This window comes from Devosia albogilva (genome assembly GCF_042685625.1).
GTDB lineage: Bacteria > Pseudomonadota > Alphaproteobacteria > Rhizobiales > Devosiaceae > Devosia > Devosia albogilva.
On the sequence record NZ_JBHUNP010000002.1, the window covers coordinates 1 to 40,415 of the forward strand.

45 protein-coding genes, 2 tRNA genes and 3 pseudogenes are annotated in these 40,415 nt (G+C 66.3%); 25 read left to right on the top strand and 25 right to left on the bottom strand.

The window, feature by feature from the left end:
- On the top strand, positions 1-896 hold an 896-nt coding region (locus ACFSX5_RS19025), incomplete at its 5' end, for a PQQ-dependent sugar dehydrogenase (RefSeq protein ID WP_386835702.1).
- Here the strand turns inward: ACFSX5_RS19025 and ACFSX5_RS19030 are convergent.
- A complete protein-coding gene (locus tag ACFSX5_RS19030; RefSeq protein ID WP_386835704.1) occupies positions 830-1,180 on the bottom strand; it encodes a hypothetical protein in 351 nt (116 codons plus the stop codon). The genes ACFSX5_RS19025 and ACFSX5_RS19030 overlap by 67 nt on opposite strands.
- 226 nt (positions 1,181-1,406) lie before the next feature.
- Here ACFSX5_RS19030 and ACFSX5_RS19035 point away from each other — a divergent pair, with 226 nt between their 5' ends.
- Complete coding sequence (locus ACFSX5_RS19035) at positions 1,407-1,928, top strand: TetR-like C-terminal domain-containing protein (protein ID WP_386835706.1); 522 nt, start codon at positions 1,407-1,409, stop codon at positions 1,926-1,928.
- Here ACFSX5_RS19035 and secA (ACFSX5_RS19040) read toward each other — a convergent pair.
- Together secA (ACFSX5_RS19040) and ACFSX5_RS19045 are read right to left on the bottom strand one after the other, a co-directional pair.
- Positions 1,890-4,579 (bottom strand): annotated as a pseudogene (gene secA, locus ACFSX5_RS19040) (preprotein translocase subunit SecA). The gene ACFSX5_RS19035 and the pseudogene secA (ACFSX5_RS19040) overlap by 39 nt on opposite strands.
- 192 nt (positions 4,580-4,771) lie before the next feature.
- Complete coding sequence (locus tag ACFSX5_RS19045) at positions 4,772-5,293, bottom strand: hypothetical protein (protein ID WP_386835708.1); 522 nt, start codon at positions 5,291-5,293, stop codon at positions 4,772-4,774.
- A gap of 65 nt (positions 5,294-5,358) precedes the next feature.
- Between ACFSX5_RS19045 and ACFSX5_RS19050 the strand changes: the two are divergent.
- Positions 5,359-5,624: pseudogene (locus ACFSX5_RS19050) on the top strand (peptidylprolyl isomerase); the annotation flags it as partial.
- Positions 5,616-5,894, top strand: a complete 279-nt coding sequence (locus ACFSX5_RS19055; protein WP_386835728.1) for a peptidylprolyl isomerase — start codon at positions 5,616-5,618, stop codon at positions 5,892-5,894. The pseudogene ACFSX5_RS19050 and the gene ACFSX5_RS19055, both read left to right, overlap by 9 nt.
- 116 nt (positions 5,895-6,010) lie before the next feature.
- Here the strand turns inward: ACFSX5_RS19055 and ACFSX5_RS19060 are convergent, their stop codons facing one another.
- The 5 genes from ACFSX5_RS19060 to ACFSX5_RS19080 form a co-directional block, all read right to left on the bottom strand.
- Positions 6,011-6,352, bottom strand: coding sequence for a hypothetical protein (locus tag ACFSX5_RS19060; RefSeq protein WP_386835709.1), 342 nt, complete (start codon positions 6,350-6,352; stop codon positions 6,011-6,013).
- Between the two features lie 240 nt (positions 6,353-6,592).
- Complete coding sequence (locus ACFSX5_RS19065; RefSeq protein WP_386835710.1) at positions 6,593-6,814, bottom strand: hypothetical protein; 222 nt, start codon at positions 6,812-6,814, stop codon at positions 6,593-6,595.
- A gap of 116 nt (positions 6,815-6,930) precedes the next feature.
- Positions 6,931-7,245 (bottom strand): hypothetical protein, encoded by a 315-nt coding sequence (locus ACFSX5_RS19070; protein WP_386835711.1) that lies wholly within the window; start codon positions 7,243-7,245, stop codon positions 6,931-6,933.
- Between the two features lie 519 nt (positions 7,246-7,764).
- Positions 7,765-8,454: a transposase gene (locus tag ACFSX5_RS19075; RefSeq protein WP_386835713.1), complete on the bottom strand. Its 690-nt coding sequence runs from the start codon at positions 8,452-8,454 to the stop codon at positions 7,765-7,767.
- Positions 8,409-8,630, bottom strand: coding sequence for a hypothetical protein (locus ACFSX5_RS19080; protein WP_386835715.1), 222 nt, complete (start codon positions 8,628-8,630; stop codon positions 8,409-8,411). The genes ACFSX5_RS19075 and ACFSX5_RS19080 overlap by 46 nt, the downstream gene beginning before the upstream one ends.
- A gap of 490 nt (positions 8,631-9,120) precedes the next feature.
- On the opposite strand from ACFSX5_RS19080, the gene ACFSX5_RS19085 reads away from it, so the two are divergent.
- From ACFSX5_RS19085 to ACFSX5_RS19100, 4 genes are all read left to right on the top strand, one after another.
- Entirely contained in the window at positions 9,121-9,342 is a 222-nt protein-coding gene (locus ACFSX5_RS19085; RefSeq protein ID WP_386835717.1) for an IS110 family transposase, read from the top strand.
- Positions 9,339-9,971 (top strand): transposase, encoded by a 633-nt coding sequence (locus ACFSX5_RS19090; protein WP_386835719.1) that lies wholly within the window; start codon positions 9,339-9,341, stop codon positions 9,969-9,971. Before ACFSX5_RS19085 ends, ACFSX5_RS19090 begins: the two co-directional genes overlap by 4 nt.
- Before the next feature lie 397 nt (positions 9,972-10,368).
- The gene (locus ACFSX5_RS19095; protein ID WP_386835721.1) at positions 10,369-11,163 is read left to right on the top strand and encodes a L,D-transpeptidase family protein; all 795 of its coding nucleotides are present in this window, start codon (positions 10,369-10,371) and stop codon (positions 11,161-11,163) included.
- Between the two features lie 45 nt (positions 11,164-11,208).
- Positions 11,209-11,859 (top strand): hypothetical protein, encoded by a 651-nt coding sequence (locus ACFSX5_RS19100; protein WP_386832562.1) that lies wholly within the window; start codon positions 11,209-11,211, stop codon positions 11,857-11,859.
- Positions 11,860-11,865: 6 nt separating this feature from the next.
- On the opposite strand, the gene ACFSX5_RS19105 is transcribed toward ACFSX5_RS19100, so the two are convergent.
- Positions 11,866-12,816 (bottom strand): peptidylprolyl isomerase, encoded by a 951-nt coding sequence (locus tag ACFSX5_RS19105; RefSeq protein WP_386832563.1) that lies wholly within the window; start codon positions 12,814-12,816, stop codon positions 11,866-11,868.
- A 345-nt stretch (positions 12,817-13,161) separates the two neighbouring features.
- Here ACFSX5_RS19105 and secA (ACFSX5_RS19110) point away from each other — a divergent pair, with 345 nt between their 5' ends.
- Entirely contained in the window at positions 13,162-15,873 is a 2,712-nt protein-coding gene (gene secA / locus ACFSX5_RS19110; RefSeq protein ID WP_386832564.1) for a preprotein translocase subunit SecA, read from the top strand.
- 25 nt (positions 15,874-15,898) lie between these two features.
- On the opposite strand, the gene ACFSX5_RS19115 is transcribed toward secA (ACFSX5_RS19110), so the two are convergent.
- Entirely contained in the window at positions 15,899-16,492 is a 594-nt protein-coding gene (locus ACFSX5_RS19115) for a TetR/AcrR family transcriptional regulator (protein WP_386832565.1), read from the bottom strand.
- Between the two features lie 92 nt (positions 16,493-16,584).
- Here ACFSX5_RS19115 and ACFSX5_RS19120 point away from each other — a divergent pair, with 92 nt between their 5' ends.
- Positions 16,585-16,824, top strand: a complete 240-nt coding sequence (locus ACFSX5_RS19120; protein WP_386832566.1) for a hypothetical protein — start codon at positions 16,585-16,587, stop codon at positions 16,822-16,824.
- Between the two features lie 45 nt (positions 16,825-16,869).
- Here the strand turns inward: ACFSX5_RS19120 and ACFSX5_RS19125 are convergent, their stop codons facing one another.
- Positions 16,870-18,090 (bottom strand): PQQ-dependent sugar dehydrogenase, encoded by a 1,221-nt coding sequence (locus ACFSX5_RS19125; RefSeq protein WP_386832567.1) that lies wholly within the window; start codon positions 18,088-18,090, stop codon positions 16,870-16,872.
- 184 nt (positions 18,091-18,274) lie between these two features.
- Between ACFSX5_RS19125 and argJ (ACFSX5_RS19130) the strand changes: the two genes are divergently transcribed.
- From argJ (ACFSX5_RS19130) to ACFSX5_RS19150, 5 genes and pseudogenes are all read left to right on the top strand, one after another.
- Positions 18,275-19,507 (top strand): bifunctional glutamate N-acetyltransferase/amino-acid acetyltransferase ArgJ, encoded by a 1,233-nt coding sequence (gene argJ, locus ACFSX5_RS19130; RefSeq protein WP_386832568.1) that lies wholly within the window; start codon positions 18,275-18,277, stop codon positions 19,505-19,507.
- 1 nt (position 19,508) lies between these two features.
- Positions 19,509-19,784, top strand: a pseudogene (locus ACFSX5_RS19660) (GNAT family N-acetyltransferase, cg3035/Rv0428c family); the annotation flags it as partial.
- Positions 19,785-19,846: 62 nt separating this feature from the next.
- Complete coding sequence (locus ACFSX5_RS19140) at positions 19,847-20,254, top strand: GNAT family N-acetyltransferase (protein WP_386835724.1); 408 nt, start codon at positions 19,847-19,849, stop codon at positions 20,252-20,254.
- Positions 20,251-20,658, top strand: coding sequence for a (deoxy)nucleoside triphosphate pyrophosphohydrolase (locus tag ACFSX5_RS19145; protein ID WP_386832570.1), 408 nt, complete (start codon positions 20,251-20,253; stop codon positions 20,656-20,658). Before ACFSX5_RS19140 ends, ACFSX5_RS19145 begins: the two co-directional genes overlap by 4 nt.
- Before the next feature lie 10 nt (positions 20,659-20,668).
- Positions 20,669-20,863, top strand: a complete 195-nt coding sequence (locus ACFSX5_RS19150) for a Flp family type IVb pilin (RefSeq protein WP_386832571.1) — start codon at positions 20,669-20,671, stop codon at positions 20,861-20,863.
- A 1-nt stretch (position 20,864) separates the two neighbouring features.
- On the opposite strand, the gene ACFSX5_RS19155 is transcribed toward ACFSX5_RS19150, so the two are convergent.
- Positions 20,865-22,337, bottom strand: a complete 1,473-nt coding sequence (locus tag ACFSX5_RS19155) for a M48 family metalloprotease (protein WP_386832572.1) — start codon at positions 22,335-22,337, stop codon at positions 20,865-20,867.
- The gene (locus ACFSX5_RS19160) at positions 22,334-23,143 is read right to left on the bottom strand and encodes a thermonuclease family protein (protein WP_386832573.1); all 810 of its coding nucleotides are present in this window, start codon (positions 23,141-23,143) and stop codon (positions 22,334-22,336) included. The genes ACFSX5_RS19155 and ACFSX5_RS19160 overlap by 4 nt, the downstream gene beginning before the upstream one ends.
- Positions 23,144-23,284: 141 nt before the next feature.
- Here ACFSX5_RS19160 and ACFSX5_RS19165 point away from each other — a divergent pair.
- Positions 23,285-23,361, top strand: a tRNA-Arg gene (locus ACFSX5_RS19165).
- 90 nt (positions 23,362-23,451) lie between these two features.
- Complete coding sequence (locus tag ACFSX5_RS19170) at positions 23,452-23,940, top strand: CAP domain-containing protein (RefSeq protein WP_386832574.1); 489 nt, start codon at positions 23,452-23,454, stop codon at positions 23,938-23,940.
- A gap of 3 nt (positions 23,941-23,943) precedes the next feature.
- Here the strand turns inward: ACFSX5_RS19170 and ACFSX5_RS19175 are convergent, their stop codons facing one another.
- Positions 23,944-25,089: a D-alanyl-D-alanine carboxypeptidase family protein gene (locus tag ACFSX5_RS19175; RefSeq protein WP_386832575.1), complete on the bottom strand. Its 1,146-nt coding sequence runs from the start codon at positions 25,087-25,089 to the stop codon at positions 23,944-23,946.
- A 153-nt stretch (positions 25,090-25,242) separates the two neighbouring features.
- Between ACFSX5_RS19175 and ACFSX5_RS19180 the strand changes: the two genes are divergently transcribed.
- From ACFSX5_RS19180 to aac(3) (ACFSX5_RS19190), 3 genes are all read left to right on the top strand, one after another.
- Complete coding sequence (locus ACFSX5_RS19180) at positions 25,243-25,815, top strand: type 1 glutamine amidotransferase family protein (RefSeq protein ID WP_386832576.1); 573 nt, start codon at positions 25,243-25,245, stop codon at positions 25,813-25,815.
- Positions 25,816-25,885: 70 nt separating this feature from the next.
- Positions 25,886-26,296: a winged helix-turn-helix transcriptional regulator gene (locus tag ACFSX5_RS19185; protein WP_386832577.1), complete on the top strand. Its 411-nt coding sequence runs from the start codon at positions 25,886-25,888 to the stop codon at positions 26,294-26,296.
- The gene (aac(3), locus tag ACFSX5_RS19190) at positions 26,289-27,077 is read left to right on the top strand and encodes an aminoglycoside 3-N-acetyltransferase (protein ID WP_386832578.1); all 789 of its coding nucleotides are present in this window, start codon (positions 26,289-26,291) and stop codon (positions 27,075-27,077) included. The genes ACFSX5_RS19185 and aac(3) (ACFSX5_RS19190) overlap by 8 nt, the downstream gene beginning before the upstream one ends.
- Positions 27,078-28,110: 1,033 nt before the next feature.
- On the opposite strand, the gene aac(3) (ACFSX5_RS19195) is transcribed toward aac(3) (ACFSX5_RS19190), so the two are convergent.
- The 3 genes from aac(3) (ACFSX5_RS19195) to ACFSX5_RS19205 form a co-directional block, all read right to left on the bottom strand.
- On the bottom strand, positions 28,111-28,899 hold the full coding sequence (gene aac(3), locus ACFSX5_RS19195) for an aminoglycoside 3-N-acetyltransferase (protein ID WP_386832578.1): 789 nt from the start codon (positions 28,897-28,899) through the stop codon (positions 28,111-28,113).
- On the bottom strand, positions 28,892-29,302 hold the full coding sequence (locus ACFSX5_RS19200) for a winged helix-turn-helix transcriptional regulator (RefSeq protein WP_386832577.1): 411 nt from the start codon (positions 29,300-29,302) through the stop codon (positions 28,892-28,894). The genes aac(3) (ACFSX5_RS19195) and ACFSX5_RS19200 overlap by 8 nt, the downstream gene beginning before the upstream one ends.
- Before the next feature lie 70 nt (positions 29,303-29,372).
- Positions 29,373-29,945, bottom strand: a complete 573-nt coding sequence (locus ACFSX5_RS19205) for a type 1 glutamine amidotransferase family protein (protein ID WP_386832576.1) — start codon at positions 29,943-29,945, stop codon at positions 29,373-29,375.
- Positions 29,946-30,098: 153 nt separating this feature from the next.
- On the opposite strand from ACFSX5_RS19205, the gene ACFSX5_RS19210 reads away from it, so the two are divergent.
- Positions 30,099-31,244 carry a D-alanyl-D-alanine carboxypeptidase family protein gene (locus ACFSX5_RS19210; RefSeq protein WP_386832575.1) on the top strand — a complete coding sequence of 382 codons (1,146 nt, stop codon included), beginning with the start codon at positions 30,099-30,101 and terminating at the stop codon, positions 31,242-31,244.
- 3 nt (positions 31,245-31,247) lie between these two features.
- Here ACFSX5_RS19210 and ACFSX5_RS19215 read toward each other — a convergent pair whose 3' ends face one another.
- On the bottom strand, positions 31,248-31,736 hold the full coding sequence (locus ACFSX5_RS19215) for a CAP domain-containing protein (protein ID WP_386832574.1): 489 nt from the start codon (positions 31,734-31,736) through the stop codon (positions 31,248-31,250).
- A gap of 90 nt (positions 31,737-31,826) precedes the next feature.
- Positions 31,827-31,903 (bottom strand) — tRNA-Arg (locus tag ACFSX5_RS19220).
- Positions 31,904-32,044: 141 nt separating this feature from the next.
- Between ACFSX5_RS19220 and ACFSX5_RS19225 the strand changes: the two genes are divergently transcribed.
- Positions 32,045-32,854, top strand: a complete 810-nt coding sequence (locus tag ACFSX5_RS19225) for a thermonuclease family protein (protein ID WP_386832573.1) — start codon at positions 32,045-32,047, stop codon at positions 32,852-32,854.
- Positions 32,851-34,323, top strand: a complete 1,473-nt coding sequence (locus ACFSX5_RS19230; RefSeq protein WP_386832572.1) for a M48 family metalloprotease — start codon at positions 32,851-32,853, stop codon at positions 34,321-34,323. Before ACFSX5_RS19225 ends, ACFSX5_RS19230 begins: the two co-directional genes overlap by 4 nt.
- Position 34,324: 1 nt before the next feature.
- Here ACFSX5_RS19230 and ACFSX5_RS19235 read toward each other — a convergent pair whose 3' ends face one another.
- Genes ACFSX5_RS19235 through argJ (ACFSX5_RS19250) form a run of 4 tightly spaced genes read right to left on the bottom strand, consistent with a single transcriptional unit; the run spans position 34,325 to position 36,914 of the window.
- Positions 34,325-34,519 (bottom strand): Flp family type IVb pilin, encoded by a 195-nt coding sequence (locus ACFSX5_RS19235; RefSeq protein ID WP_386832571.1) that lies wholly within the window; start codon positions 34,517-34,519, stop codon positions 34,325-34,327.
- Positions 34,520-34,529: 10 nt separating this feature from the next.
- On the bottom strand, positions 34,530-34,937 hold the full coding sequence (locus ACFSX5_RS19240) for a (deoxy)nucleoside triphosphate pyrophosphohydrolase (protein ID WP_386832570.1): 408 nt from the start codon (positions 34,935-34,937) through the stop codon (positions 34,530-34,532).
- Positions 34,934-35,680, bottom strand: a complete 747-nt coding sequence (locus tag ACFSX5_RS19245; protein ID WP_386832569.1) for a GNAT family N-acetyltransferase — start codon at positions 35,678-35,680, stop codon at positions 34,934-34,936. The genes ACFSX5_RS19240 and ACFSX5_RS19245 overlap by 4 nt, the downstream gene beginning before the upstream one ends.
- A 1-nt stretch (position 35,681) precedes the next feature.
- Positions 35,682-36,914 carry a bifunctional glutamate N-acetyltransferase/amino-acid acetyltransferase ArgJ gene (argJ, locus tag ACFSX5_RS19250; protein ID WP_386832568.1) on the bottom strand — a complete coding sequence of 411 codons (1,233 nt, stop codon included), beginning with the start codon at positions 36,912-36,914 and terminating at the stop codon, positions 35,682-35,684.
- Between the two features lie 184 nt (positions 36,915-37,098).
- Between argJ (ACFSX5_RS19250) and ACFSX5_RS19255 the strand changes: the two genes are divergently transcribed.
- Complete coding sequence (locus ACFSX5_RS19255) at positions 37,099-38,319, top strand: PQQ-dependent sugar dehydrogenase (RefSeq protein WP_386832567.1); 1,221 nt, start codon at positions 37,099-37,101, stop codon at positions 38,317-38,319.
- Between the two features lie 45 nt (positions 38,320-38,364).
- On the opposite strand, the gene ACFSX5_RS19260 is transcribed toward ACFSX5_RS19255, so the two are convergent.
- Positions 38,365-38,604, bottom strand: coding sequence for a hypothetical protein (locus tag ACFSX5_RS19260; protein ID WP_386832566.1), 240 nt, complete (start codon positions 38,602-38,604; stop codon positions 38,365-38,367).
- Positions 38,605-38,696: 92 nt separating this feature from the next.
- Here ACFSX5_RS19260 and ACFSX5_RS19265 point away from each other — a divergent pair, with 92 nt between their 5' ends.
- Complete coding sequence (locus tag ACFSX5_RS19265; protein ID WP_386832565.1) at positions 38,697-39,290, top strand: TetR/AcrR family transcriptional regulator; 594 nt, start codon at positions 38,697-38,699, stop codon at positions 39,288-39,290.
- 25 nt (positions 39,291-39,315) lie between these two features.
- Here the strand turns inward: ACFSX5_RS19265 and ACFSX5_RS19270 are convergent.
- Positions 39,316-40,415, bottom strand: a 1,100-nt coding sequence (locus ACFSX5_RS19270; protein ID WP_386835726.1) for a preprotein translocase subunit SecA, incomplete at its 5' end; no start/stop codon positions are given.

The following is a 40,415-nucleotide window of genomic DNA, read 5'->3' on the forward strand; positions in this document are numbered from 1 at the left end:
TCGACCTTGTCGGCCAGGGCGGATTGCTCGATGTGGCCCTGGCGCCCGATTTCGAGAGCACGGGGCGCATCTATGTCTCCTATGCCGAGCCGCGCGAGGACGGCAATGGCACGGCGGTGGCAGCGGCGACGCTGGTTCTCGACGAGAATGGCGGCGGCAGCCTCGAAGACGTGGAGGTGATCTTCCGTCAGGAGCCCACCTATGACGGCGAGTTGCATTTCGGTTCGCGCATCGTGCCCACTGAAGACGGCAACCTCTACATCACCGTGGGTGAGCGTTCGGACGAGCCGATCCGCGATCAGGCTCAGGAACTGGCCAGCGGGCTGGGTAAGGTGTTCCGCATCGATCCGGAAGGCGAGGCGCTGCCGGACAACCCGTTCATCGACAATGATGATGCCCTGCCGGAGATCTGGAGCCTCGTCACCGCAACGTCCAGTCGGCGACGCTCGATGGCGAGGGGCGGCTGTGGACGGTGGAGCACGGTGCCAGGGTGGGGACGAGCTCAACCGGCCGCAACCGGGCTCAACTATGGCTGGCCGGACGTGGCCTATGGCGTCAACTATGATGGCTCCACGATCGGCGAAGGGATCACCGCCAACGCCGAAACCGAGCAGCCACTCTACTATTGGGATCCGGTGATCGCACCCTCCGGCATGGCCTACTACGACGCCGACCTGATCCCCGAGTGGCAGGGTGCGTTCATCGTTGGTGGACTGGTGTCCCAGGGGCTGGTGGTGCTCCACATGGACGGCGACCGGGTGGCGTTCGAAGAGCGGGTGCCGCTCGAGGCGCGCGTGCGCGACGTGCGGGTCGGACCGGACGGCGCGGTCTATGCGGTGACCGAGAATCCGCGGGCAGGGTCCTCCACCATCGTGCGGGTTGCCCCCGAACAGTGAGTGTTTCCGGCCACCCCCTCCCGGCGGAGGGGTGGCTGATCCGGATCAGGCGGCGGCGGCGGGCTTGCGGCCGGTGATGAAGGCGCCGAAACGAGTCTGGATGAGGGCATGACGAAGAACACCATGGTGAGCACCATCAGCGGCACCAGCAACAGGGTGCGCTGCCACATCTGCCAGCCGTTGGTGAGCGGGAACAAGGCGTAGATGTAGAGGGTGATGACCGGGTAGACGCCGAAGAACATCAACAGGGCAAGGCGCAGGCGGGAGGCGATGGAAGGCATCATTTGTCTCCTAAACGATACGTGCCGTTTCATAACGGAACGTAGCGTAACGATCAAGACTTTTTTCGCCCGCATGGCTGCGCTATCTATGCTGCATGGCTGACCCAGCAGACGATGATCGCCGCCGTTCGATCGGTGCCCGGCGCAATCCCGATACACAGGAGGCGATCCTGCAGCGGGCGAGGCGATCCTGCTCGAAGAGGGTCCGGCGGCGTTTTCCATCGAGGCGGTGGCGCGGCGCGCCCGCGCCGGCAAGCCCACAATCTACCGGTGGTGGCCAAGCCGCGGCACTTTGCTGCTCGATATCTACCATCGCCAGAAGCCGCAGGCGCTGCACGGTCCGACGGATGACCTCGAAGGAGAGATCGCCGGGCTGATCGAGTGGCTCAGCGGCTATTGGCAGGGCAGCGCCGGTCAGGTGTTCCGGCAGGTGATCGCGGAGGCGCAGCGCGACCCGGCCTGTGCCGAACGGCTGCAGAGCTATGCAACGGAGCGGCGGGCGCATATCGGCGAGATGATCGAGCGGGCGATGGCACGCGGCGAGGTCGCGGATACGGTCGACCCGCTATTGGGCGCCGAGATGGTGCAGTCGCTGATCTGGCACCGATTGCTGACCGACCGGCTGGCGCTCGAGCCGGGGAGGCACAGAAGATCGCCGCGCAACTGGTGCGAGGCCTCAAGCCGTAAGCGCGGCGCCCGGCCGGCGCGTTCCTCAGAACGCGCCGTGGCAGTGCTTGAACTTCTTGCCTGAGCCGCAGGGGCAGGGCGCGTTGCGGGAGACGCCGACCAGGAGCTTGGGGTCGATCGGCTTCAGGGGACCGGTGGGGATCGAGGCGTCGTCGCCCACCGCGTCGTTCTCGCCCGTGGTCGGATCGATATGGGTCTGCTGCAGGCCGGACAGGTCTGGTGCCGGCTGCGGCTCGGGGCGGATCTGCAGTTCCACATGGCTGAGCTGCTGGGTGACGCGCTCGCGCAGCGTGCCGAGCAGGTTCTGGAACAGCTCGAAGGCCTCCTGCTTGTACTCGTTGAGCGGGTCGCGCTGGGCGATGCCGCGCCAGCCCACGACCTTGGAGAGGTGGTCGAGGGTAGCGAGGTGCTCGCGCCAGAGGCCGTCGATCGACTGCAGCACGATGGATTTTTCCACCTGGCGCATGATGTCGGCCGAGTACTTCTCGCGCTTCTCGGCGGCCTTTGCGTCGGCAGCCTCCACCAGGCGTTGGGTGACGATCTCGGCGTCGATGCCTTCCTCGGCAGCCCATTCGGCCGCGGGAATATCGAGGTTGAGCAGGGATTTCGCCTCGGTCGCCATGAGCTCGACGTCCCACTGCTCGGGATAGGAGCGGGGCGGAATGGAGCGAGAAACGATCGCATCGACGACACCGTGGCGCATCTCGGTGACGGTCTCGCCGACATCCTCGGCGTCCATCAGTTCGAGACGCTGCTCGAAGATGACCTTGCGCTGGTCATTCATCACGTCGTCGTATTTCAGGATGTTCTTGCGGATGTCGAAGTTGCGGGCTTCGACCTTGCCCTGGGCGCGCTCGATGGCCTTGGTGACCCAGGGATGGGTGATGCTTTCGCCCTGCTGCAGTCCGAGCTTGCTCAGCATGGAATCCATGCTGTCGACCGGGAAATGCGCATCAGGTCGTCCTGGAGCGACAGGAAGAAGGCCGAATGGCCCGGATCGCCCTGACGGCCGGAGCGGCCGCGCAACTGGTTGTCGATGCGGCGGGATTCGTGGCGCTCGGTGCCAATCACCATCAGGCCACCGCCGCAAGGGCCTTCTCCTTGGCCTCAGCAATGTGCGCTTGATCTCGGCGATCTTGGCTTCGCGTGCCTCGCCTTCCAGGCCCTCGGTCTCGCGCTCGATGCGCATCTCGAGGTTGCCGCCGAGCTGGATGTCGGTACCGGCGGCCGGCCATGTTGGTGGCGATGGTAATGGCGCCCGGCAGGCCGGCATCGGCGACGATATAGGCTTCCTGCTCGTGATGGCGGGCGTTCAGCACGTTCATCTGGCCGACATTCTTCTTGCGCAGAAGCTCGGCGAGCATTTCGGACTTTTCGATCGAGGTGGTGCCGACCAGCACCGGCTGGCCGCGCTCCTGACAGTGCTTGATCAGATCGGCGATAGCGTCGAACTTCTCTTCCGCGGTGCGGAAGATGGCGTCCTCGTCGTCCTTGCGCTGATGGGCAGGTTGGTCGGGATGGTGACCACTTCGAGCCCGTAAATGTCGCCGAATTCCTCCGCTTCGGTCGCCGCCGTACCGGTCATGCCGGCGAGCTTCTTGTAGAGGCGGAAGTAGTTCTGGAAGGTGATCGAGGCGAGAGTCTGGTTCTCGCCTGGATCTTGACGTGCTCCTTAGCCTCGAGCGCCTGGTGCAGGCCTTCGGAATAACGGCGGCCGGGCATCATGCGGCCACTGAACTCGTCGATGATCACCACTTCGTCGTTGCGGACGATGTAGTCCTTGTCCTTGCGGAACAGCTTGTGGGCGCGCAGGGCCGAGTTGAGGTGGTGGACCAGCGCCACGTTTTCGACGTCATAGAGCGAGGCGCTCTTGAGCAGGCCTTCGGTGGCGAGGCGTTCCTCGAGCTTTTCGATGCCCTGGTCGGTGAAGGTTGCGGCGCGGTGCTTCTCGTCGACCTCGAAGTCGCCCTCCTCGATGATCGACATCAGGCCGTCGATGCGGACATAAAGTTCGGAGCGGTCCTCCGACGGGCCGGAGATGATCAGCGGCGTGCGCGCCTCATCGATCAGGATCGAGTCCACTTCGTCGACGATGGCATAGGCATGGCCGCGCTGCACCATCTGCGCGCGGCTGTATTTCATGTTGTCGCGCAGATAGTCGAAGCCGAACTCGTTGTTGGTGCCGTAGGTGATGTCGGCTTCGTAGGCGGCCTTGCGCTCGGCATCGGTCAGGCCGTGCACGATGATGCCGGTGCTCATGCCGAGGAAGGAGTAGATGCGGCCCATCCAGGCGGCGTCGCGGCGGGCAAGATAGTCGTTGACGGTGACGACGTGGACGCCCTTGCCTTCGAGCGCATTCAGATAGACGGCAAGCGTTGCCACCAGCGTCTTGCCTTCACCGGTGCGCATTTCGGCGATGGCGCGCTCGTTGAGCACCATGCCGCCGATCAGCTGCACGTCGAAGTGGCGCATGCCGAGCACGCGCTTGGACGCTTCACGGACGGTGGCGAAAGCGGGCACGATCAGATCGTTGATCGACCGGCCGGCGGCGAGTTGCTCGCGGAACTCGGCGGTCTTGGCGCGGAGTTCGTCGTCGCTCAGCTGCTCGAACTGCGGCTCGAGGGCGTTGATCTGTGCCACCTTCGGCTGGAACCGCTTGACCTGCCGGTCCGAAGGCGTTCCGAACAAACGCCGGGCGAGCGCAGCTAGAGCCATAAGGTCGATCCCTTTCATGTCTCGCGTGTGGCGGGTGAGGAGGCGGGCATCGCACCCGTCGCTGCCGGTCGCCGGCGCGAGAATAAGCCTTTCAAGGCTTGGAAAAATGCATGGTTCCACCGGGCGGCGGAAAGCTGAACCGATGTAAGAGTGCCCCCTTGTCTTGTCAACGGCAGCCAAATGCGCGAATGCTCAACGGCCCTGCGCAGCCGGGCTTTCCAGCCCGACGACGTCGCTCAAAAAACGCGGCGCGGCATAATTCGGCCCCGCTCTCGTGATCAAGGCGGGCGATCCGTTCGGAACAGTCCGTTCCACAGCAACACCACCAGCCGGCGCCGCTGTGCGCCGTTCAAGGAGTTCCCCCAAGATGATCAAGTCCAAGCTGCGTCTCGCCCAGGCCGCGAGCGTTCTGGCGCTGGTGCTTTCGGCGACGGCGCTCGTGCCGGCCACGGCGCAGGATGCCGCTGCTCCCGCTGAAGCTCCTGCCGAGGCCGCAGCGCCGGCCGTGACCCCGAAACCGTGGTGGCCACCGTGGGCGGCAGCCAGATCACCGAGGCCGATCTCAGCTTCGCCGCTGAGGACCTGACGCAGGAACTCAGCCAAATGCCGCCGGAAGAGCGCCGCGCCTTCCTGCTCCGCGTGCTGATCGACATGAAGGTGATGGCCGATGCCGGCCGGGACGCTGGGATGGCCGACACGCTGCTGTTCCAGCAACGGCTGGCCTACCTGGAAGACCGGCCCTGCGCCGCGCCTATTTCGCGGAAACCATCGCCAATGCGATCACCGAAGAAGCGGTGCGGGCGGAGTACGACGCCTATGTCGCCGACTTCCAGCCGCAGCCGGAAATCCGCGCCAGCCACATCCTGGTCGAGACCGAGGAAGAAGCTCAGGCGGTCAAGGCCGAGATCGAGGGCGGTGCCGATTTCGCCACGCTGGCGCGTGAGCGGTCGATCGATCCGGGCGCGGCCAATGGCGGCGATCTCGGCTTCTTTGGCCGTGGCATGATGGTGGCCCCGTTCGAGGAGGCTGCTTTGCGCTGACCGATGCCGGGCAGGTGTCCGATCCGGTGCAGTCCCAGTTCGGCTGGCATGTGATCCGGCTTGAAGAAACCCGCGAGTCGACCGCGCCTGCCTTCGAGCAGGTGGCCGGCCAGCTGCAGCAGCGGCTGTTGATGCGCACCTTCGACGAAACCATCGCCAACCTGATGGCCGGCGTCCAGGTCGACATCCCCGATCCGGCCCTGGCTGCCGCCGTTCAGGCGCAGACCGAAGGTGCCGAGGTCGACGCGGAAGCGGCGGAAGAAGCCGCGCAGTAAGCCGGCTCAGCAGGTGACGCGGATCTCGGCGTAGCTGCTGAGTTCCGCGGTGCCGGCGGACAGCACCGCCAGCATGCAGGCGCTGCCCAGCAGCGGGAAATTGCCGCCGGCAGCCACTACGGAGCCGTCGAGCAGGTCAGGTAGCCCGGCTCGACGCTCGCTACCTCCACCACCGCCGGTGAATTGCACACCGGCCAGGTGTCTCCGGCCGAGACCAGAAAACGGGTCGCTGTGGGCAGGCAGTCGCCTGCATCGGCTGTTGCGGTTGTCGCAGGCGCTAATGCCGCGGGGGCCGCGGTGGCCGCCGATGTGCGCCAGTTTTCTTCCAGTACGGCGAGGCGGTTTTCGAGGTCGGCCAAGGCGGCTGTGTCAGTCGAAGTGCCCGCAGAACCGGGTGTGCCCTGGCGCAACAGATCCAGCGTCAGCCGCACCTGGGCCAGATCGGTCGATAGGCGCACGATCTCGCGGCGGTATCGGCATAGGTGAAGGCTGCAGCGGCAATGGCGGCGACGCCCACCAGTCCCACTGTGAAGGCTAGGATATTGCTCCAGCCAATAGGCTTGCGCGGGGGCGCGGTTGAACCGCCGACGCCGCCTTGGCTTCGGCCGCTACCGTCACTTCTGGGGCCGCAGGGCCGCTTTCCGATCCGTTCATGCCGGCCTCCGGTTGCTCCTGCTTATGGCAGAGAGTGCGGCGAACTACGACCGCTGCAACCGTGGATGGGGAATAGGCGCGGGCTTGCCGGAGATCACCGGTGTGATGTTTTCGTCCTTCCCGCCGCCGAAAAGATTGCCGAAGCCGCTGAAGAACCCGCTCACCGCCTCGCCGCGCTCCTTGATCGCGGCCGCTTCCGCAGCGGCGCGCTCCTGGTTGGCGAGCACCGACGCAAACTGGGCCTCGTCGGCTTGCTGCTTGGCCACCAGTGTCGGGTTGCTGGCAGAAGGCGGGCAGGGACCCAGCGGGTTGAGCGGCGCGCCGGCGACCGCATTGAAGATGTACTGGCGCTCGCAGACGTCCCAGGTCGGCGGCGCCTTGGTCAGTTCGAACAGGTCATGGCCTTCCTTGATGTCCTTCCAGAGTCGAGGTGGTCGTTCGATGCATGGCGCGCCAGATTCGCCGCGGTCATGCGGAAGGGGAAGATCTGGAGCTGGAAGCTCGGATTGCCGCCCTTGAAGGTTTCGCGGGCGAGGGCGTAGATCTCGGCGATGCCCTGGTCGGTCATGGCGTAGCAGCCGCGCGAGGAGCAGTCGCCATGCACCATGAGGTCGGTGCCGGTGCGGCCGTGGGCACGGTCGAACTTGTTGGGAAAGCCGGTGTTGAAGGCGAGATAATAGCTCGAGCGCGGATTCATCAGCCCGGGCGTGATGGTGTAGAAGCCCTCGGGCTTTGACGGTCGCCTTCCTTGAACTTGGGCCCAGGTCGCCCGAATAGGCGCAGATCTCATAGTCGCGGAACTTGCGGAACTCGCCCGACGCGGTGCGCTTCCACACTTCCAGGGTTTTTTTTCTTCTTGAAGATGCGGATGACCATGGCTTCGCCGGCGAGGAGCCCATGGCCTTGAGGGCGTTCACCGTGCCCGAGGAGAGTGGCTGGTTGTGCCGGTTGTTGTCGCTCTTGGCAGGAAGCCGCCACACGCGGCGAGCCCGAAGGCCACCCACAGCAGGATCAGCACGGAGAGGAACTTGCGCAGAAACACGGTCGACGAACCCGATGGAGGACGGCGCCCCTGCCGGAGCCGGGTTCGCGCAGCATGTACAGTGCTGGTGAACGAAGCCTTTACCACGAGCACTTTGCCGCCGGAAGCGGGACGCTATACACGCGGATGTGAGGGAAGCTCTCCTGCCCTCCGATAGACCTCATGGTGACAGGTTCAGGATGAGCAACCATTAGCTATGGGTCCAGGGTTGGCCTCGTTGCAGAACGGTGTTGGCAAAGATGACGAGTTTTCGAGCGCAGGCGACAAGGGCGAGCTTGTGGGGTTTGCCAGCGGCAGTAAGGCGGGCATAGAGCGCCATGAGTTGGCGGTTCCATCGATAGGCGGCAGGCAGGGCCGCGGCGTAGAGGGCCTGCCGGGGCGGGCACGGCCGCCGGCGATGTGGCGCCGCCCGTGATGCTTGCCGCTGTCGTGGTCGAACGGTGCCAACCCGATCAGGGCAGCGGCCTGTTCACGGCTGATGCTGCCCAGTTCCGGCATGGCGATCAGCAAGGCCAAGGCGGTCGGTATGCCGATGCCGGGGACGGAGAGCAGCAGATCGAGCCGCCGCCCGAGAGCCTTGTCGGCCCGCACCGCCCGTTCCAGCCGGCGCCGTTCGTCGCGCAGGCGGGCCTTGAGTGCGGCAATGTCAGCGGCAACCAGGCTGGCAAGACGGGTATCGTGCAGATGCTCGAGCCGGGTCTTGAGCCGGGCGATGTCCTGGACCAGCTGGTCGATGAAGACCAGATGCTCGTGCAAGCCGGCCAGTGTCGGATCGGCAGCCGCCCTGTCCATCCCGAACAGGACGGTGAAGGCAGCAATCACCCGGGCATCCAGCCGGTCGTTCTTGGCGCGCTGCAACCGCATGCGGGCAACAGGCGTACCTGCAGCGGCTGGTGCAGGATCACCTTGAACCCGGCCTCCCGCAAAGCCGCGACCACGCCACGTTCGTAGCCGCCGCTGGCTTCGATGCCGACCCGATCGACACCGGCCTTGAGCAACCACTCCGCCGCCGCTTGCCATCCGGCCGCGTCATTGTTCACCCCGCAGCCATCCCTCGCCGGGCGTCACCGCCAGATCAAGAGCTGCCTTGCCGGTATCGATCCCGGCCACAAATGTGCTAGAATGGCTCATCTTCCTCGTCCCGTCCTTGCAATGCGAACCCTGGGTTCAATCAACCATGCGGGCCCGATGAAGACTGACGGCAACGATCCCGCTCATCCTCAGACAAAGGTGCACACCACCGTCTGGGTCTACCTCGATCCGATGCCGCCGCCGCGGCCTGTTCGACACCAGGCCGCGGCGGCGGCATCGGATCGAGGTAGACCCAGACTGGTGGTGTGCACCTTTGTCTGAGGATGAGCGGGATCGTTGCCGTCAGTCTTCATCGGGCCCGCATGTTGATTGAACCCAGGGTTCGCATTGCAAGGACGGGACGAGGAAGATGAGCCATTCTAGCACATTTGTGGCCGGATCGATACCGGCAAGGCAGCTCTTGATCTGGCGGTGACGCCCGGCGAGGGATGGCTGCGGGTGAACAATGACGCGGCCGGATGGCAAGCGGCGGCGGAGTGGTTGCTCAAGGCCGGTGTCGATCGGGTCGGCATCGAAGCCAGCGGCGGCTACGAACGTGGCGTGGTCGCGGCTTTGCGGGAGGCCGGGTTCAAGGTGATCCTGCACCAGCCGCTGCAGGTACGCCTGTTTGCCCGCATGCGGTTGCAGCGCGCCAAGAACGACCGGCTGGATGCCCGGTGATTGCTGCCTTCACCGTCCTGTTCGGGATGGACAGGGCGGCTGCCGATCCGACACTGGCCGGCTTGCACGAGCATCTGGTCTTCATCGACCAGCTGGTCCAGGACATCGCCCGGCTCAAGACCCGGCTCGAGCATCTGCACGATACCCGTCTTGCCAGCCTGGTTGCCGCTGACATTGCCGCACTCAAGGCCCGCCTGCGCGACGAACGGCGCCGGCTGGAACGGGCGGTGCGGGCCGACAAGGCTCTCGGGCGGCGGCTCGATCTGCTGCTCTCCGTCCCCGGCATCGGCATACCGACCGCCTTGGCCTTGCTGATCGCCATGCCGGAACTGGGCAGCATCAGCCGTGAACAGGCCGCTGCCCTGATCGGGTTGGCACCGTTCGACCACGACAGCGGCAAGCATCACGGGCGGCGCCACATCGCCGGCGGCCGTGCCCGCCCCCGCAGGCCCTCTACGCCGCGGCCCTGCCTGCCGCCTATCGATGGAACCGCCAACTCATGGCGCTCTATGCCCGCCTTACTGCCGCTGGCAAACCCCACAAGCTCGCCCTTGTCGCCTGCGCTCGAAAACTCGTCATCTTTGCCAACACCGTTCTGCAACGAGGCCAACCCTGGACCCCATAGCTAATGGTTGCTCATCCTGAACCTGTCACCATGAGGTCTATCGGAGGGCAGGAGAGCTTCCCTCACATCCGCGTGTATAGCGTCCCGCTTCCGGCGGCAAAGTGCTCGTGGTAAAGGCTTCGTTCACCAGCACTGTACATGCTGCGCGAACCCGGCTCCGGCAGGGGCCGCCGTCCTCCATCGGGTTCGTCGACCGTGTTTCTGCGCAAGTTCCTCTCCGTGCTGATCCTGCTGTGGGTGGCCTTCGGGCTCGCCGCGTGTGGCGGCTTCCTGCCCAAGAGCGACAACAACCGGCACAACCAGCCACTCTCCTCGGGCACGGTGAACGCCCTCAAGGCCATGGGCTCCTCGCCCGGCGAAGCCATGGTCATCCGCATCTTCAAGGAAGAAAAACCCTGGAAGTGTGGAAGCGCACCGCGTCGGGCGAGTTCCGCAAGTTCCGCGACTATGAGATCTGCGCCTATTCGGGCGACCTGGGCCCCAAGTTCAAGGAAGGCGACCGTCAAAGCCCCGAGGGCTTCTACACCATCACGCCCGGGCTGATGAATCCGCGCTCGAGCTATTATCTCGCCTTCAACACCGGCTTTCCCAACAAGTTCGACCGTGCCCACGGCCGCACCGGCACCGACCTCATGGTGCATGGCGACTGCTCCTCGCGCGGCTGCTACGCCATGACCGACCAGGGCATCGCCGAGATCTACGCCCTCGCCCGCGAAACCTTCAAGGGCGGCAATCCGAGCTTCCAGCTCCAGATCTTCCCCTTCCGCATGACCGCGGCGAATCTGGCGCGCCATGCATCGAACGACCACCTCGACTTCTGGAAGGACATCAAGGAAGGCCATGACCTGTTCGAACTGACCAAGGCGCCGCCGACCTGGGACGTCTGCGAGCGCCAGTACATCTTCAATGCGGTCGCCGGCGCGCCGCTCAACCCGCTGGGTCCCTGCCCGCCTTCTGCCAGCAACCCGACACTGGTGGCCAAGCAGCAAGCCGACGAGGCCCAGTTTGCGTCGGTGCTCGCCAACCAGGAGCGCGCCGCTGCGGAAGCGGCCGCGATCAAGGAGCGCGGCGAGGCGGTGAGCGGGTTCTTCAGCGGCTTCGGCAATCTTTTCGGCGGCGGGAAGGACGAAAACATCACACCGGTGATCTCCGGCAAGCCCGCGCCTATTCCCCATCCACGGTTGCAGCGGTCGTAGTTCGGCCGCACTCTCTGCCATAAGCAGGAGCAACCGGAGGCCGGCATGAACGGATCGGAAAGCGGCCCTGCGGCCCCAGAAGTGACGGTAGCGGCCGAAGCCAAGGCGGCGTCGGCGGTTCAACCGCGCCCCCCGCGCAAGCCTATTGGCTGGAGCAATATCCTAGCCTTCACAGTGGGACTGGTGGGCGTCGCCGCCATTGCCGCTGCAGCCTTCACCTATGCCGATACCCGCCGCGAGATCGTGCGCCTATCGACCGATCTGGCCCAGGTGCGGCTGACGCTGGATCTGTTGCGCCAGGGCACACCCGGTTCTGCGGGCACTTCGACTGACACAGCCGCCTTGGCCGACCTCGAAAACCGCCTCGCCGTACTGGAAGAAAACTGGCGCACATCGGCGGCCACCGCGGCCCCCGCGGCATTAGCGCCTGCGACAACCGCAACAGCCGATGCAGGCGACTGCCTGCCCACAGCGACCCGTTTTCTGGTCTCGGCCGGAGACACCTGGCCGGTGTGCAATTCACCGGCGGTGGTGGAGGTAGCGAGCGTCGAGCCGGGCTACCTGACCCTGCTCGACGGCTCCGTAGTGGCTGCCGGCGGCAATTTCCCGCTGCTGGGCAGCGCCTGCATGCTGGCGGTGCTGTCCGCCGGCACCGCGGAACTCAGCAGCTACGCCGAGATCCGCGTCACCTGCTGAGCCGGCTTACTGCGCGGCTTCTTCCGCCGCTTCCGCGTCGACCTCGGCACCTTCGGTCTGCGCCTGAACGGCGGCAGCCAGGGCCGGATCGGGGATGTCGACCTGGACGCCGGCCATCAGGTTGGCGATGGTTTCGTCGAAGGTGCGCATCAACAGCCGCTGCTGCAGCTGGCCGGCCACCTGCTCGAAGGCAGGCGCGGTCGACTCGCGGGTTTCTTCAAGCCGGATCACATGCCAGCCGAACTGGGACTGCACCGGATCGGACACCTGCCCGGCATCGGTCAGCGCAAAGGCAGCCTCCTCGAACGGGGCCACCATCATGCCACGGCCAAAGAAGCCGAGATCGCCGCCATTGGCCGCGCCCGGATCGATCGACCGCTCACGCGCCAGCGTGGCGAAATCGGCACCGCCCTCGATCTCGGCCTTGACCGCCTGAGCTTCTTCCTCGGTCTCGACCAGGATGTGGCTGGCGCGGATTTCCGGCTGCGGCTGGAAGTCGGCGACATAGGCGTCGTACTCCGCCCGCACCGCTTCTTCGGTGATCGCATTGGCGATGGTTTCCGCGAAATAGGCGCGGCGCAGGGCCCGGTCTTCCAGGTAGGCCAGCCGTTGCTGGAACAGCAGCGTGTCGGCCATCCCAGCGTCCCGGCCGGCATCGGCCATCACCTTCATGTCGATCAGCACGCGGAGCAGGAAGGCGCGGCGCTCTTCCGGCGGCATTTGGCTGAGTTCCTGCGTCAGGTCCTCAGCGGCGAAGCTGAGATCGGCCTCGGTGATCTGGCTGCCGCCCACGGTGGCCACCACGGTTTCCGGGGTCACGGCCGGCGCTGCGGCCTCGGCAGGAGCTTCAGCGGGAGCAGCGGCATCCTGCGCCGTGGCCGGCACGAGCGCCGTCGCCGAAAGCACCAGCGCCAGAACGCTCGCGGCCTGGGCGAGACGCAGCTTGGACTTGATCATCTTGGGGGAACTCCTTGAACGGCGCACAGCGGCGCCGGCTGGTGGTGTTGCTGTGGAACGGACTGTTCCGAACGGATCGCCCGCCTTGATCACGAGAGCGGGCCGAATTATGCCGCGCCGCGTTTTTTGAGCGACGTCGTCGGGCTGGAAAGCCCGGCTGCGCAGGGCCGTTGAGCATTCGCGCATTTGGCTGCCGTTGACAAGACAAGGGGCACTCTTACATCGGTTCAGCTTTCCGCCGCCGGTGGAACCATGCATTTTTCCAAGCCTTGAAAGGCTTATTCTCGCGCCGGCGACCGGCAGCGACGGTGCGATGCCCGCCTCCTCACCCGCCACACGCGAGACATGAAAGGGATCGACCTTATGGCTCTAGCTGCGCTCGCCCGGCGTTTGTTCGGAACGCCTTCGGACCGGCAGGTCAAGCGGTTCCAGCCGAAGGTGGCACAGATCAACGCCCTCGAGCCGCAGTTCGAGCAGCTGAGCGACGACGAACTCCGCGCCAAGACCGCCGAGTTCCGCGAGCAACTCGCCGCCGGCCGGTCGATCAACGATCTGATCGTGCCCGCTTTCGCCACCGTCCGTGAAGCGTCCAAGCGCGTGCTCGGCATGCGCCACTTCGACGTGCAGCTGATCGGCGGCATGGTGCTCAACGAGCGCGCCATCGCCGAAATGCGCACCGGTGAAGGCAAGACGCTGGTGGCAACGCTTGCCGTCTATCTGAATGCGCTCGAAGGCAAGGGCGTCCACGTCGTCACCGTCAACGACTATCTTGCCCGCCGCGACGCCGCCTGGATGGGCCGCATCTACTCCTTCCTCGGCATGAGCACCGGCATCATCGTGCACGGCCTGACCGATGCCGAGCGCAAGGCCGCCTACGAAGCCGACATCACCTACGGCACCAACAACGAGTTCGGCTTCGACTATCTGCGCGACAACATGAAATACAGCCGCGCGCAGATGGTGCAGCGCGGCCATGCCTATGCCATCGTCGACGAAGTGGACTCGATCCTGATCGATGAGGCGCGCACGCCGCTGATCATCTCCGGCCCGTCGGAGGACCGCTCCGAACTTTATGTCCGCATCGACGGCCTGATGTCGATCATCGAGGAGGGCGACTTCGAGGTCGACGAGAAGCACCGCGCCGCAACCTTCACCGACCAGGGCATCGAAAAGCTCGAGGAACGCCTCGCCACCGAAGGCCTGCTCAAGAGCGCCTCGCTCTATGACGTCGAAAACGTGGCGCTGGTCCACCACCTCAACTCGGCCCTGCGCGCCCACAAGCTGTTCCGCAAGGACAAGGACTACATCGTCCGCAACGACGAAGTGGTGATCATCGACGAGTTCAGTGGCCGCATGATGCCCGGCCGCCGTTATTCCGAAGGCCTGCACCAGGCGCTCGAGGCTAAGGAGCACGTCAAGATCCAGGCCGAGAACCAGACTCTCGCCTCGATCACCTTCCAGAACTACTTCCGCCTCTACAAGAAGCTCGCCGGCATGACCGGTACGGCGGCGACCGAAGCGGAGGAATTCGGCGACATTTACGGGCTCGAAGTGGTCACCATCCCGACCAACCTGCCCATCCAGCGCAAGGACGACGAGGACGCCATCTTCCGCACCGCGGAAGAGAAGTTCGACGCTATCGCCGATCTGATCAAGCACTGTCAGGAGCGCGGCCAGCCGGTGCTGGTCGGCACCACCTCGATCGAAAAGTCCGAAATGCTCGCCGAGCTTCTGCGCAAGAAGAATGTCGGCCAGATGAACGTGCTGAACGCCCGCCATCACGAGCAGGAAGCCTATATCGTCGCCGATGCCGGCCTGCCGGGCGCCATTACCATCGCCACCAACATGGCCGGCCGCGGTACCGACATCCAGCTCGGCGGCAACCTCGAGATGCGCATCGAGCGCGAGACCGAGGGCCTGGAAGGCGAGGCACGCGAAGCCAAGATCGCCGAGATCAAGCGCACCATTGCTGAGGCCAAGGAGAAGGCCCTTGCGGCCGGTGGCCTGATGGTGATTGGCACCGAGCGCCACGAATCCCGCCGCATCGACAACCAGTTGCGCGGCCGCTCCGGCCGTCAGGGCGATCCGGGCCATTCGGCCTTCTTCCTGTCGCTCCAGGACGACCTGATGCGCATTTTCCCGGTCGACAGCATGGATTCCATGCTGAGCAAGCTCGGACTGCAGCAGGGCGAAAGCATCACCCATCCCTGGGTCACCAAGGCCATCGAGCGCGCCCAGGGCAAGGTCGAAGCCCGCAACTTCGACATCCGCAAGAACATCCTGAAATACGACGACGTGATGAATGACCAGCGCAAGGTCATCTTCGAGCAGCGTCTCGAACTGATGGACGCCGAGGATGTCGGCGAGACCGTCACCGAGATGCGCCACGGTGTCGTCGATGCGATCGTTTCTCGCTCCATTCCGCCCCGCTCCTATCCCGAGCAGTGGGACGTCGAGCTCATGGCGACCGAGGCGAAATCCCTGCTCAACCTCGATATTCCCGCGGCCGAATGGGCTGCCGAGGAAGGCATCGACGCCGAGATCGTCACCCAACGCCTGGTGGAGGCTGCCGACGCAAAGGCCGCCGAGAAGCGCGAGAAGTACTCGGCCGACATCATGCGCCAGGTGGAAAAATCCATCGTGCTGCAGTCGATCGACGGCCTCTGGCGCGAGCACCTCGCTACCCTCGACCACCTCTCCAAGGTCGTGGGCTGGCGCGGCATCGCCCAGCGCGACCCGCTCAACGAGTACAAGCAGGAGGCCTTCGAGCTGTTCCAGAACCTGCTCGGCACGCTGCGCGAGCGCGTCACCCAGCAGCTCAGCCATGTGGAACTGCAGATCCGCCCCGAGCCGCAGCCGGCACCAGACCTGTCCGGCCTGCAGCAGACCCATATCGATCCGACCACGGGCGAGAACGACGCGGTGGGCGACGACGCCTCGATCCCCACCGGTCCCCTGAAGCCGATCGACCCCAAGCTCCTGGTCGGCGTCTCCCGCAACGCGCCCTGCCCCTGCGGCTCAGGCAAGAAGTTCAAGCACTGCCACGGCGCGTTCTGAGGAACGCGCCGGCCGGGCGCCGCGCTTACGGCTTGAGGCCTCGCACCAGTTGCGCGGCGATCTTCTGTGCCTCCCCCGGCTCGAGCGCCAGCCGGTCGGTCAGCAATCGGTGCCAGATCAGCGACTGCACCATCTCGGCGCCCAATAGCGGGTCGACCGTATCCGCGACCTCGCCGCGTGCCATCGCCCGCTCGATCATCTCGCCGATATGCGCCCGCCGCTCCGTTGCATAGCTCTGCAGCCGTTCGGCACAGGCCGGGTCGCGCTGCGCCTCCGCGATCACCTGCCGGAACACCTGACCGGCGCTGCCCTGCCAATAGCCGCTGAGCCACTCGATCAGCCCGGCGATCTCTCCTTCGAGGTCATCCGTCGGACCGTGCAGCGCCTGCGGCTTCTGGCGATGGTAGATATCGAGCAGCAAAGTGCCGCGGCTTGGCCACCACCGGTAGATTGTGGGCTTGCCGGCGCGGGCGCGCCGCGCCACCGCCTCGATGGAAAACGCCGCCGGACCCTCTTCGAGCAGGATCGCCTCGCCCGCCTGCAGGATCGCCTCCTGTGTATCGGGATTGCGCCGGGCACCGATCGAACGGCGGCGATCATCGTCTGCTGGGTCAGCCATGCAGCATAGATAGCGCAGCCATGCGGGCGAAAAAAGTCTTGATCGTTACGCTACGTTCCGTTATGAAACGGCACGTATCGTTTAGGAGACAAATGATGCCTTCCATCGCCTCCCGCCTGCGCCTTGCCCTGTTGATGTTCTTCGGCGTCTACCCGGTCATCACCCTCTACATCTACGCCTTGTTCCCGCTCACCACCGGCTGGCAGATGTGGCAGCGCACCCTGTTGCTGGTGCCGCTGATGGTGCTCACCATGGTGTTCTTCGTCATGCCCTTCATCCAGACTCGTTTCGGCGCCTTCATCACCGGCCGCAAGCCCGCCGCCGCCGCCTGATCCGGATCAGCCACCCCCTCCGCCGGGAGGGGGTGGCCGGAACACTCACTGTTCGGGGGCAACCCGCACGATGGTGGAGGACCCTGCCCGCGGATTCTCGGTCACCGCATAGACCGCGCCGTCCGGTCCGACCCGCACGTCGCGCACGCGCGCCTCGAGCGGCACCCGCTCTTCGAACGCCACCCGGTCGCCGTCCATGTGGAGCACCACCAGCCCCTGGGACACCAGTCCACCAACGATGAACGCACCCTGCCACTCGGGGATCAGGTCGGCGTCGTAGTAGGCCATGCCGGAGGGTGCGATCACCGGATCCCAATAGTAGAGTGGCTGCTCGGTTTCGGCGTTGGCGGTGATCCCTTCGCCGATCGTGGAGCCATCATAGTTGACGCCATAGGCCACGTCCGGCCAGCCATAGTTGAGCCCCGGTTGCGGCCGGTTGAGCTCGTCCCCACCCTTGGCACCGTGCTCCACCGTCCACAGCCGCCCCTCGCCATCGAGCGTCGCCGACTGGACGTTGCGGTGACCGAGGCTCCAGATCTCCGGCAGGGCATCATCATTGTCGATGAACGGGTTGTCCGGCAGCGCCTCGCCTTCCGGATCGATGCGGAACACCTTACCCAGCCCGCTGGCCAGTTCCTGAGCCTGATCGCGGATCGGCTCGTCCGAACGCTCACCCACGGTGATGTAGAGGTTGCCGTCTTCAGTGGGCACGATGCGCGAACCGAAATGCAACTCGCCGTCATAGGTGGGCTCCTGACGGAAGATCACCTCCACGTCTTCGAGGCTGCCGCCGCCATTCTCGTCGAGAACCAGCGTCGCCGCTGCCACCGCCGTGCCATTGCCGTCCTCGCGCGGCTCGGCATAGGAGACATAGATGCGCCCCGTGCTCTCGAAATCGGGCGCCAGGGCCACATCGAGCAATCCGCCCTGGCCGACAAGGTCGACTTCCGGCAGCCCGCTGATCGGCTCGCTGGCTTCGCCCTCCGGGGTAACGATGTGCAGCACGCCGGACTTTGCCGTCACCAGCATGCGCCCGTCGGGCAGGAACTCCATTGCCCACAGATGCGGCAGCCCTTCGGCTACCACTTCGGTGCTGACATCCGCCAGCACCTCCGGCTGCGAGGCGCGGCTCTGTCCTTCGAAAGCAGGAGTCTGATCCGGTGCATTGGGTGCGGCCGTCTCGACGGGTCCCGCTTGGGCAAAGGCTGGGGTGACCAGCAAGGCAGACAACATGGTGCCGGCAAGAAGAGACGCGGTGATACGCATGGCTGAACCTCCGATTGGCGGCGCATCAGATCGGCGCCCATTGGTGGATGATGATCGACCAATCGCCCTGTCCGCGGTTCGTTGCCCGCGGGACGATCACGAGACCGTTGGCAGGCGCTTGCGGACCGGCTGGCTTTCATGCACACCCATGCGCCAGTTCGGCGCCTGACAAACGAGGCAAATCATGGCCCATCCGGTTTCCCCTCTTGCTCCCAAGTCCTACCCGGACCTGCCCGCCATCGAGGGCGTGCGTTTTGCCACCGCCGAAGCCGGAATTAAGTACAAGAACCGCACCGACGTGCTCTTGATGGCCTTTGAGGAGGGCACCGTTGCCGCCGGTGTGCTCACCCGCTCCAAATGCTCCTCCGCCGCCGTCGACTGGTGCCGCGCCCACCTGCCGGGCGGCAAGGCGCGCGGCCTCGTCGTCAACTCCGGCAACGCCAACGCCTTCACCGGCGTCAAGGGCCGCGAAAGCGTCGAACTGACCGCCGACTACGCGGCCCGGGCACTGGGCTGCTCCACTGCCGAAATCTTCCTCGCCTCGACCGGCGTCATCGGCGAGCCCCTCCCCGCCGAAAAGTTCGCCGGCGTTCTCGACCAGGCCGCTACCCGCCTCGCCCCCACCCCGTGGATCGAGCCCGCCAAGGCGATCATGACCACCGACACCTACCCCAAGCTGTCGGGTGCCGTGGTCGAGATCGACGGCATAGAGGTCAAGATCAACGGCATCGCTAAGGGCTCGGGCATGATCGCGCCCGACATGGCCACCATGCTGAGCTTCGTCGTCACCGACATGCCGGTTTCGGCCGAGGTGCTGCAGGCACTGCTCGCCCGGCACGTGCAGACCAGCTTCAATGCCATCACCGTCGACAGCGACACCTCGACCTCCGACACCCTGCTCGCCTTCGCCACCGGCAAGGCCGCGGTGGAGCCTCTCACGACGCTGGACGATCCGCGCGCCGAGGTGTTCGGGGCCGCCCTCTCCGACGTCCTGTTCGAACTGGCCATTCACGTCGTCCGCGACGGTGAAGGCGCCACCAAGCAGGTGTCGGTGCATGTCGAAGGCGCCGTTTCCGACGCCTCCGCCTTCCGCATCGCCAAGTCGATCGCCGACTCGCCGCTGGTCAAGACCGCCATCGCCGGCGAGGACGCCAATTGGGGCCGCGTCGTCATGGCCGTCGGCAAGGCCGGCGAGCCCGCCGACCGCGACAAGCTCGCCATCCGCTTCGGCGATCTTCTTGTTGCCAGGAACGGCGAACGCGCCGCCGGCTACGACGAAGCCGCCACCAGCGCCTACATGAAGGGCGAGGAGCTTGAACTCACCGTCAGCCTCGGGCTGGGAGACGGCCGGGCGACCGTCTATACCTGCGACCTCACCCACGGCTACATCACCATCAACGGCGACTACCGGAGCTGAGATGGACTCGCTCGTCGATCGCATCGAGCGCGCGGGGCTTCAGTGCTGGCCCGGCCTCGAGGTTGAATGGGATGGCTCCTGGGCGCGCCGCGCCTCCGGCGGCTACACCCACCGCGCCAACTCGGTACAGCCTTTCGATCCGTCCGACGACGCGGACCTCGACCGCCGCATCGAGGAGGCCGCACTCTGGCATCGAACCCGCGGCCTGCAGCCGGTCTTCCGCCTCACGCCGCAGGCACCCGCCAAGCTGCGCACCGCGCTTGACGTCCGTGGCTGGACAGCCGCCGACCACAGCCACGTCTTCGCCATGCCGCTCGATCATCATGATCCGGATTCCCGGTGCGGCTCCTTTCGCCGCTCGATTCCGACTTCATCCGGGCCCAGCAGAGGCTGCAAGTCTATTCCGACGAGCGCACGCGGCGCATGTCAGCCGTGCTCGCCGCGATCACGGTGCCCGCACACGGCATCGTGCTCTTTCAGGATGGGGAGCCCGTTGCTTCGGCCTTGATGGACATTGCCGATGGCGTGGTGATCACCGGCAACGTGATTACGCACCCGGAGCACCGCGGCAAGGGCTTCGGCTTGGCGATGATGCGGTCCGGTCTCGCCTGGGCCAAGGCCAAAGGCGCCACCCTCGCTGCCCTCAACGTCGCCGCCGACAACACTGCCGGCCAGGCGCTCTACCGGCGTCTCGGCTATGCCCGTCGGTATGACTACGAATACCGTGTTCTCGAAGGTACCCCATGAGCACCCGACCCGTGCTGCTCGTTGCCGCCGCTGCCCTGATCGACGCCGAGGATCGCATTCTCATCGCCCAGCGCCCGGAGGGCAAGCAATTGGCCGGTTTGTGGGAGTTCCCGGGCGGCAAGCTCGAGCCCGGCGAGGGCCCCGAAGCGGCGCTGGTGCGTGAGCTCAAGGAAGAACTCGGGATCACCGTCGCGCTGGCCGACCTCGTCGCGCATTCCTTCGCCAGCCATGCTTACGAGAATTTTCACCTGTTGATGCCACTGTTCACCTGCAGGAGATGGCAGGGAACGCCGATGGCGCTGGAACACGCGGCTCTCGCTTGGGTGACACCAGCAGAAATGGCCGCCTTCCCCATGCCCCCCGCCGACGAACCGCTGGTCCTCGCCCTGCGCGACCGGCTGTAGAGGGCAAGTCATGGCCAAGCTCCACGCCTTCATCACCGACGAGACTGGCGCCACCGCGATCGAATACGGCTTGCTTGCAGGGTTGATCGCGGTTGCCCTGATCAGCAGCTTCGTGGTGTTCGGCGACGCCCTGTTCAACCTGATGGGCTATGGCGCCGGCGGAGCCGCCAACGTGATCGGATCCCAGGCCGCCAAGCTCGGCTGACCTACTGCAGCGCCACCAGCTTGTACTTCTGCCCGGCCACCAGCGGGTCGCCCGGGAACAGGTCGTTGATGATGTAGAACAGCTCGCTGCCGCGCGTGAGCCCCGACATGCGCCGCGCCAGCGCCTCGGCCGTGTCGCCGGGCCGGGCCGTGACGATCTGCACCGCCAGCTTGCGAATGCCGCCGAGATCCGCCGCCGTGGTGCGCCGGAAGCTCCTGAGCGTTTCGTTGGCGCCTTCCGCAAAGCGCGGGCTGTCGGATTTGGCCGCGAAGATGAACCGGTAGACCTGCCCGTCGAGGCGCATCACCGACACGCGGAAGAACCACTGGTCGGTCTGCGCCAGCCCGGTTGCCATCTCGATGCCGTTGTAGCTATCAGACTTCACCGTGTCCGCCTTGAGGCCGGCGATCCAACCCGACTTGAGGTAGTCGGTCAGCGCCACTTCCGGCTGCACGTCGGCGCTGTCGAAGCGCACTGCCTCGCCATCCCCGGCGACGCCCACCACCGCACTCTGTGAGTTCTGCAGCGTATAGCCCTGCGGCACGGTGAAGGTGAACTTCGAGGCCGGATGCACGAACCGGCGCCCCACGATCGATCCCTGCGAGGGGCTCTCGCCGAACGTCATGCCGCTGATCGCCGATAGATAGCCGTCGCGGTCGGTCTCGCCCATGCCGTTCTGGCCGAACATGGTGCGGGCGGTATCGAGTGCCTTCTGGATTCGTGCCGGGGTGGACGGGTGCGAGGACAGGAACCCGTCGTCGCCCGCCGAAGTGCCGGCCGAGAACGCGGCGAACCGGCTCATCACCGTCAGGAATCGCGCCGCTGCCTGCGGGTCGTAGCCGGCCTTGCCCGCGATCTCGATGCCTTCGCGGTCGGCCTCGAGCTCCTGGTTCTGGCTGAACGCGGCCATTGCCTCCTGCGTGCGCGCGGAATTGCCGCCGCTGCCGCCGAACACGCTGGTGATCACCCGATCGACGATCTCGTTGGTGCGGCTGCGGTCGGTGCGCGCGCGCGCATGCCGCAGCGTCACGTGCGCGATCTCGTGCGCCAGCACCGCGGCAAGCTGACTGGTGTCCGAAGCCAGCGCAAGGAGCCCGCGCGTCACATAGACGAAGCCGCCCGGCAGCGCGAAGGCATTCACTTCCGAGGTGTCGAGAATGGTGACCTGGAACTGGGCGTTCGGCTGGTTCGCCGCCGCCAGCAGCCGCCCGACGATCCGCGCCACCATGATCTCGGCCTGGCGGTCTTCGTACACCCCGCCATAGGCGGCGATGATGCGCGGATGCTCGCGCCGGCCAATCACCACGTCATCGGGGTCGGTGCCCGCCGGCACCACCGCCGGCGCCGGGTTGTCACCCGTCTGGCTGACGGCGATGTTGGAACTGGTCAAGGTCGTGCAGGCCGTCAGCGCCAGCAGCGATACCGCCAGCACCCCACCCCGCCAGGACTTGCCGATGGGCCCGATGCTACTCATCGCGTTGCCAGAACCTCGATCTGTTCGGGATGGGTGATCTCGATGCGCGGACCATCCCGGTCGTCCACCCATCCTCGTATTCTCACCAGCGCCCCTTCGAGCACCAGCGGGTCGAAGCCGTCGCCGGCGAACAGCCTGAGCGCCGGCGCTTCGATGACGGCCGTGAAATCCTCTTTCCAGTGGCGGCCGAAGTTGAGGTAGACCCGCCCGCCCCGCCGTTCGGCGAGCAGCACCCGGCCTTCGACCAGCTCGTACCCGCCGACCCGCCGGAGCAGGTCGCCGGGATCGTCCGCCGCCCGCACGCTGTAGAAGGAATTGCGCCAGATTCCAAGTCCGGCCAGCCGCGCGCGGCCTTCAGCCGCGAACAAGAGATCGAGGCACGAGCGGTTGTCCGGAAAGGAATAAACCCGAGCCAATCCCTCGGCGACCATATGCTGCTGCGCCCAGACCGGCCCCTGGTCCGTTTCGACGAACACATGCGCCAGCGCCCGTTCGTAGCGGTCGACCGTTTCCCCGCCATAGCCGAGCTGCACCGTCCGGTTGAGCGCCAGTGCCTCGAGGGCCGCCTTCGCCTCGGGCGCCAGCGGCCAGGTTTCGAAGCCGTCGCGGCCAAGCGGCAGTTTCGGCGCCTGGGTGCCGATCATGCGCACCACCAGCCCCGAATCGAGCACCACCGTATCGCCGTCGGTGACTTCCACCACCACCCCGCCCGGGTGCATTCGCAGCTCGCCGCACGCTTCGGCCGCAGCAGCCGGGGCCGACAGCATCGCCAGCGTGGCGAGATGAACGAGACTGGTTTTGAGCAAGACGACGCCCCGGAAAGGTTCGGTTCACCATGCACCGAAATACGGCAAAAAAAGATAAACGCCGCCCCGGAGGTTCCCTCGCAAATATCGGCTGCGCTTTCTGGTTCCCGCTTCGCCTCGGCTTTGCTATGGAAAGCACGTGGTCCCGTAGCTCAGCAGGATAGAGCACAGGATTCCTAATCCTGGGGTCGCGCGTTCGAATCGCGCCGGGATCACCACTCCCCCACATCAGGAGCACGTGGCGCTCCATGATTTGGCCTTGCTGGCGGTCTACCGGCGCGGCTCCCCGTTTCCAACAGGACAGCTCAATGTTGCGCTCCGATTCGTCCCGCCGGTTCCTGCCGGCCGCTCTGGTCCTTGCCGCGGCCGGTCTTGCCCTTTCCGCCTGCAGCATGGGCGGCAGCACGGCCGGGCTCGCGCTCGCCCCCGGCCTCAGCGCCCGCATGGATCAGCCCGGCGCCTCGCTCGACCGCGCCCAGGCGATCGACATCATCAACGCCTATCGCGCCACCAATGGCCTGCCGGCCCTGCAGCACGATCCGGCGCTCGACGGCTCCGCCCAGGCGCTGGCGACCCAATACGCCCAGACCGGCACCCCGCCGCAGACGCCGCAGGAACTGGTAGCGATGAAGCTGAGCGCCGGTTACTCGACCTTCGCCGAAACCTTCTCCGGCTGGCGCAACAATGCGGCCGACGCTGCGGCCCTGCGCGCCAACGCCACCCGCGCCGGCGTGGCCGTGGCCTTCAACCCGGCCTCAACCTATGGCGTGCACTGGGTGCTGGTGCTCGACAACTAAAGCCTAGAGGTGGCTCGGCCGGGGGCGCGGATAGGGGATCGCCGGTCCGCTCAGCCCCGGCCGCAGCTCTCCCGCCAGCGACGCCGCGGCGGTGGGTGCGGTGAACACCGGCACATGCGCCGGGCGGGGCCGTGGCAGCGACACACCAACAGCAATGCGGCCGAGGTCGACCGCAGCATAGCTCGGCGCCACGACGCTATCGGTCAGATAGCTCGGCTGCCCCTCGAGCCCCATCGGGAACGCTGCTTCCTGCGCGGCCACATAGGTCTTGGCCTCCTTGCCGCAGATCTGCGGCCGCATGTCGACCGGCGCGGCGCCGGCATTGTTGGCCAGCGTCAACACTGTCTGTCCCGTCGGCGCCGCCGATCCGGAGAGACCGCGCAGCAGCAGTTCCGCCGTCCGCTCGTTGCGGTCCCGCGCCGACGAGCCGCCCAGCACCACAGCCAGCAGGTTGCGGCCATTGCGCGCCACCGTCGCCACCAGGTTGAGCCCCGAGGCGCAGATATAGCCCGTCTTCATGCCGGTGGTGCCGGCGAACTTGGTCAGCAGGTCATTGTTGGATTCGAACCGCTTGCCGGCAAGCGTCACCTCGCCGGTGCCGAACATCGGCATGAACTGCGGAAAGCTCTGGCGGATATAGAGTCCGAGAACCGCGAGGTCGCGCGCCGTGGTCACCTGCGCCGGGTCGTGCAAGCCGTGCGAATTGGTGAAGCGGGTACCCGTCAGACCCATGCGCGCTGCCACCTCGTTCATCTTGGCGACGAATTGCGGCTCGCTGCCACCAACAGCCTCGGCGATCGCCACCGCCACGTCATTGGCGGACTTCACGATCAGCACATAGAGCGCGTCCTTGAGCGTCATGGCGCTGCCGACCGGCAGCCCTGACTTCGACGGCGCCTGGTTGATCGCGTTCTGCGACAGCGTCACCGGCGTCTCGAGTGTGATCGTGCCCTTGGCCAGTTCCTCGAAGGTGACATAGGCCGTCATCATCTTGGTGAGCGAAGCCGGATGCCAGGGCTGCCCCGCCTCTTCGGCATGCAGCACCTCCAGCGTATCCATGTCGACCAGCAACATCGGATTGGCCTGGACGGGGACCAGGCTCGCCAGAACCAGCGCGAGCACAACAAAGAAACGACGGGCAAGCTGCACGGCCAGCACACTCCAGCTGTGAGGGGGACCGGCAGCTTGTATCAGCCGGTCCGTCGCTTCTCAAGGAAAGCGGGGCAGCTTGAACCGCTTGTGACCTGCTGACACGATCTGGCGGCCCGCAAGGCCAGGGTGGGACACAAAGGAGAGTTCCCCATGACCAAGATCGTGACCATCCTGACCGAGGGCTATGCCGACTGGGAGACGGCCCTGCTCAACGCCGTGGCCCGGCAGTATTATGGGGTGACGACGCTGTTCGCCACACCCGGCGGTGCGCCGGTCACCTCGGCGGGCGGGCTCCGCGTGATGCCCGACCTCGCCGCGGAAGCCATCGACCCCGCAGACCTCGACGCGCTGGTGGTCAATGGCGGCACCGCCTGGAGGCAGCCCGATGCTCCGGATCTGTCGGCACTGCTCTGCGCCGTACGCGATGCCGGCAAGACGGTCGCCGGCATTTGCGACGGAACACTTGCGCTTGCCCGTGCCGGCTTGCTGGACGCCGTGGCCCACACGTCCAACTCACCCGAGAACCTGCCGCCCACCGGCTATCGCGGCGCCGGGCACTATCGCGACCAGCCGCAGGCGGTGGCCGATGGACGGATCGTGACGGCGGCCGGTACGGCCCCGGTCGGCTTCATGGTTGCCGTGCTCGAGACGCTCGGGCTCCGCAATGGCGATCTCGACTTCTATGTCGGGCTGCATGCGGCCGAACACCGCGCGGCTGCCTGAGGGTCGGCGCAGGACTGGTCACATCCGGTAACCGGCACTATATCAGTGCCCAGGTAACAGGAGTTTCGCCATGTCCCTGCACGACACGTCCCAGCACGCCAACTGCACCGCCATGTCGGATGTGCTGAACCGCATCGGCGACAAGTGGAGCGTCATGGTGGTCGGCATGCTCGGCCGCAATGGCACGCTGCGCTTCAACGAACTCAAGCGCCTGATCAACGGCGTGTCGCAGCGCATGCTGACGCTGACCCTGCGCAATCTCGAGCGCGACGGCCTCGTCACCCGCACCATCTACCCCGAGGTACCGCCGCGGGTCGAATACAGCCTGACCGAACTCGGCAAGACCCTGCAGCAGCCGATCAGCGCCCTGTGGGATTGGTCCGCCGAGAACCACCAAGCCATCATCGAAGCCCGCGCCATCTACGACGCCCGCGAAGCCGCCGCCTCCCCGCCGGAGCCGCGCCGCGCCGCCTATGCCTGAACCACGCCGGCCGTGGACCCGCACCGAGCTGGCGGCGCAGTTCCGCTCGGCAGGTCTCGTCCACGGCGACGCGGTGCTGGTTCATGCCAGCCTTCGCAGCATCGGACACGTGCTAGGTGGGCCGGATGCGGTGATCGGCGCCTTGCTCGACGCCGTCGGACCGAACGGCACCATTCTCGGCTATTGCGACTGGCAGTTCGAAGACGAAGTTCTCGCCTTCCCGGAATTGCGCGACCAGATTCCCGCCTTCGACCCCGCATTCTCGCGCTCGATCCGCGACAACGGCGCCTTCCCCGAACTGCTGCGCACCACCCCCGGCGCCCGTCGCAGCGCTGCACCCGGCGCCTCCTGCGCCGCTCTCGGCGCCCGTGCCGACTGGTTCACCGCCGACCACGCCCTCGACTATGGCTACGGCCCGCGATCACCGTTCGGCAAGCTGGTCGAAGCCGGTGGCAAGACCCTGCTCCTCGGCGCACCAAGGGACACCATGACCCTGCTGCACCACGCCGAGCACCTCGCCCGCTTCCCCAACAAGCGCATCCGCCGCTACGAAACGCCCATCCTGGTCGACGGCCGGACCGAGTGGCGCTGGTTCGAGGAGTTCGACACCTCCGAAGTTCCCGACGGCATGGCGGACGACTACTTCGCCACCATCGTCACCGCCTTCCTCGCCACCGGCGAGGGTTGGCAGGGCAGGATCGGCAACGCCGATTCGGTGCTGGTCGAGGCTCGTCCCATGGTGGAGTTCGCAGTCGAATGGATGGAGCAGCGGCTGGGCTGACCGCGCCCACTTACCAGCCACGTCACCCGCGTGACGACACTGAGGGTCGCTGCCCTATCGCTCCTTCGTCATCGCCAGGCCCATTTCGGACAACCCAACTCCCCCGCCCACCACGTGGTTGTCGGCTGCTGCTGTGCCTGCCGCAAGCTTCCTGGACCACCGGGACAAACGCGGTGGTGACGATGTGGAAGTAACCTGCCCTGTCGTTCGTCATTGCCGGGCTTGTCCCGGCAATCCAACTCTCCGTCCCGCAAGTCATCCCCGGCAACGCGGGGATCCATTCTTCTCCGGAGCTCAGCAAAGGAGTGGATTCCCGCCCGCGTGGGAATGACGCCATGGTTGTTGGCTGCTGCTGTGCTCCCCGCGACTTCCGGCTGGACCACCGGGACAAGCCCGGCGGTGACGATGTGGAAGTATCCTGCCGTCGCCTCTCCGTCATTGCCGGGCCTGCCTCAACCCACCTCTCCCGCCCACACGTCATCCCCGCGCAGGCGGGAATCCATTCTCCTGCTGAGCTACTGGAAGAATGGATCCCCGCCTTCGCGGGGATGACGTGGTGGGCGGGAGAGGTGGGTTGAGGCAGGCCCGGCAATGACGGAGAGGCGACAGGCAGGATACTTCCACATCGTCACCGCCGGGCTTGTCCCGGTGGTCCAGCCGGAAGTCGCGGGGAGCACAGCAGCAGCCAACAACCATGGCGTCATTCCCACGCGGGCGGGAATCCACTCCTTTGCTGAGCTCCGGAGAAGAATGGATCCCCGCGTTGCCGGGGATGACTTGCGGGACGGGGAGAGTTGGATTGCCGGGACAAGCCCGGCAATGACGAACGACAGGGCAGGTTACTTCCACATCGTCACCACCGCGTTTGTCCCGGTGGTCCAGGAAGCTTGCGGCAGGCACAGCAGCAGCCGACAACCACGTGGTGGGCGGGGGAGTTGGGTTGTCCGAAATGGGCCTGGCGATGACGAAGGAGCGATAGGGCAGCGACCCTCAGTGTCGTCACGCGGGTGACGTGGCTGGTAAGTGGGCGCGGTCAGCCCAGCCGCTGCTCCATCCATTCGACTGCGAACTCCACCATGGGACGAGCCTCGACCAGCACCGAATCGGCGTTGCCGATCCTGCCCTGCCAACCCTCGCCGGTGGCGAGGAAGGCGGTGACGATGGTGGCGAAGTAGTCGTCCGCCATGCCGTCGGGAACTTCGGAGGTGTCGAACTCCTCGAACCAGCGCCACTCGGTCCGGCCGTCGACCAGGATGGGCGTTTCGTAGCGGCGGATGCGCTTGTTGGGGAAGCGGGCGAGGTGCTCGGCGTGGTGCAGCAGGGTCATGGTGTCCCTTGGTGCGCCGAGGAGCAGGGTCTTGCCACCGGCTTCGACCAGCTTGCCGAACGGTGATCGCGGGCCGTAGCCATAGTCGAGGGCGTGGTCGGCGGTGAACCAGTCGGCACGGGCGCCGAGAGCGGCGCAGGAGGCGCCGGGTGCAGCGCTGCGACGGGCGCCGGGGGTGGTGCGCAGCAGTTCGGGGAAGGCGCCGTTGTCGCGGATCGAGCGCGAGAATGCGGGGTCGAAGGCGGGAATCTGGTCGCGCAATTCCGGGAAGGCGAGAACTTCGTCTTCGAACTGCCAGTCGCAATAGCCGAGAATGGTGCCGTTCGGTCCGACGGCGTCGAGCAAGGCGCCGATCACCGCATCCGGCCCACCTAGCACGTGTCCGATGCTGCGAAGGCTGGCATGAACCAGCACCGCGTCGCCGTGGACGAGACCTGCCGAGCGGAACTGCGCCGCCAGCTCGGTGCGGGTCCACGGCCGGCGTGGTTCAGGCATAGGCGGCGCGGCGCGGCTCCGGCGGGGAGGCGGCGGCTTCGCGGGCGTCGTAGATGGCGCGGGCTTCGATGATGGCTTGGTGGTTCTCGGCGGACCAATCCCACAGGGCGCTGATCGGCTGCTGCAGGGTCTTGCCGAGTTCGGTCAGGCTGTATTCGACCCGCGGCGGTACCTCGGGGTAGATGGTGCGGGTGACGAGGCCGTCGCGCTCGAGATTGCGCAGGGTCAGCGTCAGCATGCGCTGCGACACGCCGTTGATCAGGCGCTTGAGTTCGTTGAAGCGCAGCGTGCCATTGCGGCCGAGCATGCCGACCACCATGACGCTCCACTTGTCGCCGATGCGGTTCAGCACATCCGACATGGCGGTGCAGTTGGCGTGCTGGGACGTGTCGTGCAGGGACATGGCGAAACTCCTGTTACCTGGGCACTGATATAGTGCCGGTTACCGGATGTGACCAGTCCTGCGCCGACCCTCAGGCAGCCGCGCGGTGTTCGGCCGCATGCAGCCCGACATAGAAGTCGAGATCGCCATTGCGGAGCCCGAGCGTCTCGAGCACGGCAACCATGAAGCCGACCGGGGCCGTACCGGCCGCCGTCACGATCCGTCCATCGGCCACCGCCTGCGGCTGGTCGCGATAGTGCCCGGCGCCGCGATAGCCGGTGGGCGGCAGGTTCTCGGGTGAGTTGGACGTGTGGGCCACGGCGTCCAGCAAGCCGGCACGGGCAAGCGCAAGTGTTCCGTCGCAAATGCCGGCGACCGTCTTGCCGGCATCGCGTACGGCGCAGAGCAGTGCCGACAGATCCGGAGCATCGGGCTGCCTCCAGGCGGTGCCGCCATTGACCACCAGCGCGTCGAGGTCTGCGGGGTCGATGGCTTCCGCGGCGAGGTCGGGCATCACGCGGAGCCCGCCCGCCGAGGTGACCGGCGCACCGCCGGGTGTGGCGAACAGCGTCGTCACCCCATAATACTGCCGGGCCACGGCGTTGAGCAGGGCCGTCTCCCAGTCGGCATAGCCCTCGGTCAGGATGGTCACGATCTTGGTCATGGGGAACTCTCCTTTGTGTCCCACCCTGGCCTTGCGGGCCGCCAGATCGTGTCAGCAGGTCACAAGCGGTTCAAGCTGCCCCGCTTTCCTTGAGAAGCGACGGACCGGCTGATACAAGCTGCCGGTCCCCCTCACAGCTGGAGTGTGCTGGCCGTGCAGCTTGCCCGTCGTTTCTTTGTTGTGCTCGCGCTGGTTCTGGCGAGCCTGGTCCCCGTCCAGGCCAATCCGATGTTGCTGGTCGACATGGATACGCTGGAGGTGCTGCATGCCGAAGAGGCGGGGCAGCCCTGGCATCCGGCTTCGCTCACCAAGATGATGACGGCCTATGTCACCTTCGAGGAACTGGCCAAGGGCACGATCACACTCGAGACGCCGGTGACGCTGTCGCAGAACGCGATCAACCAGGCGCCGTCGAAGTCAGGGCTGCCGGTCGGCAGCGCCATGACGCTCAAGGACGCGCTCTATGTGCTGATCGTGAAGTCCGCCAATGACGTGGCGGTGGCGATCGCCGAGGCTGTTGGTGGCAGCGAGCCGCAATTCGTCGCCAAGATGAACGAGGTGGCAGCGCGCATGGGTCTGACGGGTACCCGCTTCACCAATTCGCACGGCTTGCACGACCCGGCGCAGGTGACCACGGCGCGCGACCTCGCGGTTCTCGGACTCTATATCCGCCAGAGCTTTCCGCAGTTCATGCCGATGTTCGGCACCGGCGAGGTGACGCTTGCCGGCAAGCGGTTCGAATCCAACAATGACCTGCTGACCAAGTTCGCCGGCACCACCGGCATGAAGACGGGCTATATCTGCGCCTCGGGGCTCAACCTGGTGGCGACGGTGGCGCGCAATGGCCGCAACCTGCTGGCTGTGGTGCTGGGCGGCTCGTCGGCGCGGGACCGCAACGAGCGGACGGCGGAACTGCTGCTGCGCGGTCTCTCCGGATCGGCGGCGCCGACGGGACAGACAGTGTTGACGCTGGCCAACAATGCCGGCGCCGCGCCGGTCGACATGCGGCCGCAGATCTGCGGCAAGGAGGCCAAGACCTATGTGGCCGCGCAGGAAGCAGCGTTCCCGATGGGGCTCGAGGGGCAGCCGAGCTATCTGACCGATAGCGTCGTGGCGCCGAGCTATGCTGCGGTCGACCTCGGCCGCATTGCTGTTGGTGTGTCGCTGCCACGGCCCCGCCCGGCGCATGTGCCGGTGTTCACCGCACCCACCGCCGCGGCGTCGCTGGCGGGAGAGCTGCGGCCGGGGCTGAGCGGACCGGCGATCCCCTATCCGCGCCCCCGGCCGAGCCACCTCTAGGCTTTAGTTGTCGAGCACCAGCACCCAGTGCACGCCATAGGTTGAGGCCGGGTTGAAGGCCACGGCCACGCCGGCGCGGGTGGCGTTGGCGCGCAGGGCCGCAGCGTCGGCCGCATTGTTGCGCCAGCCGGAGAAGGTTTCGGCGAAGGTCGAGTAACCGGCGCTCAGCTTCATCGCTACCAGTTCCTGCGGCGTCTGCGGCGGGGTGCCGGTCTGGGCGTATTGGGTCGCCAGCGCCTGGGCGGAGCCGTCGAGCGCCGGATCGTGCTGCAGGGCCGGCAGGCCATTGGTGGCGCGATAGGCGTTGATGATGTCGATCGCCTGGGCGCGGTCGAGCGAGGCGCCGGGCTGATCCATGCGGGCGCTGAGGCCGGGGGCGAGCGCGAGCCCGGCCGTGCTGCCGCCCATGCTGCAGGCGGAAAGGGCAAGACCGGCCGCGGCAAGGACCAGAGCGGCCGGCAGGAACCGGCGGGACGAATCGGAGCGCAACATTGAGCTGTCCTGTTGGAAACGGGGAGCCGCGCCGGTAGACCGCCAGCAAGGCCAAATCATGGAGCGCCACGTGCTCCTGATGTGGGGGAGTGGTGATCCCGGCGCGATTCGAACGCGCGACCCCAGGATTAGGAATCCTGTGCTCTATCCTGCTGAGCTACGGGACCACGTGCTTTCCATAGCAAAGCCGAGGCGAAGCGGGAACCAGAAAGCGCAGCCGATATTTGCGAGGGAACCTCCGGGGCGGCGTTTATCTTTTTTTGCCGTATTTCGGTGCATGGTGAACCGAACCTTTCCGGGGCGTCGTCTTGCTCAAAACCAGTCTCGTTCATCTCGCCACGCTGGCGATGCTGTCGGCCCCGGCTGCTGCGGCCGAAGCGTGCGGCGAGCTGCGAATGCACCCGGGCGGGGTGGTGGTGGAAGTCACCGACGGCGATACGGTGGTGCTCGATTCGGGGCTGGTGGTGCGCATGATCGGCACCCAGGCGCCGAAACTGCCGCTTGGCCGCGACGGCTTCGAAACCTGGCCGCTGGCGCCCGAGGCGAAGGCGGCCCTCGAGGCACTGGCGCTCAACCGGACGGTGCAGCTCGGCTATGGCGGGGAAACGGTCGACCGCTACGAACGGGCGCTGGCGCATGTGTTCGTCGAAACGGACCAGGGGCCGGTCTGGGCGCAGCAGCATATGGTCGCCGAGGGATTGGCTCGGGTTTATTCCTTTCCGGACAACCGCTCGTGCCTCGATCTCTTGTTCGCGGCTGAAGGCCGCGCGCGGCTGGCCGGACTTGGAATCTGGCGCAATTCCTTCTACAGCGTGCGGGCGGCGGACGATCCCGGCGACCTGCTCCGGCGGGTCGGCGGGTACGAGCTGGTCGAAGGCCGGGTGCTGCTCGCCGAACGGCGGGGCGGGCGGGTCTACCTCAACTTCGGCCGCCACTGGAAAGAGGATTTCACGGCCGTCATCGAAGCGCCGGCGCTCAGGCTGTTCGCCGGCGACGGCTTCGACCCGCTGGTGCTCGAAGGGGCGCTGGTGAGAATACGAGGATGGGTGGACGACCGGGATGGTCCGCGCATCGAGATCACCCATCCCGAACAGATCGAGGTTCTGGCAACGCGATGAGTAGCATCGGGCCCATCGGCAAGTCCTGGCGGGGTGGGGTGCTGGCGGTATCGCTGCTGGCGCTGACGGCCTGCACGACCTTGACCAGTTCCAACATCGCCGTCAGCCAGACGGGTGACAACCCGGCGCCGGCGGTGGTGCCGGCGGGCACCGACCCCGATGACGTGGTGATTGGCCGGCGCGAGCATCCGCGCATCATCGCCGCCTATGGCGGGGTGTACGAAGACCGCCAGGCCGAGATCATGGTGGCGCGGATCGTCGGGCGGCTGCTGGCGGCGGCGAACCAGCCGAACGCCCAGTTCCAGGTCACCATTCTCGACACCTCGGAAGTGAATGCCTTCGCGCTGCCGGGCGGCTTCGTCTATGTGACGCGCGGGCTCCTTGCGCTGGCTTCGGACACCAGTCAGCTTGCCGCGGTGCTGGCGCACGAGATCGCGCACGTGACGCTGCGGCATGCGCGCGCGCGCACCGACCGCAGCCGCACCAACGAGATCGTCGATCGGGTGATCACCAGCGTGTTCGGCGGCAGCGGCGGCAATTCCGCGCGCACGCAGGAGGCAATGGCCGCGTTCAGCCAGAACCAGGAGCTCGAGGCCGACCGCGAAGGCATCGAGATCGCGGGCAAGGCCGGCTACGACCCGCAGGCAGCGGCGCGATTCCTGACGGTGATGAGCCGGTTCGCCGCGTTCTCGGCCGGCACTTCGGCGGGCGACGACGGGTTCCTGTCCTCGCACCCGTCCACCCCGGCACGAATCCAGAAGGCACTCGATACCGCCCGCACCATGTTCGGCCAGAACGGCATGGGCGAGACCGACCGCGACGGCTATCTATCGGCGATCAGCGGCATGACGTTCGGCGAGAGCCCCTCGCAGGGATCGATCGTGGGGCGCCGGTTCGTGCATCCGGCCTCGAAGTTCACCTTCACCGTGCCGCAGGGCTATACGCTGCAGAACTCACAGAGTGCGGTGGTGGGCGTCGCCGGGGATGGCGAGGCAGTGCGCTTCGACAGCGCCGACGTGCAGCCGGAAGTGGCGCTGACCGACTACCTCAAGTCGGGTTGGATCGCCGGCCTCAAGGCGGACACGGTGAAGTCTGATAGCTACAACGGCATCGAGATGGCAACCGGGCTGGCGCAGACCGACCAGTGGTTCTTCCGCGTGTCGGTGATGCGCCTCGACGGGCAGGTCTACCGGTTCATCTTCGCGGCCAAATCCGACAGCCCGCGCTTTGCGGAAGGCGCCAACGAAACGCTCAGGAGCTTCCGGCGCACCACGGCGGCGGATCTCGGCGGCATTCGCAAGCTGGCGGTGCAGATCGTCACGGCCCGGCCCGGCGACACGGCCGAGGCGCTGGCGCGGCGCATGTCGGGGCTCACGCGCGGCAGCGAGCTGTTCTACATCATCAACGACCTGTTCCCGGGCGACCCGCTGGTGGCCGGGCAGAAGTACAAGCTGGTGGCGCTGCAGTAGGTCAGCCGAGCTTGGCGGCCTGGGATCCGATCACGTTGGCGGCTCCGCCGGCGCCATAGCCCATCAGGTTGAACAGGGCGTCGCCGAACACCACGAAGCTGCTGATCAGGGCAACCGCGATCAACCCTGCAAGCAAGCCGTATTCGATCGCGGTGGCGCCAGTCTCGTCGGTGATGAAGGCGTGGAGCTTGGCCATGACTTGCCCTCTACAGCCGGTCGCGCAGGGCGAGGACCAGCGGTTCGTCGGCGGGGGGCATGGGGAAGGCGGCCATTTCTGCTGGTGTCACCCAAGCGAGAGCCGCGTGTTCCAGCGCCATCGGCGTTCCCTGCCATCTCCTGCAGGTGAACAGTGGCATCAACAGGTGAAAATTCTCGTAAGCATGGCTGGCGAAGGAATGCGCGACGAGGTCGGCCAGCGCGACGGTGATCCCGAGTTCTTCCTTGAGCTCACGCACCAGCGCCGCTTCGGGGCCCTCGCCGGGCTCGAGCTTGCCGCCCGGGAACTCCCACAAACCGGCCAATTGCTTGCCCTCCGGGCGCTGGGCGATGAGAATGCGATCCTCGGCGTCGATCAGGGCAGCGGCGGCAACGAGCAGCACGGGTCGGGTGCTCATGGGGTACCTTCGAGAACACGGTATTCGTAGTCATACCGACGGGCATAGCCGAGACGCCGGTAGAGCGCCTGGCCGGCAGTGTTGTCGGCGGCGACGTTGAGGGCAGCGAGGGTGGCGCCTTTGGCCTTGGCCCAGGCGAGACCGGACCGCATCATCGCCAAGCCGAAGCCCTTGCCGCGGTGCTCCGGGTGCGTAATCACGTTGCCGGTGATCACCACGCCATCGGCAATGTCCATCAAGGCCGAAGCAACGGGCTCCCCATCCTGAAAGAGCACGATGCCGTGTGCGGGCACCGTGATCGCGGCGAGCACGGCTGACATGCGCCGCGTGCGCTCGTCGGAATAGACTTGCAGCCTCTGCTGGGCCCGGATGAAGTCGGAATCGAGCGGCGAAAGGAGCCGCACCCGGGAATCCGGATCATGATGATCGAGCGGCATGGCGAAGACGTGGCTGTGGTCGGCGGCTGTCCAGCCACGGACGTCAAGCGCGGTGCGCAGCTTGGCGGGTGCCTGCGGCGTGAGGCGGAAGACCGGCTGCAGGCCGCGGGTTCGATGCCAGAGTGCGGCCTCCTCGATGCGGCGGTCGAGGTCCGCGTCGTCGGACGGATCGAAAGGCTGTACCGAGTTGGCGCGGTGGGTGTAGCCGCCGGAGGCGCGGCGCGCCCAGGAGCCATCCCATTCAACCTCGAGGCCGGGCCAGCACTGAAGCCCCGCGCGCTCGATGCGATCGACGAGCGAGTCCATCTCAGCTCCGGTAGTCGCCGTTGATGGTGATGTAGCCGTGGGTGAGGTCGCAGGTATAGACGGTCGCCCGGCCGTCTCCCAGCCCGAGGCTGACGGTGAGTTCAAGCTCCTCGCCCTTCATGTAGGCGCTGGTGGCGGCTTCGTCGTAGCCGGCGGCGCGTTCGCCGTTCCTGGCAACAAGAAGATCGCCGAAGCGGATGGCGAGCTTGTCGCGGTCGGCGGGCTCGCCGGCCTTGCCGACGGCCATGACGACGCGGCCCCAATTGGCGTCCTCGCCGGCGATGGCGGTCTTGACCAGCGGCGAGTCGGCGATCGACTTGGCGATGCGGAAGGCGGAGGCGTCGGAAACGGCGCCTTCGACATGCACCGACACCTGCTTGGTGGCGCCTTCACCGTCGCGGACGACGTGAATGGCCAGTTCGAACAGGACGTCGGAGAGGGCGGCCCCGAACACCTCGGCGCGCGGATCGTCCAGCGTCGTGAGAGGCTCCACCGCGGCCTTGCCGGTGGCGAAGGCGAGCAGGGTGTCGGAGGTCGAGGTGTCGCTGTCGACGGTGATGGCATTGAAGCTGGTCTGCACGTGCCGGGCGAGCAGTGCCTGCAGCACCTCGGCCGAAACCGGCATGTCGGTGACGACGAAGCTCAGCATGGTGGCCATGTCGGGCGCGATCATGCCCGAGCCCTTAGCGATGCCGTTGATCTTGACCTCTATGCCGTCGATCTCGACCACGGCACCCGACAGCTTGGGGTAGGTGTCGGTGGTCATGATCGCCTTGGCGGGCTCGATCCACGGGGTGGGGGCGAGGCGGGTAGCGGCCTGGTCGAGAACGCCGGCGAACTTTTCGGCGGGGAGGGGCTCGCCGATGACGCCGGTCGAGGCGAGGAAGATTTCGGCAGTGGAGCAGCCCAGTGCCCGGGCCGCGTAGTCGGCGGTCAGTTCGACGCTTTCGCGGCCCTTGACGCCGGTGAAGGCGTTGGCGTTGCCGGAGTTGACGACGAGGCCGCGCGCCTTGCCGCCCGGCAGGTGGGCGCGGCACCAGTCGACGGCGGCGGAGGAGCATTTGGAGCGGGTGAGCACACCGGCGGCAACGGTGCCCTCCTCAAAGGCCATCAAGAGCACGTCGGTGCGGTTCTTGTACTTAATTCCGGCTTCGGCGGTGGCAAAACGCACGCCCTCGATGGCGGGCAGGTCCGGGTAGGACTTGGGAGCAAGAGGGGAAACCGGATGGGCCATGATTTGCCTCGTTTGTCAGGCGCCGAACTGGCGCATGGGTGTGCATGAAAGCCAGCCGGTCCGCAAGCGCCTGCCAACGGTCTCGTGATCGTCCCGCGGGCAACGAACCGCGGACAGGGCGATTGGTCGATCATCATCCACCAATGGGCGCCGATCTGATGCGCCGCCAATCGGAGGTTCAGCCATGCGTATCACCGCGTCTCTTCTTGCCGGCACCATGTTGTCTGCCTTGCTGGTCACCCCAGCCTTTGCCCAAGCGGGACCCGTCGAGACGGCCGCACCCAATGCACCGGATCAGACTCCTGCTTTCGAAGGACAGAGCCGCGCCTCGCAGCCGGAGGTGCTGGCGGATGTCAGCACCGAAGTGGTAGCCGAAGGGCTGCCGCATCTGTGGGCAATGGAGTTCCTGCCCGACGGGCGCATGCTGGTGACGGCAAAGTCCGGCGTGCTGCACATCGTTACCCCGGAGGGCGAAGCCAGCGAGCCGATCAGCGGGCTGCCGGAAGTCGACCTTGTCGGCCAGGGCGGATTGCTCGATGTGGCCCTGGCGCCCGATTTCGAGAGCACGGGGCGCATCTATGTCTCCTATGCCGAGCCGCGCGAGGACGGCAATGGCACGGCGGTGGCAGCGGCGACGCTGGTTCTCGACGAGAATGGCGGCGGCAGCCTCGAAGACGTGGAGGTGATCTTCCGTCAGGAGCCCACCTATGACGGCGAGTTGCATTTCGGTTCGCGCATCGTGCCCACTGAAGACGGCAACCTCTACATCACCGTGGGTGAGCGTTCGGACGAGCCGATCCGCGATCAGGCTCAGGAACTGGCCAGCGGGCTGGGTAAGGTGTTCCGCATCGATCCGGAAGGCGAGGCGCTGCCGGACAACCCGTTCATCGACAATGATGATGCCCTGCCGGAGATCTGGAGCCTCGGTCACCGCAACGTCCAGTCGGCGACGCTCGATGGCGAGGGGCGGCTGTGGACGGTGGAGCACGGTGCCAAGGGTGGGGACGAGCTCAACCGGCCGCAACCGGGGCTCAACTATGGCTGGCCGGACGTGGCCTATGGCGTCAACTATGATGGCTCCACGATCGGCGAAGGGATCACCGCCAACGCCGAAACCGAGCAGCCACTCTACTATTGGGATCCGGTGATCGCACCCTCCGGCATGGCCTACTACGACGCCGACCTGATCCCCGAGTGGCAGGGTGCGTTCATCGTTGGTGGACTGGTGTCCCAGGGGCTGGTGGTGCTCCACATGGACGGCGACCGGGTGGCGTTCGAAGAGCGGGTGCCGCTCGAGGCGCGCGTGCGCGACGTGCGGGTCGGACCGGACGGCGCGGTCTATGCGGTGACCGAGAATCCGCGGGCAGGGTCCTCCACCATCGTGCGGGTTGCCCCCGAACAGTGAGTGTTCCGGCCACCCCCTCCCGGCGGAGGGGGTGGCTGATCCGGATCAGGCGGCGGCGGCGGGCTTGCGGCCGGTGATGAAGGCGCCGAAACGAGTCTGGATGAAGGGCATGACGAAGAACACCATGGTGAGCACCATCAGCGGCACCAGCAACAGGGTGCGCTGCCACATCTGCCAGCCGGTGGTGAGCGGGAACAAGGCGTAGATGTAGAGGGTGATGACCGGGTAGACGCCGAAGAACATCAACAGGGCAAGGCGCAGGCGGGAGGCGATGGAAGGCATCATTTGTCTCCTAAACGATACGTGCCGTTTCATAACGGAACGTAGCGTAACGATCAAGACTTTTTTCGCCCGCATGGCTGCGCTATCTATGCTGCATGGCTGACCCAGCAGACGATGATCGCCGCCGTTCGATCGGTGCCCGGCGCAATCCCGATACACAGGAGGCGATCCTGCAGGCGGGCGAGGCGATCCTGCTCGAAGAGGGTCCGGCGGCGTTTTCCATCGAGGCGGTGGCGCGGCGCGCCCGCGCCGGCAAGCCCACAATCTACCGGTGGTGGCCAAGCCGCGGCACTTTGCTGCTCGATATCTACCATCGCCAGAAGCCGCAGGCGCTGCACGGTCCGACGGATGACCTCGAAGGAGAGATCGCCGGGCTGATCGAGTGGCTCAGCGGCTATTGGCAGGGCAGCGCCGGTCAGGTGTTCCGGCAGGTGATCGCGGAGGCGCAGCGCGACCCGGCCTGTGCCGAACGGCTGCAGAGCTATGCAACGGAGCGGCGGGCGCATATCGGCGAGATGATCGAGCGGGCGATGGCACGCGGCGAGGTCGCGGATACGGTCGACCCGCTATTGGGCGCCGAGATGGTGCAGTCGCTGATCTGGCACCGATTGCTGACCGACCGGCTGGCGCTCGAGCCGGGGGAGGCACAGAAGATCGCCGCGCAACTGGTGCGAGGCCTCAAGCCGTAAGCGCGGCGCCCGGCCGGCGCGTTCCTCAGAACGCGCCGTGGCAGTGCTTGAACTTCTTGCCTGAGCCGCAGGGGCAGGGCGCGTTGCGGGAGACGCCGACCAGGAGCTTGGGGTCGATCGGCTTCAGGGGACCGGTGGGGATCGAGGCGTCGTCGCCCACCGCGTCGTTCTCGCCCGTGGTCGGATCGATATGGGTCTGCTGCAGGCCGGACAGGTCTGGTGCCGGCTGCGGCTCGGGGCGGATCTGCAGTTCCACATGGCTGAGCTGCTGGGTGACGCGCTCGCGCAGCGTGCCGAGCAGGTTCTGGAACAGCTCGAAGGCCTCCTGCTTGTACTCGTTGAGCGGGTCGCGCTGGGCGATGCCGCGCCAGCCCACGACCTTGGAGAGGTGGTCGAGGGTAGCGAGGTGCTCGCGCCAGAGGCCGTCGATCGACTGCAGCACGATGGATTTTTCCACCTGGCGCATGATGTCGGCCGAGTACTTCTCGCGCTTCTCGGCGGCCTTTGCGTCGGCAGCCTCCACCAGGCGTTGGGTGACGATCTCGGCGTCGATGCCTTCCTCGGCAGCCCATTCGGCCGCGGGAATATCGAGGTTGAGCAGGGATTTCGCCTCGGTCGCCATGAGCTCGACGTCCCACTGCTCGGGATAGGAGCGGGGCGGAATGGAGCGAGAAACGATCGCATCGACGACACCGTGGCGCATCTCGGTGACGGTCTCGCCGACATCCTCGGCGTCCATCAGTTCGAGACGCTGCTCGAAGATGACCTTGCGCTGGTCATTCATCACGTCGTCGTATTTCAGGATGTTCTTGCGGATGTCGAAGTTGCGGGCTTCGACCTTGCCCTGGGCGCGCTCGATGGCCTTGGTGACCCAGGGATGGGTGATGCTTTCGCCCTGCTGCAGTCCGAGCTTGCTCAGCATGGAATCCATGCTGTCGACCGGGAAAATGCGCATCAGGTCGTCCTGGAGCGACAGGAAGAAGGCCGAATGGCCCGGATCGCCCTGACGGCCGGAGCGGCCGCGCAACTGGTTGTCGATGCGGCGGGATTCGTGGCGCTCGGTGCCAATCACCATCAGGCCACCGGCCGCAAGGGCCTTCTCCTTGGCCTCAGCAATGGTGCGCT

Bases quoted from the DNA above. Each gene is read 5' to 3' on its own strand.
- ACFSX5_RS19030 (WP_386835704.1), bottom strand. From the start codon at position 1,180: ATGATGCCTTCCATCGCCTCCCGCCTGCGCCTTGCCCTGTTGATGTTC.
- ACFSX5_RS19070 (WP_386835711.1), bottom strand. From the start codon at position 7,245: ATGAATCCGCGCTCGAGCTATTATCTCGCCTTCAACACCGGCTTTCCC.
- ACFSX5_RS19075 (WP_386835713.1), bottom strand. From the start codon at position 8,454: ATGCGGTTGCAGCGCGCCAAGAACGACCGGCTGGATGCCCGGGTGATT.
- ACFSX5_RS19100 (WP_386832562.1), top strand. From the start codon at position 11,209: ATGAACGGATCGGAAAGCGGCCCTGCGGCCCCAGAAGTGACGGTAGCG.
- ACFSX5_RS19105 (WP_386832563.1), bottom strand. From the start codon at position 12,816: ATGATCAAGTCCAAGCTGCGTCTCGCCCAGGCCGCGAGCGTTCTGGCG.
- secA (WP_386832564.1), top strand. From the start codon at position 13,162: ATGAAAGGGATCGACCTTATGGCTCTAGCTGCGCTCGCCCGGCGTTTG.
- ACFSX5_RS19115 (WP_386832565.1), bottom strand. From the start codon at position 16,492: ATGGCTGACCCAGCAGACGATGATCGCCGCCGTTCGATCGGTGCCCGG.
- ACFSX5_RS19120 (WP_386832566.1), top strand. From the start codon at position 16,585: ATGATGCCTTCCATCGCCTCCCGCCTGCGCCTTGCCCTGTTGATGTTC.
- ACFSX5_RS19125 (WP_386832567.1), bottom strand. From the start codon at position 18,090: ATGCGTATCACCGCGTCTCTTCTTGCCGGCACCATGTTGTCTGCCTTG.
- argJ (WP_386832568.1), top strand. From the start codon at position 18,275: ATGGCCCATCCGGTTTCCCCTCTTGCTCCCAAGTCCTACCCGGACCTG.
- ACFSX5_RS19145 (WP_386832570.1), top strand. From the start codon at position 20,251: ATGAGCACCCGACCCGTGCTGCTCGTTGCCGCCGCTGCCCTGATCGAC.
- ACFSX5_RS19150 (WP_386832571.1), top strand. From the start codon at position 20,669: ATGGCCAAGCTCCACGCCTTCATCACCGACGAGACTGGCGCCACCGCG.
- ACFSX5_RS19155 (WP_386832572.1), bottom strand. From the start codon at position 22,337: ATGAGTAGCATCGGGCCCATCGGCAAGTCCTGGCGGGGTGGGGTGCTG.
- ACFSX5_RS19170 (WP_386832574.1), top strand. From the start codon at position 23,452: ATGTTGCGCTCCGATTCGTCCCGCCGGTTCCTGCCGGCCGCTCTGGTC.
- ACFSX5_RS19180 (WP_386832576.1), top strand. From the start codon at position 25,243: ATGACCAAGATCGTGACCATCCTGACCGAGGGCTATGCCGACTGGGAG.
- ACFSX5_RS19185 (WP_386832577.1), top strand. From the start codon at position 25,886: ATGTCCCTGCACGACACGTCCCAGCACGCCAACTGCACCGCCATGTCG.
- ACFSX5_RS19200 (WP_386832577.1), bottom strand. From the start codon at position 29,302: ATGTCCCTGCACGACACGTCCCAGCACGCCAACTGCACCGCCATGTCG.
- ACFSX5_RS19205 (WP_386832576.1), bottom strand. From the start codon at position 29,945: ATGACCAAGATCGTGACCATCCTGACCGAGGGCTATGCCGACTGGGAG.
- ACFSX5_RS19215 (WP_386832574.1), bottom strand. From the start codon at position 31,736: ATGTTGCGCTCCGATTCGTCCCGCCGGTTCCTGCCGGCCGCTCTGGTC.
- ACFSX5_RS19230 (WP_386832572.1), top strand. From the start codon at position 32,851: ATGAGTAGCATCGGGCCCATCGGCAAGTCCTGGCGGGGTGGGGTGCTG.
- ACFSX5_RS19235 (WP_386832571.1), bottom strand. From the start codon at position 34,519: ATGGCCAAGCTCCACGCCTTCATCACCGACGAGACTGGCGCCACCGCG.
- ACFSX5_RS19240 (WP_386832570.1), bottom strand. From the start codon at position 34,937: ATGAGCACCCGACCCGTGCTGCTCGTTGCCGCCGCTGCCCTGATCGAC.
- ACFSX5_RS19245 (WP_386832569.1), bottom strand. From the start codon at position 35,680: ATGGACTCGCTCGTCGATCGCATCGAGCGCGCGGGGCTTCAGTGCTGG.
- argJ (WP_386832568.1), bottom strand. From the start codon at position 36,914: ATGGCCCATCCGGTTTCCCCTCTTGCTCCCAAGTCCTACCCGGACCTG.
- ACFSX5_RS19255 (WP_386832567.1), top strand. From the start codon at position 37,099: ATGCGTATCACCGCGTCTCTTCTTGCCGGCACCATGTTGTCTGCCTTG.
- ACFSX5_RS19260 (WP_386832566.1), bottom strand. From the start codon at position 38,604: ATGATGCCTTCCATCGCCTCCCGCCTGCGCCTTGCCCTGTTGATGTTC.
- ACFSX5_RS19265 (WP_386832565.1), top strand. From the start codon at position 38,697: ATGGCTGACCCAGCAGACGATGATCGCCGCCGTTCGATCGGTGCCCGG.